Source organism: Synechococcus sp. MIT S9220 (assembly GCF_014304815.1).
Taxonomy (GTDB): domain Bacteria; phylum Cyanobacteriota; class Cyanobacteriia; order PCC-6307; family Cyanobiaceae; genus Synechococcus_C.
Genome location: NZ_CP047958.1, coordinates 1,639,545 through 1,694,127 on the forward strand (window position 1 = coordinate 1,639,545; position 54,583 = coordinate 1,694,127).

The 54,583-nt window shown below is 59.4% G+C and carries 61 protein-coding genes (2 of these 61 only partly in view); 23 read left to right on the plus strand and 38 right to left on the minus strand.

Annotated features, from left to right (window positions below):
* Positions 1-379 carry the 5' portion of an ATP phosphoribosyltransferase gene (gene hisG / locus SynMITS9220_RS09080; protein ID WP_115125162.1) on the minus strand. Its footprint begins 275 nt before the window's first position, so the window shows 379 of its 654 coding nt (coding positions 1-379); its start codon is at positions 377-379; the stop codon falls past the left edge of the window.
* Between the two features lie 29 nt (positions 380-408).
* On the opposite strand from hisG, the gene gloB reads away from it, so the two are divergent.
* Positions 409-1,173 (plus strand): hydroxyacylglutathione hydrolase, encoded by a 765-nt coding sequence (gene gloB, locus SynMITS9220_RS09085; protein WP_186988770.1) that lies wholly within the window; start codon positions 409-411, stop codon positions 1,171-1,173.
* Positions 1,174-1,180: 7 nt separating this feature from the next.
* Here gloB and SynMITS9220_RS09090 read toward each other — a convergent pair whose 3' ends face one another.
* Complete coding sequence (locus SynMITS9220_RS09090; RefSeq protein WP_186988773.1) at positions 1,181-2,260, minus strand: ABC transporter ATP-binding protein; 1,080 nt, start codon at positions 2,258-2,260, stop codon at positions 1,181-1,183.
* A 43-nt stretch (positions 2,261-2,303) separates the two neighbouring features.
* Here SynMITS9220_RS09090 and SynMITS9220_RS09095 point away from each other — a divergent pair, with 43 nt between their 5' ends.
* Together SynMITS9220_RS09095 and SynMITS9220_RS09100 are read left to right on the plus strand one after the other, a co-directional pair.
* Positions 2,304-2,702, plus strand: a complete 399-nt coding sequence (locus SynMITS9220_RS09095; protein ID WP_115125006.1) for a RidA family protein — start codon at positions 2,304-2,306, stop codon at positions 2,700-2,702.
* Positions 2,703-2,749: 47 nt separating this feature from the next.
* Positions 2,750-2,977 (plus strand): DUF3136 domain-containing protein, encoded by a 228-nt coding sequence (locus SynMITS9220_RS09100; RefSeq protein WP_067092943.1) that lies wholly within the window; start codon positions 2,750-2,752, stop codon positions 2,975-2,977.
* Positions 2,978-2,984: 7 nt separating this feature from the next.
* Here SynMITS9220_RS09100 and cbbX read toward each other — a convergent pair whose 3' ends face one another.
* The 13 genes from cbbX to SynMITS9220_RS09165 all read right to left on the minus strand — a co-directional run bounded on the left by cbbX (position 2,985) and on the right by SynMITS9220_RS09165 (position 16,419).
* Complete coding sequence (gene cbbX, locus SynMITS9220_RS09105) at positions 2,985-3,902, minus strand: CbbX protein (protein WP_186988775.1); 918 nt, start codon at positions 3,900-3,902, stop codon at positions 2,985-2,987.
* On the minus strand, positions 3,886-4,137 hold the full coding sequence (locus SynMITS9220_RS09110) for a 4a-hydroxytetrahydrobiopterin dehydratase (protein WP_186988777.1): 252 nt from the start codon (positions 4,135-4,137) through the stop codon (positions 3,886-3,888). The genes cbbX and SynMITS9220_RS09110 overlap by 17 nt, the downstream gene beginning before the upstream one ends.
* A 26-nt stretch (positions 4,138-4,163) precedes the next feature.
* A complete protein-coding gene (locus SynMITS9220_RS09115; protein ID WP_186988779.1) occupies positions 4,164-5,303 on the minus strand; it encodes a CO2 hydration protein in 1,140 nt (379 codons plus the stop codon).
* A complete protein-coding gene (locus SynMITS9220_RS09120; RefSeq protein ID WP_186992055.1) occupies positions 5,300-6,823 on the minus strand; it encodes an NADH-quinone oxidoreductase subunit M in 1,524 nt (507 codons plus the stop codon). Before SynMITS9220_RS09120 ends, SynMITS9220_RS09115 begins: the two co-directional genes overlap by 4 nt.
* Before the next feature lie 4 nt (positions 6,824-6,827).
* Complete coding sequence (locus SynMITS9220_RS09125) at positions 6,828-8,672, minus strand: NAD(P)H-quinone oxidoreductase subunit F (RefSeq protein WP_186988781.1); 1,845 nt, start codon at positions 8,670-8,672, stop codon at positions 6,828-6,830.
* An 81-nt stretch (positions 8,673-8,753) separates the two neighbouring features.
* Positions 8,754-9,398: a BMC domain-containing protein gene (locus SynMITS9220_RS13465; protein ID WP_186988784.1), complete on the minus strand. Its 645-nt coding sequence runs from the start codon at positions 9,396-9,398 to the stop codon at positions 8,754-8,756.
* A 46-nt stretch (positions 9,399-9,444) separates the two neighbouring features.
* Entirely contained in the window at positions 9,445-9,696 is a 252-nt protein-coding gene (locus tag SynMITS9220_RS09135) for a carboxysome peptide B (RefSeq protein WP_115125012.1), read from the minus strand.
* Positions 9,696-10,022 carry a carboxysome peptide A gene (locus tag SynMITS9220_RS09140; protein WP_186988786.1) on the minus strand — a complete coding sequence of 109 codons (327 nt, stop codon included), beginning with the start codon at positions 10,020-10,022 and terminating at the stop codon, positions 9,696-9,698. Before SynMITS9220_RS09140 ends, SynMITS9220_RS09135 begins: the two co-directional genes overlap by 1 nt.
* Positions 10,023-10,024: 2 nt before the next feature.
* The gene (locus SynMITS9220_RS09145) at positions 10,025-11,788 is read right to left on the minus strand and encodes a carboxysome shell carbonic anhydrase (RefSeq protein ID WP_186988788.1); all 1,764 of its coding nucleotides are present in this window, start codon (positions 11,786-11,788) and stop codon (positions 10,025-10,027) included.
* A gap of 7 nt (positions 11,789-11,795) precedes the next feature.
* Complete coding sequence (locus SynMITS9220_RS09150) at positions 11,796-14,117, minus strand: CsoS2 family carboxysome shell protein (protein ID WP_186988790.1); 2,322 nt, start codon at positions 14,115-14,117, stop codon at positions 11,796-11,798.
* A 101-nt stretch (positions 14,118-14,218) separates the two neighbouring features.
* Positions 14,219-14,560: a ribulose bisphosphate carboxylase small subunit gene (locus tag SynMITS9220_RS09155; protein WP_066905746.1), complete on the minus strand. Its 342-nt coding sequence runs from the start codon at positions 14,558-14,560 to the stop codon at positions 14,219-14,221.
* 59 nt (positions 14,561-14,619) lie between these two features.
* Positions 14,620-16,035: a form I ribulose bisphosphate carboxylase large subunit gene (locus SynMITS9220_RS09160; protein WP_067092932.1), complete on the minus strand. Its 1,416-nt coding sequence runs from the start codon at positions 16,033-16,035 to the stop codon at positions 14,620-14,622.
* A gap of 72 nt (positions 16,036-16,107) precedes the next feature.
* Positions 16,108-16,419, minus strand: coding sequence for a BMC domain-containing protein (locus SynMITS9220_RS09165; protein WP_006169870.1), 312 nt, complete (start codon positions 16,417-16,419; stop codon positions 16,108-16,110).
* A gap of 320 nt (positions 16,420-16,739) precedes the next feature.
* On the opposite strand from SynMITS9220_RS09165, the gene SynMITS9220_RS09170 reads away from it, so the two are divergent.
* Entirely contained in the window at positions 16,740-17,345 is a 606-nt protein-coding gene (locus SynMITS9220_RS09170; RefSeq protein WP_186988793.1) for a non-canonical purine NTP pyrophosphatase, read from the plus strand.
* 4 nt (positions 17,346-17,349) lie between these two features.
* On the opposite strand, the gene SynMITS9220_RS09175 is transcribed toward SynMITS9220_RS09170, so the two are convergent.
* Positions 17,350-18,135 carry a BMC domain-containing protein gene (locus tag SynMITS9220_RS09175; protein ID WP_115125017.1) on the minus strand — a complete coding sequence of 262 codons (786 nt, stop codon included), beginning with the start codon at positions 18,133-18,135 and terminating at the stop codon, positions 17,350-17,352.
* Between the two features lie 96 nt (positions 18,136-18,231).
* Between SynMITS9220_RS09175 and SynMITS9220_RS09180 the strand changes: the two genes are divergently transcribed.
* A complete protein-coding gene (locus SynMITS9220_RS09180; RefSeq protein ID WP_186988795.1) occupies positions 18,232-18,639 on the plus strand; it encodes a hypothetical protein in 408 nt (135 codons plus the stop codon).
* Between the two features lie 10 nt (positions 18,640-18,649).
* Here the strand turns inward: SynMITS9220_RS09180 and SynMITS9220_RS09185 are convergent, their stop codons facing one another.
* Positions 18,650-19,141 carry a hypothetical protein gene (locus SynMITS9220_RS09185; protein ID WP_186988797.1) on the minus strand — a complete coding sequence of 164 codons (492 nt, stop codon included), beginning with the start codon at positions 19,139-19,141 and terminating at the stop codon, positions 18,650-18,652.
* Positions 19,142-19,279: 138 nt separating this feature from the next.
* Here SynMITS9220_RS09185 and SynMITS9220_RS09190 point away from each other — a divergent pair, with 138 nt between their 5' ends.
* The 3 genes from SynMITS9220_RS09190 to bchL all read left to right on the plus strand — a co-directional run bounded on the left by SynMITS9220_RS09190 (position 19,280) and on the right by bchL (position 23,180).
* Positions 19,280-20,554, plus strand: coding sequence for a ferredoxin:protochlorophyllide reductase (ATP-dependent) subunit N (locus SynMITS9220_RS09190; RefSeq protein WP_186988799.1), 1,275 nt, complete (start codon positions 19,280-19,282; stop codon positions 20,552-20,554).
* A gap of 5 nt (positions 20,555-20,559) precedes the next feature.
* Positions 20,560-22,140 carry a ferredoxin:protochlorophyllide reductase (ATP-dependent) subunit B gene (locus SynMITS9220_RS09195; protein WP_186988801.1) on the plus strand — a complete coding sequence of 527 codons (1,581 nt, stop codon included), beginning with the start codon at positions 20,560-20,562 and terminating at the stop codon, positions 22,138-22,140.
* Positions 22,141-22,289: 149 nt separating this feature from the next.
* Entirely contained in the window at positions 22,290-23,180 is an 891-nt protein-coding gene (gene bchL / locus SynMITS9220_RS09200; protein ID WP_067092925.1) for a ferredoxin:protochlorophyllide reductase (ATP-dependent) iron-sulfur ATP-binding protein, read from the plus strand.
* A 3-nt stretch (positions 23,181-23,183) separates the two neighbouring features.
* Here the strand turns inward: bchL and SynMITS9220_RS09205 are convergent, their stop codons facing one another.
* From SynMITS9220_RS09205 to psaM, 3 genes are all read right to left on the minus strand, one after another.
* On the minus strand, positions 23,184-24,146 hold the full coding sequence (locus SynMITS9220_RS09205; protein ID WP_186988803.1) for a protochlorophyllide reductase: 963 nt from the start codon (positions 24,144-24,146) through the stop codon (positions 23,184-23,186).
* A 119-nt stretch (positions 24,147-24,265) separates the two neighbouring features.
* Positions 24,266-24,607, minus strand: a complete 342-nt coding sequence (locus SynMITS9220_RS09210; RefSeq protein WP_115125023.1) for a hypothetical protein — start codon at positions 24,605-24,607, stop codon at positions 24,266-24,268.
* Positions 24,608-24,656: 49 nt separating this feature from the next.
* Positions 24,657-24,761 carry a photosystem I reaction center subunit XII gene (gene psaM, locus SynMITS9220_RS09215; protein ID WP_067092922.1) on the minus strand — a complete coding sequence of 35 codons (105 nt, stop codon included), beginning with the start codon at positions 24,759-24,761 and terminating at the stop codon, positions 24,657-24,659.
* Between the two features lie 79 nt (positions 24,762-24,840).
* Between psaM and SynMITS9220_RS09220 the strand changes: the two genes are divergently transcribed.
* The 3 genes from SynMITS9220_RS09220 (at position 24,841) to SynMITS9220_RS09230 (ending at position 27,032) form a co-directional block, all read left to right on the plus strand.
* The gene (locus SynMITS9220_RS09220) at positions 24,841-25,341 is read left to right on the plus strand and encodes a CRR6 family NdhI maturation factor (protein WP_115017072.1); all 501 of its coding nucleotides are present in this window, start codon (positions 24,841-24,843) and stop codon (positions 25,339-25,341) included.
* A 215-nt stretch (positions 25,342-25,556) separates the two neighbouring features.
* Positions 25,557-25,937, plus strand: a complete 381-nt coding sequence (locus tag SynMITS9220_RS09225) for a hypothetical protein (protein ID WP_255483014.1) — start codon at positions 25,557-25,559, stop codon at positions 25,935-25,937.
* A 105-nt stretch (positions 25,938-26,042) separates the two neighbouring features.
* The gene (locus SynMITS9220_RS09230) at positions 26,043-27,032 is read left to right on the plus strand and encodes a hypothetical protein (protein ID WP_255483015.1); all 990 of its coding nucleotides are present in this window, start codon (positions 26,043-26,045) and stop codon (positions 27,030-27,032) included.
* 2 nt (positions 27,033-27,034) lie between these two features.
* Here the strand turns inward: SynMITS9220_RS09230 and SynMITS9220_RS09235 are convergent, their stop codons facing one another.
* A complete protein-coding gene (locus tag SynMITS9220_RS09235; RefSeq protein WP_186988807.1) occupies positions 27,035-27,814 on the minus strand; it encodes a sulfite exporter TauE/SafE family protein in 780 nt (259 codons plus the stop codon).
* On the opposite strand from SynMITS9220_RS09235, the gene SynMITS9220_RS09240 reads away from it, so the two are divergent.
* Positions 27,813-28,586: a lipoate--protein ligase family protein gene (locus SynMITS9220_RS09240; RefSeq protein WP_186988809.1), complete on the plus strand. Its 774-nt coding sequence runs from the start codon at positions 27,813-27,815 to the stop codon at positions 28,584-28,586. The two genes, SynMITS9220_RS09235 and SynMITS9220_RS09240, sit on opposite strands and share 2 nt — an antisense overlap.
* Here SynMITS9220_RS09240 and SynMITS9220_RS09245 read toward each other — a convergent pair.
* Complete coding sequence (locus SynMITS9220_RS09245; protein WP_186992059.1) at positions 28,559-29,827, minus strand: site-2 protease family protein; 1,269 nt, start codon at positions 29,825-29,827, stop codon at positions 28,559-28,561. The genes SynMITS9220_RS09240 and SynMITS9220_RS09245 overlap by 28 nt on opposite strands.
* 69 nt (positions 29,828-29,896) lie before the next feature.
* On the opposite strand from SynMITS9220_RS09245, the gene SynMITS9220_RS09250 reads away from it, so the two are divergent.
* Positions 29,897-30,580, plus strand: coding sequence for a phosphoribosylanthranilate isomerase (locus tag SynMITS9220_RS09250; RefSeq protein WP_186988811.1), 684 nt, complete (start codon positions 29,897-29,899; stop codon positions 30,578-30,580).
* 58 nt (positions 30,581-30,638) lie between these two features.
* Positions 30,639-31,097 (plus strand): hypothetical protein, encoded by a 459-nt coding sequence (locus SynMITS9220_RS09255; RefSeq protein ID WP_255483016.1) that lies wholly within the window; start codon positions 30,639-30,641, stop codon positions 31,095-31,097.
* Between the two features lie 58 nt (positions 31,098-31,155).
* Here the strand turns inward: SynMITS9220_RS09255 and folE are convergent, their stop codons facing one another.
* The 6 genes from folE to SynMITS9220_RS09285 all read right to left on the minus strand — a co-directional run bounded on the left by folE (position 31,156) and on the right by SynMITS9220_RS09285 (position 36,541).
* On the minus strand, positions 31,156-31,950 hold the full coding sequence (gene folE, locus SynMITS9220_RS09260; RefSeq protein ID WP_115125030.1) for a GTP cyclohydrolase I: 795 nt from the start codon (positions 31,948-31,950) through the stop codon (positions 31,156-31,158).
* 12 nt (positions 31,951-31,962) lie between these two features.
* A complete protein-coding gene (locus SynMITS9220_RS09265; protein WP_186988815.1) occupies positions 31,963-32,670 on the minus strand; it encodes an SDR family oxidoreductase in 708 nt (235 codons plus the stop codon).
* A gap of 24 nt (positions 32,671-32,694) precedes the next feature.
* The gene (locus SynMITS9220_RS09270; RefSeq protein WP_067092914.1) at positions 32,695-33,684 is read right to left on the minus strand and encodes an acetyl-CoA carboxylase carboxyltransferase subunit alpha; all 990 of its coding nucleotides are present in this window, start codon (positions 33,682-33,684) and stop codon (positions 32,695-32,697) included.
* A gap of 20 nt (positions 33,685-33,704) precedes the next feature.
* Positions 33,705-34,745, minus strand: coding sequence for a long-chain acyl-[acyl-carrier-protein] reductase (locus SynMITS9220_RS09275; protein WP_186988817.1), 1,041 nt, complete (start codon positions 34,743-34,745; stop codon positions 33,705-33,707).
* 163 nt (positions 34,746-34,908) lie between these two features.
* Entirely contained in the window at positions 34,909-35,634 is a 726-nt protein-coding gene (locus SynMITS9220_RS09280; RefSeq protein WP_067092912.1) for an aldehyde oxygenase (deformylating), read from the minus strand.
* Positions 35,635-35,707: 73 nt separating this feature from the next.
* Positions 35,708-36,541 (minus strand): creatininase family protein, encoded by an 834-nt coding sequence (locus tag SynMITS9220_RS09285; protein WP_186988819.1) that lies wholly within the window; start codon positions 36,539-36,541, stop codon positions 35,708-35,710.
* A 51-nt stretch (positions 36,542-36,592) separates the two neighbouring features.
* Here SynMITS9220_RS09285 and SynMITS9220_RS09290 point away from each other — a divergent pair, with 51 nt between their 5' ends.
* The 3 genes from SynMITS9220_RS09290 to pgeF are packed head-to-tail and all read left to right on the plus strand — an operon-like array spanning position 36,593 to position 39,629.
* Positions 36,593-37,888 carry a S1 RNA-binding domain-containing protein gene (locus tag SynMITS9220_RS09290; RefSeq protein ID WP_186992061.1) on the plus strand — a complete coding sequence of 432 codons (1,296 nt, stop codon included), beginning with the start codon at positions 36,593-36,595 and terminating at the stop codon, positions 37,886-37,888.
* Positions 37,885-38,799 carry a Tab2/Atab2 family RNA-binding protein gene (locus tag SynMITS9220_RS09295; protein ID WP_186988821.1) on the plus strand — a complete coding sequence of 305 codons (915 nt, stop codon included), beginning with the start codon at positions 37,885-37,887 and terminating at the stop codon, positions 38,797-38,799. Before SynMITS9220_RS09290 ends, SynMITS9220_RS09295 begins: the two co-directional genes overlap by 4 nt.
* On the plus strand, positions 38,796-39,629 hold the full coding sequence (gene pgeF / locus SynMITS9220_RS09300) for a peptidoglycan editing factor PgeF (protein WP_186988823.1): 834 nt from the start codon (positions 38,796-38,798) through the stop codon (positions 39,627-39,629). The genes SynMITS9220_RS09295 and pgeF overlap by 4 nt, the downstream gene beginning before the upstream one ends.
* A 12-nt stretch (positions 39,630-39,641) precedes the next feature.
* Here the strand turns inward: pgeF and SynMITS9220_RS09305 are convergent, their stop codons facing one another.
* From SynMITS9220_RS09305 to hemH, 5 genes are all read right to left on the minus strand, one after another.
* Positions 39,642-41,309: an NAD(P)/FAD-dependent oxidoreductase gene (locus tag SynMITS9220_RS09305; RefSeq protein WP_186988825.1), complete on the minus strand. Its 1,668-nt coding sequence runs from the start codon at positions 41,307-41,309 to the stop codon at positions 39,642-39,644.
* A 69-nt stretch (positions 41,310-41,378) separates the two neighbouring features.
* Entirely contained in the window at positions 41,379-41,603 is a 225-nt protein-coding gene (locus SynMITS9220_RS09310) for a GIVxVP protein (protein WP_186988828.1), read from the minus strand.
* Between the two features lies 1 nt (position 41,604).
* The gene (locus SynMITS9220_RS09315) at positions 41,605-41,925 is read right to left on the minus strand and encodes a nuclease (RefSeq protein ID WP_186988830.1); all 321 of its coding nucleotides are present in this window, start codon (positions 41,923-41,925) and stop codon (positions 41,605-41,607) included.
* A 35-nt stretch (positions 41,926-41,960) separates the two neighbouring features.
* Complete coding sequence (gene ilvB / locus SynMITS9220_RS09320; protein ID WP_186988832.1) at positions 41,961-43,772, minus strand: biosynthetic-type acetolactate synthase large subunit; 1,812 nt, start codon at positions 43,770-43,772, stop codon at positions 41,961-41,963.
* Positions 43,773-43,832: 60 nt separating this feature from the next.
* Entirely contained in the window at positions 43,833-45,008 is a 1,176-nt protein-coding gene (gene hemH / locus SynMITS9220_RS09325; RefSeq protein WP_067092906.1) for a ferrochelatase, read from the minus strand.
* Between the two features lie 71 nt (positions 45,009-45,079).
* Here hemH and SynMITS9220_RS09330 point away from each other — a divergent pair, with 71 nt between their 5' ends.
* The 3 genes from SynMITS9220_RS09330 (at position 45,080) to cobO (ending at position 47,753) form a co-directional block, all read left to right on the plus strand.
* A complete protein-coding gene (locus tag SynMITS9220_RS09330; protein WP_186988834.1) occupies positions 45,080-46,270 on the plus strand; it encodes a site-specific integrase in 1,191 nt (396 codons plus the stop codon).
* 170 nt (positions 46,271-46,440) lie between these two features.
* Positions 46,441-47,091 carry a class I SAM-dependent methyltransferase gene (locus SynMITS9220_RS09335; protein WP_186988836.1) on the plus strand — a complete coding sequence of 217 codons (651 nt, stop codon included), beginning with the start codon at positions 46,441-46,443 and terminating at the stop codon, positions 47,089-47,091.
* Positions 47,088-47,753 carry a cob(I)yrinic acid a,c-diamide adenosyltransferase gene (gene cobO, locus SynMITS9220_RS09340; protein ID WP_186988838.1) on the plus strand — a complete coding sequence of 222 codons (666 nt, stop codon included), beginning with the start codon at positions 47,088-47,090 and terminating at the stop codon, positions 47,751-47,753. The genes SynMITS9220_RS09335 and cobO overlap by 4 nt, the downstream gene beginning before the upstream one ends.
* A gap of 3 nt (positions 47,754-47,756) precedes the next feature.
* On the opposite strand, the gene SynMITS9220_RS09345 is transcribed toward cobO, so the two are convergent.
* On the minus strand, positions 47,757-47,942 hold the full coding sequence (locus SynMITS9220_RS09345) for a hypothetical protein (RefSeq protein ID WP_067092902.1): 186 nt from the start codon (positions 47,940-47,942) through the stop codon (positions 47,757-47,759).
* Between the two features lie 102 nt (positions 47,943-48,044).
* On the opposite strand from SynMITS9220_RS09345, the gene pyrH reads away from it, so the two are divergent.
* Genes pyrH through SynMITS9220_RS09360 form a run of 3 tightly spaced genes read left to right on the plus strand, consistent with a single transcriptional unit; the run spans position 48,045 to position 50,436 of the window.
* Entirely contained in the window at positions 48,045-48,752 is a 708-nt protein-coding gene (pyrH, locus tag SynMITS9220_RS09350) for a UMP kinase (protein WP_067092901.1), read from the plus strand.
* Between the two features lie 8 nt (positions 48,753-48,760).
* Positions 48,761-49,309, plus strand: a complete 549-nt coding sequence (gene frr / locus SynMITS9220_RS09355; RefSeq protein ID WP_186988840.1) for a ribosome recycling factor — start codon at positions 48,761-48,763, stop codon at positions 49,307-49,309.
* Positions 49,306-50,436: an NAD(P)/FAD-dependent oxidoreductase gene (locus SynMITS9220_RS09360; RefSeq protein WP_186988842.1), complete on the plus strand. Its 1,131-nt coding sequence runs from the start codon at positions 49,306-49,308 to the stop codon at positions 50,434-50,436. The genes frr and SynMITS9220_RS09360 overlap by 4 nt, the downstream gene beginning before the upstream one ends.
* Here SynMITS9220_RS09360 and SynMITS9220_RS09365 read toward each other — a convergent pair.
* The 4 genes from SynMITS9220_RS09365 to SynMITS9220_RS09380 form a co-directional block, all read right to left on the minus strand.
* Positions 50,433-51,932: an FAD-binding domain-containing protein gene (locus SynMITS9220_RS09365; RefSeq protein ID WP_186988845.1), complete on the minus strand. Its 1,500-nt coding sequence runs from the start codon at positions 51,930-51,932 to the stop codon at positions 50,433-50,435. The genes SynMITS9220_RS09360 and SynMITS9220_RS09365 overlap by 4 nt on opposite strands.
* Before the next feature lie 50 nt (positions 51,933-51,982).
* Positions 51,983-52,372: a Crp/Fnr family transcriptional regulator gene (locus SynMITS9220_RS09370; RefSeq protein ID WP_186988847.1), complete on the minus strand. Its 390-nt coding sequence runs from the start codon at positions 52,370-52,372 to the stop codon at positions 51,983-51,985.
* Positions 52,373-52,400: 28 nt separating this feature from the next.
* The gene (locus tag SynMITS9220_RS09375; protein WP_186992063.1) at positions 52,401-53,573 is read right to left on the minus strand and encodes a transaldolase; all 1,173 of its coding nucleotides are present in this window, start codon (positions 53,571-53,573) and stop codon (positions 52,401-52,403) included.
* A 90-nt stretch (positions 53,574-53,663) separates the two neighbouring features.
* Positions 53,664-54,583, minus strand: the 3' portion of a protein-coding gene (locus SynMITS9220_RS09380) for a penicillin-binding protein 2 (protein WP_115125048.1). 886 nt of this gene lie beyond the right edge of the window; the window shows 920 of its 1,806 coding nt (coding positions 887-1,806); the start codon falls outside the window, past its right edge — the gene reads right to left on this strand; the stop codon is at positions 53,664-53,666.

Genomic DNA, 54,583 nt, shown 5'->3' on the forward strand with positions numbered 1-54,583 from the left:
GCCTGGCACAACGGGTGAATTTGCTGGCCACACGGCAATGCGGCGGCAGGTCGGTGGGTCTCTGGTAACCACTGCTCGACTTGACGGCAACGGACATACGACAGCCGCCGAAGCCAAGATCGACGAGGTGCGCCACAGGCATCTGGTGCTCGCGCAGCACGTCGTAACCAACCACACCGAGCTGGGCTTGCCCATAAGCCACGTAAACCGGCACATCACCGTTCCGGACCAGCAGAGCTCTGGCCCGGCCACAGACCGAAGGCACCATCAGCTGGCGGTTGTCGGGATCCAAGACCGCCGAAAAATCAAGACCGGCAAGCTTGAAACGTTCCACGGACTCCCGCAGCAGCGCGCCCTTGGCCAGTGCAACGGTGATCATGGAAGCTTGCATCGCCCAAAACTTTAACGATGGGCCACCCCTGTCAGAGCGACGGAATCAAGCCACTGCCAGTCCTGCAGGACAACGTCGTCTGGATCTGGGCAAGGGGACGCGAGGCGGTCGTCGTCGATCCCGCTGTCGCCGAACCAGTGAGGCAATGGCTGGTGGATCGAAAGCTAGAGCTCGCCGCCGTCCTGCAGACCCATCACCATGCAGACCACATCGGCGGCACACCCGATCTGTTGCGGCAATGGCCTTCAGCTGCGGTGATCGCAGCAGCAGCCGATCAGGAGCGGATTCCTTTCCAGACGGTGTCGGTCGAGCCGGGCATGCAGCTCGAGCTGCTCGGACAGCCCATTTCAGTGATCGACGTGCGAGCCCATACCCGGGCGCATCTGGCTTATGTCCTACCCCAGGGGTGCTCACCGGAGCTTCCGACGCCAGTGCTGTTCTGTGGCGACACCCTGTTCGGGGCAGGCTGCGGACGCCTATTCGAAGGATCAGCCGAAGACATGCATCTGGCCCTCAAACGCCTGCAAGATCTCCCGGACGACACCATCGTTCATTGCGCTCACGAGTACACCGAAGGCAACCTGCGCTGGGCCCATGCCCTCAGACCAGATGATCAGGCCATCGCCGCACGCCTGAGCACAGTCCAAGACCTGCGCAGCCGTGGAAGTCTGTCCCTGCCCAGCACCATGGGTGAGGAGCGGCGCACCAACCTGTTTTTGCGAGCATGTTCAGTGCAAGAGCTGCGTGAACTCAGGCTTCACAAGGACAGCTGGAGCGGCTGAACAGAGATCAACTGGCTCGGGTCAGCAGGGCGCGTCGCTGAGGGTGCAGCAAAACCGATGAACCGGGCTGAAGACGCAGACGACAGGTCTGGCCGCGTACATAGTCCTCGGAAAGCGGTCTCAGCAGCCGCAGCTGCCGGTCACCGCTCTTCACCCTGTACATCCAGCTGTGGCCAAGGAACTCGCGCCCCACAACCTGATCCTCACCGTTGGCATCCTCCAGCAGCGCGATGGCTTCGGGAGCGACCAAAACAGTTGCCTCCTCTGGCAGGGCATCGGCCTGAAGGTCGCCAGGTCTCTCCAGATCACCCAGAGGGCAGCGCAGACAACCGCCGGCAGCATCGTTCCAAACCGGCAGAACATTGCGCTGAAGCACAAAGCTGCCGACGAAAGGAGTTGCCGGTGATTCCACCAGCTCCTTCGGGCTGGCGCACTGATGCAGCCGTCCGTCGCGCAGCACAGCCACCCGACTGCAAATGGCCAGGGCTTCCTCCGGGTCATGGGTGACCAACACACCGCTGGCGTTGCAGGCACTGAGAACAGATGGCAGTTCACTGCGCAGGCGCAGCCGAACCTCCACGTCCAGGTTGGAGAAGGGTTCATCAAGCAGCACCACCGATGGCGCCGGTGCCAGAGCTCTCGCTAACGCCAGGCGTTGACGCTGACCGCCGGAAAGCTCATGGGGATATCGCTCTTTCAACCGTTCCAGGCCCAGCAGCTCCAGCAGCCAGGTCGCCCGCCCTGTGTCCTGCCCGCCGCGAAGACCAAAACAGGTGTTGGCCCAGGCATTCAGGTGAGGGAACAGGGCATAGTCCTGAAACACCATGCCCACTCCACGGCGTTCGGCGGCCAGCGAGCGCTGAGGGCTGGCCACCTCGCGGCCATGAAGGCGAATGCTGCCGCGGATTGGTCTTTCAAAACCGGCGATCAATCTCAGAAGGGTGGTCTTGCCGCAGCCGGAGGGGCCCAGCAACCCCACGAGTTCACCGCCCTGCAGGCTGAGATTGATGTCCTGAAGAGTCCACTCCGCTCCAGAAGCGTCATAGCTGTGCCAGAGACCGTCGATCTCCACCGGAGGGGACTCCATCGACACGAAGCGCGAAAATGCAGCCCCATTGTGATCCCTCTTGATGTCAACCACCACCCATCAAGCCGTCACCACACCTGACGCACCTGCTCCGGTCGGGCCATACAACCAGGCCGTGCAGGCTGGCGGATGGCTCTATTGCTCTGGCCAGATCCCTCTTGACCCAGCCACCGGAGCAATGGTGGGTGGCGGCGATGTGGAAGCTGAAACAAGGCAAGTGCTGCGCAATCTGAAGGCCGTTCTGAGCGCTGCAGGAACTGAGGCCGCCAAGGTCGTGCGGACCACGGTGTATCTGGTCGATCTCGCCGATTTTCAGGCGGTTAATGCGATCTATGCCGAAATGTTCGGAAGCGGTGTGAGCCCTGCCAGGGCCTGCGTTCAGGTCGCAGCACTGCCCAAGGGCTCCAAGGTGGAGATCGACTGCATCGCCTGGCTTGGATGAAGCGATCCCGCGGTTTCATAAGTTAAGAGATGCACCGAGCGACCTTCATGGCCCAGGCCAAGCTGACCATCGGCGAACTGGAAGCGGGCTATCCCCTGTACTGCAAGGCGTTAAGACGGCTGCTCAAGGAAGGTCGAGAAGTCAAGGACATCGAAAAAACCGTGTGCTGGGGCCATCTGGAGACGCTGAACCGCTGCCTTCCAGGGCGTTACAAGGCACCCTCCTACCTGATGGCATTGATCAAGAGAGATCTTGAGCAGCCCACTCCGAGGTGAGCAGTGCTCAGACGGCTCCGTCGGTCAGTGGCTTGGAAGGATCGGCTCCCTCCACTTCCCCCTGGAACACACGACTGGCAAACACATCCTCAGCTTCGATCGTGATCAAGGCTTCACGACTGAGAGGTTGACCGCGGCGAGAGAACAAGCGGTTGGCATGCCGCAGTCGCAGACGATCGAGGGCATTGCGGATTGAACGTGCATTAGCGAAGAACGGCAATTGACGCCGCCTGCTGATGTAGCTCTCAAAAGCTTCAACGGCTGCTTCGCTGAATTGATACTGCTGTTGTTCCAGCAACAGTTGAGCAATCGCCATCAATTCACACTGGCTGTAATCAGGGAAGTCGATGTGGTGAGCAACCCTTGAGGAAAGTCCTGGATTGGATTGATAAAACGCTGTCATCCGATCTTTGTAACCGGCAAAGATCACCACAAGATCATTGCGCTGACTCTCCATCTCCTGCAGAAGAATCTCAATCGCTTCAGCTCCATAATCTCTCTCATTTCCCGGTTTGTAGAGGTAGTAAGCCTCGTCAATGAACAGGACGCCTCCCTGGGCGCGTTTGATCATCTCTTTGGTTTTCGGGGCCGTGTGCCCCACATATTGACCAACAAGGTCATCTCTGGTGACGGTGATCACATGGCCTTTGCGCAGGTAGCCGAGGCGATGAAGAATCTGCGACATCTTCTGCGCAACAGTTGTTTTTCCGGTTCCTGGTTGACCGGTGAACGACATGTGCAGGCTGGGCGCTTTGCTGAGCAGATCCAGGGACTGACGAGCCTGGTCCACCAACAGCAAAGCGGCGATCTCACGGATTCTGGTTTTGACCGGCAGCAGACCGATCAGCTCGGTGTCTAAGTGCTCGAGGACCTCTCCGACTCCCGAAGCAATAAAACTGGCCTCAAGATCAATCGATGAGTCCATCAATCGCCGCGGCGAAGGCGTGATCTGAATCGCTAAGGCTCGCATCCTCCGCGTCCTCATCAGGGCGCAAAGTGATGTTCACATAGGTTTTCCCAAAGCTGATGTCGGGATAACGCTTGCTCAGTTCACTGAATTCACCGAGCCGATCAAGAAAATCACGGGTTGAGCTATAGCTCTCGAACTCGAATCGCTTCTCCAGACAGACCGGTCGCTTGCGTTCGTTCCAAGCTGCCATCAACAACCTCGAGGCTTCTCCGAAACCTAAAGGAGAGCCACCCGCTGGCAGCCCATCAGGCGTTCTGACCAAGCAGACGCATAGGCATGGTTGGCTGCCTGCTGCTCCGGATCCTGGGTATCGAGAGGATTGGGCATCGTGCCGGCGATCGCTGCGTTGGTGACACAGAACATCGACTTCTGGAAGCTGATGCAGATCTGAACATGGGCATCCGCCTGGGCACGACCGTGATGGTCGTACCAGCGGCTGAGCTCCTCGGGAAGGTTCCGGTACATATCCGACATGCACAGGCTGGGAGGAATTCCAGCTCCCATACTCGGCAAAGGATCGGCGTAAAGAGCTCCGTATTTGAACAGGCTCTGGTCGGCCGCGATCTGGCGAGCCTGAGCGTTGTACGACACCGTTCCCAGAAATGGCATCCCTCGAAAGAACACCGCCTCCACATAGGGAACTGCAACATCCACTAGGAAGGTGAGACCAGCTTCTGGGGGGAGAATCCAGACGGACTCTCCGCCCACCATGACCTCGTAGGTGATGGGATTACCTGCGGCCGTCACCAGACCATCACGGATGTGGTGAACCACATCCAGCACACAGGCCACTTCCCCGATGCGATAGCGGCGTGCCAGATCGATGAAGATGTCACTCATCACCCGCCAGAACAGGCCGAGCGCATAGATCGTCGTCATTGACCGGATCGCCTCCGGCGCGAATCCCGGATAGAGGGTGTTCACCAAACGCAGAAGCGGATCCCGCTTGGAGCGCAGGGCAATCACGCGGCGGCATACATCCTGGAAGGGCTCTGAATCGAAATAGGCATCCATCCCACCGGTGCCATGCCAGAACATCGCCTTCTGGCAGTACTCGGCATATTCGAAATTGATGCGGTCGCCCATCAGGTGCTCCCAGAGGCGCTTGGCAGTCAACCCTTCGTGAAAGAAGCGGAACACCGGGAACGGGTTGAGAAGCTGGGTCTTACCCTGATGAACCAGGTTGCAGCTGTAGGCATCCAGCACGAGGCCATAGCTCTCCAGCACGTTGACCACCTGCAGCAGATGATCAGGGGTGTCAGCAAGAAGCGGTGTATCCGAGAGCAGGCGCCTGATCAGTTCCTCCTGATCGGGGAGCGTGGGTTCAGTGGCTTGAGGTCGGGCAGTGGTGGTCATGAGAGCCCTCCAGGCTGGACCAGTGTGGCGAGTTCACTGAGCTGGGCGGTGGCTGGCTGGCTCAGGCCCACGAGCAGATTGGGAACGACACCAAGCAGAAGGATCAGCAAAGACATCGAAAGAGCAGGAATCTGCTGAGCGAAAGGAACCTGATTGAGAATCTTTGGATTCTGATTGGCGCCGGGAGCCACCGCAAGACGACCGAAGAAGGCACGGTTCACCAGCAGCAAGAAGTACACAGCTGTGAGACCTGAACCGACCATGGACAGAAGGGTGGCCACAGGGAACATTTCGAAACTGCCCTTGAACACCAGGAACTCGGAAATGAAGCCGGCCATGCCGGGGATGCCTGCACTGGCCATGACACCGATGATCATCAGAGTGCCAGTGAGTGGCAGACCACGCTGAGGATTCAGCAGCCCCCTCAGCACATTCAGATCACGGGTGCCGGTGCGTTCATAAACGACACCCACCGCAAGGAAGAGAACCGCTGAGATCAAACCGTGACTGACCATCTGAAACAGAGCACCAATCAGCGCGAGGGGGGTGGCCGCAGCGGCGGCGAGCAACACATAGCCCATATGGCCCACGGAGCTGTAGGCCACCATCCGCTTCATATCGGTCTGGGCAATGGCTGCCAGCGATCCATACAGCACTGAAACGGCAGCCCAGCCAGCCAGCCATGGAGCGGCCACGGACCAGGCCTCCGGGAAAAGGCCGAGGCAGAAACGCAGAAGGCCATAGGTGCCCAGCTTGAGCAAGACCCCGGCCAGCAGTACTGAAACTGGCGTGGACGCCTCGGTGTGCGCATCTGGAAGCCAGGTGTGGAAAGGGAAAAGGGGAATCTTGATCCCGAAGCCGATCAGCAGACAGGTCATCAGGACCAGCTGGCTGGTCAATCCCATCTGAGTCGTGAGGATCGGGCGAATTCCGAAATCAACGCTTCCCGTGACTAAGGCGATCCCCAGGAAGGCCGCCAGAATCAGCACGCCGGACACGGCGGTGACAATCAAGAACTTGGTGGAGGCATAGGCCCTGTTGGCGCCACCCCAGATGGCGATGAGCAGCCAGAGAGGAATCAGTTCCAGTTCATAGAACAGGAAGAAGAGCAGAAGGTTCTGAGCAAGAAAGGCTCCATTCACAGCTCCACTGATCACCAGCAGAAGGGCGAAATACACGCGGGGGCGATTCTCAACTGAGCGCGAGGCAGCTGCTGCCACGAGGCAGAGCACCCCATTCATCAGCACCAGCGGGAGCGACAGACCATCAACTCCGAGGCTGAATTCCAGGCCCATCTGCGGAAGCCAGGGAAGAATCTCCATCAGCTGCTGGCCGGGCTCGACAGCCGAAAAGGGGATCAGCAGACCAAAACTGAGCAGGCACTGGACCGCGAGGGTGACCAGGGTGAAGGTCCGACTGCGACCGACACTCTCAGAATTATCGGAACTGTCTGCATCCGGCAGAACACAGATCAACAATGCGCCCAGGAAGGGGATCAGAAGAAGAATCGTCAGCATGATGACCTCACTGCAGAACCCAGCTCAGAGACATGAGCAGCAGCACGATGGCGCCGATCACGGTGAGCACATACGACTGGGTCTGACCACTGATGCTCAGCTTCAGGCCTTCGGCACTCGACAGGGAGAAGCGTGCCAAACCATGCAGCACGCCATCGACGACATTGCGGTCAAACCAGCCGGCGAGCTGCGAGAAGGTGGCCACCACATTGACAATGGTGACTCGGTAAAAACGCTCGGTGTAGAAGTCGTAGGCGAGCAGATCCTGAAACCAGCGAAGAATCGGATTGAGCGAGCGTGACCAGGCTTTGTTGAGCGGAACGAGAGCCCCGACAATCAACCCGGCAGCACCACTCGACACCACCAGAGCAGCCGCCCAGAAGGGGAAGGCCAGCAGACCATCGAGGGATTCCAGACGGATCAGCAGGAACGGCGTCAGCACAACGATCACGGTGAGAGCCACCATCGGCAGCGCCATCTGCCAGTTGATCTCAGCGGCTCGACGGGTCTTGGCAAGTGATGGACCAAGGAACACCAGGCGGAACACCCGGGTGAGGTTCAACGCTGTGAGGGCATTGGTGATCAGAAATACCGGCACGAACACCACAGCTCTGGCTCCGACCAACTCCACAGCTTGGGCAAGGCAGAGGAATCCACCGAGTGGAAGCAATCCAACGAGCCCAGCGCCACCAACCAGAAAGGCGCCTGTCGTGGCGGGCATACGACTGGCCAAACCGCCGAGCTCGGTGATGTCCTGACAATTGGTCGAGGCGATCACCCCACCGACACTCATCGACAGGAGAGCCTTCGACACGGCGTGGGCATAGAGCAGCAGCAATGCCAGCACGGGCACCTGCAGAGAAATGGCAATGAACACCAGACCGAGATAAGCCGTCGTGGAGTACGACAGCGTGCGCTTGATATCAACCTGGGCAATCGAAACAAGGGAACCGCCGACGGCGCTGATCGTGCCAATCACCTGAAGCACCACGAGAGTCACAGGCGCGTGCTGCAACAGGGGCATGACCTTGAGCAGCACGATCGCTCCACAGGTCACCACAACGGAATTGCGCAGAATCGAGGCAGGGTTCGGACCCTCCATGGCCTCATCAAGCCAGAGGTGCATGGGGAACTGGGCACACTTGCCGGTTGGTCCTGCCACCAGTCCAAGACCGAGCAGAGTTGCAGCCAATGGCGTCAGGGTGTCCTGGGCCGACCAGCTGTAGAGATCATCGAAGCTCGTAACGCCTGACCAGGCGGTGAGGGCCACCACACTCATCAACAACATCACGTCACCGACGCGTTTGGTTAGAAACGCGTCGCGGGCTGCAGTGACCACCAACGGCTGGGCATACCAGAAGCCCACCAGCAGATAGGTCGACAGGGTGAGCATCTCCAGAAGGAAATAGCTCTGAAATAACGAATCGCTCAGCACAACTCCCGACATCGCTCCCTCGAAGAAACCGAGCAGGGCAAAGAAGCGAGCTAGCGCCCATTCCTTGTCGAGGTACCCCAGCGAATAGATCTGGGAGAGAAGGCTCAGGCCAGTGATCAGCTCAAGAGCGGAAACATTGGTGAGCGAAAGGCTGAAACTGATCTCAAGATTGAGATCACCCACAGTCAGCCAGGGCATGCCGATCAAGGCAGGACCGTTGGCCATGACCTCCCTGAGCACAAGACTGCCGTGAACCACGGCCAGCAGGGTTAGCAGGATATTGAGATACGCCGGAGGTCGATGGGCATCTCGACGGAACCATCCGAAGGCCCAGGGAAGGGACACCAGCATCCCGGCGAATCCATAAAGAGGAATCAACCAGGCGGTCTGAAGAGGCAGCGAAAGAGCTGTAGTCAAAAGCAACGAGACCTGAAGGGCAGTTGTGGTTCGTGTTGGCCGGGGAATCTAGTCCGAAATGATGCAGAGAGACGTTATTGATCAACTACGCCTTCGCACATTGGTCGGCACAAGCGCAGGCTCCACTTCCTGATGGGGACGGGCAATGATGTGGGCCGCCACGAGGCCGTCGCCCACACGCTCACAAGCATCAGCACCTGCACGCACCGCGGCGTTCACGGCACCGGTCTCACCGCGCACCATCACCGTGACGTAGCCGCCACCGACATATTCACGGCTGATCAGCTGCACTTCGGCAGCCTTCGTCATGGCGTCGGCAGCCTCGATGGCTGGCACCATGCCGCGGGTTTCAATCATGCCGAGGGCCACCCCCTGCACAGACGGCTCAGGAGAGGCTGCGACGGACTTGGAGGCGCGACCAGAGCCTGATGAGCCTGAAGACGATGAAGCGCGACGGCTGCTGCTACTCCGTGCCGCCACAGCACGGCTGGAGCCAGACCTTGCAGTGGTGCTGCGACGGGTGGTTGTAGAGCGACTGCTCGCGACCGGAGTCACATCCACAGTGGCTTTAGAGGCTGCCGAATCAGCCGTCGAGGAAACCGCTTTGGATGCAGAACTGGTTGCGGCCCCAGCGGAGGCCTGACCTGAGGCCTTGGCCGTCGTTGAAGTGGTCGAAGCTGCAGCAGCGGCTGCGGAAGAGCGACGACGGGGAGCTGGGGATGCCATGGGGAAAAGTTCTGATGGATGAAATGGAGGGACGGGAAGCGATCAGTTACCCATCCGGCATCCAGTGGTCGATGATTCCACCGATCGTCAGATCCGTGAGCACGGAGCTGTTGGGACATGCAAAACGGGCTGCAGAACCACTGGCGGTGAAAACCCAGTTGCCCTCTCGCGCTCCGACAGGGTCAACAGCAACCAGCTGCTTGCCCTTGTTGTTCTGGAGAATGCGCAGGTGCATGTGATCCAACCCCCCCAGGCGGTAAGAGCAGACCAGTGTCCCCATCACCTGCATGATCTCCATCAGGTCTTCTCTCCTGGCTTGGTGGAGGGGGATGGCTTGGAGGCTGCAGGAGCTGAAGGGGATGCCGACGACGGTTTGGGTGGATCGGGCTCCCAGTGGTCAATGATGCCCACGATGGTGAGATCACTGGGGTAAGACTTGCTGCCTGCAGCTTCGCGGGCGGCGGAACTGCTGACGCAGATCACCCAGTCGCCGGGCTTGGCCCCGACTGCATCGACAGCCACTTTCTTGGTGCTGCCGTCCAGAACCACCTGGAGATGCTTGTGCTCGAAATCCGGAATCCGGTTGGTTGAAACGAGCGGCTTCAGGACCTTGACAATCAGCATGGTCAGTGAGCCTCCTGCTGGACGGGATCGAGTGTGGAACCTACCGCCACCGCCGGGAGAGGCTGGTCACGGTCGCGAATGGTGAGAAGCGTGTGGAGCAGACCTTCGCTGACGAGCGCTGAATAACGCTCATCGATGGCCTTCTGAATTCGATGGCAATCGGCAATGGCACGCTCCCGCGCACCGGGCACCTTGCCTGAATAATCGAAACGCACCACGACCGGAATTGGCAGATCACGGGCGACATTGAGTCCCTTGAAGATTTTCACTCCGACATCAAGATCAGGAGCGCCTTGTTCAACAGTGTCGAGGTGAGCGAAATAGGTGAGGTTGCGCAGATGCACCTCCTTAAAGCCGATGCCGACACCGATGAAGCGCTCTGCATGGCCGGCGTCGGGATAAGCGCCGTGATGAAGCGATCGAACGTAATCCTGCTGGGAGATGTTGCTGACAAGCAATCGTGTGATGAACCGCACCATGCCTTCATCGGGGGCGGATGACACATGGGTCTGAACAGCGGCCTGGACAGCATCCCTGGCCTGCTGCACCGTGAGCGGGGCAGTGCTTTCGTAAAGCGATCTGGCACAGAGCCACTGATCCAGTCGGATCTCTCCGTCCTGATCAGGCACATGAACACGAATGGCATCGGTGTCGGTGTCCAGACCGATCAGAAGCAAATCGACAGAAGCACCACAGCAGAAGCTGTTTTCAACAGCTTCACGGAAGTCATGCAGACGCTGAAGTCCTGAGGATGCGGCCAGAGCGTCGTCGCTGCCATGGGCTGCACAACCCTGATGCGTTGGATCAAGGGAACTGAAGTGATAAGCCACCACCTTCAGGTAACGGGTTGGCGCATGCGCCTCATTCGGAACCTGCTCACGAAAACGGCGATGTTCGGTCTTGATCCAGCGATTGACCGTGTTCTCAACATCGAACATGGCTCCGGCATGGGAGCGCCGGCGCACAGCACTGAAAGGGATCCTCAGCGCATAGGCAATTGTGTGAGCCAGGCGACCATCGGCGCAGGGTGTGACGTCCAGCAGATGAAAACCGCAGTCGAGGAGGAACGCATTGAATTCCTCCGAAGCCCGGCTGCCTGACGCGGCTTCCAGGGGGTCGTCCTGGAAAAAACGTTCACTGAACAGCTGGTGGGACTGGAAGACGCACCATGCAAACAATGCGCGCATGTCGAGAGGTCTCACCCACGACTTCTCAAGGATGTGATCCGGAAGATCGAAACCCAATTCGGCGCGGGCCAGCCGCTGAGCCTGGGCCAGGAAGTCTTGTTCGTGCTGCAGAGCAGAGACCTGCTTCAACAGAGGCACAATCCGATCGAAACGGCCCTTCACCTCCAGCTCGTAAGCCTTGAGGCGTTCATTGGCCGACTGGTCGGTCAGCGGATGGGACTCCACCGACCAGGGAAGGGATGTTCTGCTGAGATTGACGGCAACTGACGTTCGAAGTTCTCCACGCTTCACCCAGCCGGGCTGCTGGGGAGTGGGACGACGACGGTCAGCCTGGGAACGGATGCGTCCGCCTGAGACGGAACCGCCCTTCGGCAAAGCAGCCTTGCCAGATTTCGTCAGGGCCTGGCGGCGCAGAAGAGCCGACTGTCGTGCTGTGCTGCCGGAGGGCGAGCTGACCTCCCCTGATGAGAAGGTTTCAGCATTGGCAGTGTCTTGAGCCAGTGAGGCCTGGAGCTGGCGCCGGGTGGGAGCAGTGGGCGCAAGAGGTCGCCCGCCACGGGAAGGCATGGAGCGAACCATTTGCGAATCAGCCCCTTGCGCCGCCAGAGACGGTGATCAGAGAGCCTTTGTCGGTGTTGCCATGGGATCCGGTCACACGGCAGACAGGCCACTCGGCTTGCTCATTTCGCTTGCGTTCGAAGGGAGCCATCGCACCCATGGGACCAGGACGGCTGGGGTTGCGCCGGCGGGCTGAAGCACCTTCGGTACCGGTGACATGCTCGCCACGGTCCCAGTCATCTCCAGTGACCTTGGTGGAGGAGCCCTCACCCGTCACCCGGGAGGTTGGCTCATCAGCAGGTTCACTGACAACGGCCACAGTGGGCTGGAAGTGCCGGCGCTGAAAATCGCGGTTGTCGAAGCGGAACTGCTCGGTGCCGGTGACCTTGCCGCCGGCCATGTCAAAAGGGCCGGTGATTCGATTGCCTTGTTCATAGGACGTTCCAGTGACGGAACCCTGAGCATCACGCTGCTGTTGAGCAGCGCGAGCTGGTGACGTGACGCTGAAACGGGTCCAGGCAGCACCTTCAGGCGATTGACCATGGGTGTCTGTGCCGGCCGGAGCCTCTGCACCACAGGCTGCAGCCAATTGGTCAGCACCCACGTAGGGAGTGCCGGTCACCGCTTCACAGGCACCACGCTGATCGCCGGTCATCACTCCGCCGACTCCGGGCTGAATGCCGGTCATGGCGGCTGAAGGTGTTCCAGGACGGACAGGTGTGCGTTCTCTGATCGCCTGAACTGCGGGAGTTCCGCAATGCTGGCCTGCTTGCTCAAGCCCGGCGTAGGGCGTTCCGGTCACGGCTTGACAGCTGCCAGGCTCATCACCGGTGACACGCTCGGAACGGCCCGTGCGGGTCCCGCTCACAACCTGATTGCGGTTGGTGATGCTGAAACCGACCTTGGCGGCCTCGGGGTCAGGTTTTGCTCCGCAGAAAGAATTGACCTGCTCAGAGCTGATGTACTGATCACCGGTCACGCGGTGGCAGGATCCGAACTCATCTCCAGTCACCTGGGAGGAACGGCCAACCAAGGTGCCTGTCACTCCCGTTCCTGAAAGAGTGGCGGACAGACCGACCTTTGCGGCTGGGCGACCATCGGGGAGGGGATCTGAACCGAGGTACTGATCTCCGGTGAGGCTGCGGTTCGCTCCGGCTTCATCGCCGGTGACGCTGGCGGAACGTCCAACCATCACACCACTCACAGGGCGGCCCTCCAAGGTGAGACTGTGTCCGACCTTGCGAGGGGATGGGTTGGACCCACCGCAGTAGGCAGCGGACTGATTGGCGGAAATGTATTCCGTGCCTGTCACGCTTTTGCAAGTGCCCGGCTCATCGCCAGTGACCTTGCCCGATCGACCGACCTCATTACCGGTCACACGATTGCCATGACTGGTGGCAGTCACTCTCACCTTGGCAGGTGTTGTGGGCTCGGGGGCTTGCTGACAGAAGGTCTGGAAGACCTCAGCGCCCAAGTACTCAGTGCCTGTGATGGAGCGACAGGTGCTGGCCTCATTACCGGTGGTCTTCACCGAGCGGTTGGCCTGGGTCCCGGTCACGGTCTGTCCGGATGGCGTCGTGCTTTCTCCCACTTTCCAGTGAGCATCAGCGGCGGCAGCCTGCTTGGCACCGTGGCGGTTGGGTCCGGTGGGACGGGTAACGCCAGCGTTCTGCTTGCGGATTGCACCGGCTTTGGCCCGCAGCTCGCGCACCTGCTGAGCGATCTCCCGGCTGGAGAGATCAGGATTGGCCTGACGGGCCACAGCGGCTGCGCTGGTGGGCTGCTTACCAGCGGTTTTGCCATGTTTTGACATGGCATCACGACGCGCCAGCACCAGGGCACGGCTGGGATTTTCGATGGAACGCCTCTTTGGGGTGACTGAGCGGCGCTCAAGACCGGCACGGCGATCACCGGAGCGCGATGTCAGCTCAACGGTGACGGCTGGACGATCAACTTTTTCAGCAGCAACAACCGGTGCAGGGGCCGGAGCTTCACGGGCCACATCTGCACGGTTGCGGTCGCGGCTGGATGCTGCGGTCTTGCCGCGGCGAGACAGGGCTTCACGACGGGACAGAACCAGATCGCGACTGGGGTTGCGCAGCGCCTTCGCGTTTGAGGAGTGGGAGCGTGCGGGCGTCCGAGTGAGTGAGGCCGCACGTTCGGGAGCTGCCGCTACAGGAGCAGTCACCGCTGGTTCGTTCACTGCCGTGACTTCCGTACGGGTGGGACGAGCATCGGTCGCAGTGCGCACGCGGTTGTTACCACCGGCGGCGGCAGACGCCTTCTTACCGGAGGTCGTCAGCGCTTTGCGGCGCTCAAGTGCGAGTTCTCGACTGGAAAGTCTTGCCATGTCCGCCCGGTGAAGTCGTCGAAGAGCTGGGAGCTGATGCTCCCGAAAAAAATCTGGAGCCCTGAACTCAGATCAGGGCTCGGAACCAAAGGTTCGAAGGATCAGCGTCCTTCGAAAACCACGAAGCAAGCACCCTGGCTCTGGGTGTAAGCGTCGTAACCGACGATGCGCACGTGGTGGTCGGGGTAGGCGCGATGGCAAGCCTCGAGCTCACTCACAACAACATTGAGGTCCTTCTCACCAAAGAAGGGCAGCTTCCAATAAGACCAATAGGTGGCCATGGAGTTGCTGGGATGGACGTGCTCGATGAGCGGGCTCCAACCCTGGGCAATGATGTAGGCGATCTGGTCGTAGATCTCGTCCTGGGTCATCGGCGGAAGAAAGCCGAAGGTCTCCAGGGTGGCGACTGTTTTGTAGTCACCCACGGTGCTCTGGAAAGGCATGGGGATCCTGGGTGTAAGTAAAAAAGGTGGCCGGTTCAATCAACCGGCCGTGGTTGCGATCAGTTCTGAACGTCGAGCTTGTCGACGGTGTCGAACTCGAACTTGATCTCCTTCCAGGTCTCGAGGGCGATCGCCAGCTCAGGGCTGTGCTTGCCGGCTTCCATAAGGATGTCGCGGCTTTCTTTCTCGATCTCGCGACCGGCATTGCGTGCCTTGACGCAGGCCTCGAGGGCCACACGGTTGGCAGCAGCACCTGCAGCGGAGCCCCAGGGGTGACCGTGGGTACCACCACCGAACTGCAGAACGGAGTCGTCACCGAAGATCGCCACCAGTGCAGGCATGTGCCACACGTGGATACCACCGGAAGCAACTGCAAACACGCCAGGCATGGAACCCCAGTCCTGATCGAAGAAGTTGCCGCGGCTGCGGTCTTCAGGCACGAATGATTCGCGCAGCTGGTCGATGTAGCCGAGGGTGGTCTGACGATCACCTTCGAGCTTGCCGACCACGGTGCCGGTGTGAAGCTGGTCACCACCAGACAGACGCAGACACTTGGCGAGAACGCGGAAGTGGATGCCGTGCTTGGGATGACGGTCGATCACCGCGTGCATTGCACGGTGAATGTGCAGCAACATGCCGTTTTTGCGGCACCACTTCGACAGACCGGTGTTGGCAGTAAAGCCACCGGTGATGAAGTCATGCATCACGATCGGCATACCGAGTTCCTTGGCGAACTCAGCGCGTTCGTACATCTCCTCGGGAGTGTTGGCGGTCACGTTGAGGTAGTGACCCTTGCGCTCGCCGGTCTCCTGCTCAGACAGCTTGATGGCTTCGGCAACGAACTCGAAACGGTTCTGCCAACGCTGGAAAGGCTGGGAGTTGATGTTCTCGTCGTCTTTGGTGAAGTCCAGACCACCACGCAGGCACTCATAGACCACACGGCCGTAGTTCTTACCGCTCAGGCCGAGCTTCGGCTTGATGGTGCAACCCAGCAGAGGACGGCCGTACTTGTTCATCCGGTCGCGCTCGACACAGATACCGTTCGGGGGGCCGTAGCAGCTCTTGATGAAAGCGATCGGGAAGCGAATGTCCTCGAGACGCAGGTGACGCAGAGCCTTGAAGCCGAAGACGTTACCGACCAATGAGGTCAGAACGTTGGTGATGGAACCCTCTTCGAACAGATCGAGGGGGTAGGCGATGAAGGCATAGAAGGATTCCTTGTCTCCAGGGACATCCTCAATGCGGTAGCAGCGGCCCTTGTAGAAATCGAGATCGGTAAGGAGCTCGGACCACACGGTGGACCATGTACCCGTGGACGATTCAGCAGCCACAGCAGCGGCAACCTCTTCCTTGGGCACACCTTCCTGGCCGGTGCACTTAAAGCAGGCCAGCAGGTCAGTGTCTAGGGGAACGTAATCAGGAGTCCAGTAAGTGTCCCTGTACTCCTTTACCCCGGCGTCGTACTTCTTGCTCATGAGAAAACTCCGTTAAGTCGTTGAAGGCGGGTGAGTCGTTGAAACCTCAAAATTTCAGAGGTTCAGACGAACTCAGTCCTTCTGACCAAGGAAGTTGCCGTTGCCCAGTGCAGGCTCCACTTCGCGGTGGGGGCGGGCAATGATGTGAGCAGCAACGAGGCCGTCGCCAACGCGCTCGCAAGCATCGGCGCCAGCACGCACAGCAGCGTTCACAGCACCGGTTTCGCCGCGCACCAGAACGGTGACATAACCGCCACCGACGAACTCACGACCGATCAGGCGCACTTCGGCTGCCTTGGTCATGGCGTCAGCCGCTTCAATCGCAGGAACGAGGCCGCGTGTCTCGATCATGCCGAGAGCGATGCCCATGGTTTCGTTTGCCATTACCTACCGGGAATAGGGGGGGGATGTTCGCCGGTGAGATTGCTCTGCCAATGGGCGCCCCGTCAAGAGCTAATGCGCTTTCTCGGGATCACTGTCCGTAGTGAACCTGATAAGCCCTGCTGATCACCCTGTCAGGGACTGATCTAAAGAACTGTGCGCTCCGAAGTCAGCACGCCAACACATGCAGTGGCAAGACCGAAAAAGGTCCATAGCGTTAACAACGGGAATTTGAAAATCCGGTTTTTCCGGGTGGGATGTTCAACCTCTTCAGGTTTCCAGTGACGACTGAGGCTCAAAAGACTTACACCTGATCACACACAATGGTGCTCCAATCCAGGAGCAGCGCTTTGCGCACGCTGATCATCGCCAGCGGAAATCCACAGAAGGTTGCTGAGATCGAAACGATGCTTGGCCCAATCAACGTGTCGGTGCAGCGCCAACCATCCGATCTGGATGTTGAGGAGACCGGCAGTACGTATCTGGAGAATGCACGGCTCAAGGCCATTGCCGCGGCTGCAAGAACAGGTTGCTGGGCTCTGGCGGATGATTCCGGACTTGAAGTGGATGCCCTCGATGGAGCTCCAGGGCTCTACACCGCACGGCTTGCCTCCAGTAATGAGGAAAAACTCTCCAAGCTCATGCAGGCGATGGCGGACGTGCCTTATCGCAGTGCCCGCTTCAGAAGCGCCATGGTGCTCTGCTCACCCGATGGAGTCTGCGATGAGCAGGCGGAAGGGATCTGCTGGGGTGAGCTTCTGTCTGCACCGGCCTATCCAGGAGGCGGGATTGAATCGTTGTTCTGGGTGCGCGAGGCCGGCTGCAGTTATGGAGAACTGAACACCTCCCAGCTGTCCAAACTTGGGAGTCGAGGCAAGGCCGCGCGCGCTCTGGCACCAGGTCTGCGCAGAAGACTGGACCTGGACTGAACGCTCAGCTCCGCGCGGCGCGTCGATTCACCAAATCAATCGCACGCATGGCTGCAGCCGCGGCCTCCTCCACATCACCCTCCCGTCCAGCGAGCGTGAGACGTCCGAAAGCTCCCACGGCCTTCACATCGACAAGCGTGATATTGGATGCCTTCTCCGCTTCATTCGCGGCAATCAAGACGTAACCAGCAGGCTCGGTCTCCAGGATGAACATGCTCATTCCTGCCTCGATCATCGAACCACGCCGGTTCTGACGGTTGATCAAGACAGCATGATCTGGAGTGATCGCACGAATCACTTCAGTCCAACTCACCTCAGCGGGTGTTCGCTGGTCAACCGAGCTGCCAATGGCCTCCAGCACAACATCACCGGAATGGAGCACTGTGCTCTGGTCTCGGTGATACAGGGCCATCGAACCGAAGGCTCTTTCCACCACCATCTGTCCGAGGCGAACATTGCTGGCCTTCAAAGCAATGTCGGTCACCCGATGAACAGCCATACCAGGCGAAACCTCCATCCATAGGCAGGCATCCCCTGGAATCGGCAAAAAACCCTGACTCACCGTTCCCATGTAGGCGGCCAACTGTGGCTGCAGTGAATCGATAAACACATGGGTGCGCAGCTCGATTGACTGCACAAGACTGTTTTTCCGACTGAGCCGAGACGACTCCGAGTCAGTCGTAACAACGCAGCTCGCTCCGCTGACAGAGGGATTAACCTCCGTACCAGTGACGAGAGCGCTTCCGCCAACCCGCCGCTCTCTGGCGTCGAAGCCGGCGAGACGATTCATGGCGCGGATCTTACCGGATGCCGATCGGCAAACAGCGTGCAGGTGCTTGCACTGCCCCACACAGCCGATAACTTCGGGCCAATCGTCCTGTGAGCCATGGCTTCCGCCCGTCGAAAATCAGAGGAACCTGGCCAGCTTTCCACTGAACTCAACGCCGAACAGGCCCTGGGTCTGGTCAGCTACAGCCTGATGCAGCGTCTTGCCGGCGAAGGCCAGGCCGAGATGCCCTGGCTGGAGACTGATGACAGCAGCCATGCCGGCATGGTGCGCAAGCTTCGCCAGAGACTGGAACTCACCGCCCTGGCCGTGGATAGCGGAGCTCCCTTAACGACGACTGAAGTCACCTATTTACTCGGGGCTCGACCAGGCACGGAATCTGTCGAAAGGGGAGGCCTGACAGCGCGGCGCGTCAGTCGCAATGTCTGGCGCCTGAGCCGGATGGACAACTCGGATGGGCGTGGCAGCGGCAGCTTCGCTGATGATCGCTTCCGCCGCCGACTCTGAATCCCACTGATCAGGACTTCGGCTTCTCATCCGCCTTGGCATCGGCGCTGTCATCGGCAACATCGATGCAGACCGTTGTAGATGCCAGCTGTTCACGCGCCGCGAGCAGCGGAGCAGCCTTGCCCTTCAGTTGCTCAGCCGCTTCTGCCAGGGTCAGGTCCTTGTTCTTGCTGACTTCAGCAACGGCTTTGCGGAAGAGATCCACCTGATCTCGATACTCCTTCACTTCGGCCTTTTCAAGCTGACCCTCAGCTTTGTTGAGAGCAGAGAGAGCGCCTTTGAGCTTGTCTCCCGCCTGTTGAGCATCCGCCACGGTGGAATCAGGAGTGAGACCGTTGACCTGCTCCACGGCAGCGTCAACGTCGGCCTGAGCGGCACAGACGGCTTCAACACCATGAACGACCTTCACCTCATCGTTCTCCGCCTTCTTCTCAGCCGACTGACAGGCCACAAGTGCCAGGCCCAGCGCAAGAGCGGCAGGGAAAACACGCAGAGAAGACATCAGTAGATCTGAGGCGGTCGTCGAAATGTACCCAGATCCACCATTTCCGACCGCAAACGATCCCAAAGAGTTTCAGACACTTGCACCGTTGAGCCGATCCGGAGTCATGGTGAAGGGAAGGACAGCTCTGGAATCCCGATGGGCGCCAATCTGCGTAAGGAATCTGGACCCCGGGAGGTGTTCTGTGGGCTGACATCGATCGTCTGGCTGCATCGACGCATGCCCGATGCCTTTTTTCTGGTGGTGGGGTCGCGCACCTGCGCCCATCTCATCCAGAGCGCAGCGGGCGTGATGATCTTTGCTGAGCCCAGATTCGGCACAGCCATCCTCAATGAACGAGACCTGGCAGGCCTGGCTGATGCCCACGACGAACTGGACCGTGTGGCTCGTGAGTTGCTGGCACGACGCCCCGAGATCCGCACTCTCTTCCTCGTGGGTTCCTGCCCAAGCGAGGTGATCAAGCTCGATCTTGCCCGCGCCTCCGAACGCCTCAACGAGGAATTACAAGGCAGGGTTCGTGTGGTGAACTACTCCGGAAGCGGAATCGAAACCACATTCACAGAGGGAGAGGACGGCGCCCTGTCAGCCCTGGTGCCCTTTCTGCCGAGCACCGACAAGCGCCAGCTTCTGCTTGCGGGAACCCTGGCTGATGCGGTGGAGGACCGCTTGGTTCACCTGTTCGCCCGTCTCGGAATTGAGACTGTGTGCAGTCTTCCACCAAGACAGTCCACGGAATTGCCAGGTGTGGGTCCAGGAACCACCGTGCTGCTCACCCAGCCCTTTCTGAGCAACACCGCACGCTTGCTGAAGGAACGGGGCGCCAAGGTGCTGAGTTCACCGTTTCCGCTCGGGGCGGAGGGCAGCCGCCGATGGATGGAGACAGCCTGCAGGGATTTCAACCTGCCTGGAGATCGGGTTGCTGCAGTGCTGGATCCTCTGGAAGAGAGAGCGCGCATGGCGCTTGCACCCCACAGGGCGGAACTCACTGGGAAACGCATCGTGCTGCTGCCGGAATCGCAGCTTGAAATCCCCCTTGCACGCTTTCTGCAGCGCGAGTGCGGCATGGAATTGGTGGAGGTCGGCACGCCTTATCTCAACCGCGAACAGATGGCGCCGGAACTGGAACTGCTGCCGGAGGGCACCGACGTGACGGAGGGTCAGCACGTGGAGCAGCAGCTCGACCGTGTTCGCGATCAGCACCCGGATCTTGTGGTGTGCGGGATGGGACTGGCCAACCCCTTGGAAGCGGAAGGCATCACCACCAAATGGTCGATCGAACTCGTGTTCAGCCCGATCCACGGCATCGATCAAGCCGGAGATCTGGCCGAATTGTTCTCACGCCCGTTACGCAGGAGGCAACTCATCCATCCAGCACTGCATCCACAGACCTCGAATCCTTCCATCCACGCCTGATTCCCATGCAACTGACGCTCTGGACGTACGAAGGACCACCGCATGTGGGGGCCATGCGCATCGCCGCCTCGATGCGCGGCGTGCACTACGTGCTGCATGCGCCTCAAGGTGACACCTATGCCGACCTTCTGTTCACGATGATCGAACGGCGCGGGCAGCGCCCACCGGTGACTTACACCACCTTTCAGGCACGCGACCTGGGAGGCGACACAGCCGAACTGGTGAAGCGCACAGTGCGTGAAGCGGCAGAACGTTTCCGTCCGGATGCACTGCTGGTGGGTGAAAGCTGCACCGCTGAACTGATTCAGGATCAACCGGGCGCCCTGGCTCAGGGCATGGGACTGAGCATGCCCGTTGTAACCCTGGAACTACCCGCGTACAGCAAAAAGGAGAACTGGGGAGCGGCAGAAACGCTTTACCAGCTTGTGCGCAATCTGCTGAAGCCCCAGGTACCTGATCAGCCGCAGCATGATCCCAAGGCCTGGATGGCCGTCGGCCGGCGACCTCGGGTCAATCTGATCGGTCCGTCCCTGCTGGGATTTCGATGCCGTGATGACGTGCTCGAAATCCAGAGACTGCTCACCGTGCATGGCATCGATGTCGGAGTGGTCGCACCGCTGGGAGCGGAGGTCAGCGATATCCAGCGAATCCCCCAGGCAGATCTGAATGTGTGCCTCTATCCGGAGATCGCCGAATCGAGCTGCAGCTGGCTTGAACGCAGCTTCGGAATGCCCTTCACACGCACGGTGCCAATCGGCGTCGGTGCCACCCACGACTTCCTGGTGGAGTTGCACACGCTGCTGGGGATGGATCCACCCACAGGAGAGGAAGGTTATCGCTGTTCAAGGCTTCCCTGGTATTCGGAATCCGTTGATTCCACCTACCTCACAGGTAAGCGGGTGTTCATTTTTGGCGACGGCTGTCACGCCCTTGCGGCAGCTCGCATCTGCAGTGAGGAGCTTGGATTCAAAGTGGTTGGCCTTGGCACCTACAGCCGCGAGATGGCGCGGTCGGTCCGAGCGGCTGCCAAGGAGCTTGGCCTTGAAGCCCTGATCAGCGATGACTATCTGGAGGTCGAGGCGGCCATGGCCGACGCCGCTCCCGAGCTGGTGCTTGGAACCCAGATGGAACGACACAGCGCCAAGCGATTGGGAATCCCTTGCGCCGTGATCAGCACGCCGATGCATGTGCAGGACGTTCCTGCTCGCAACAGCCCTCAGATGGGATGGGAAGGCGCCAACGTGATTTTCGACGCCTGGGTGCATCCGCTGATGATGGGCCTTGAGGAACATCTGATCGGCATGTTCCGCCATGACTTTGAGTTTGTGGACGGACATCAGAGCCACCTGGGTCATCGCGGCGGGACAGATCAAGCCGCCGAAGAGCACAGCCCATCCCCCGTGGTCATGAGCCATGAAGAGCAAGGCCCGGTGTGGACTGCCGACGGCGAGGCGGAACTGAAAAAAATTCCCTTCTTTGTGCGTGGCAAGGTGCGCCGAAACACCGAAACCTATGCACGCCAGGAGGGGCGCCTGGAGATCAGCAGCGAAACGCTCTATGACGCAAAAGCCCACTACAAGGCATGAGCAAATTCACTCATTTCTTTTAATCAATCCAAAGAAAATACGAGGGTCAAGCATTTCTGAAATGAAGGATCTTTTATTTCTTGGTGAATATCAGCCGGGATGCATGTGTTGCTGTTGAATGAGATTGATCCCTTTTGCAAAGGTCCTGCATGACCACGACCCTGACGCGGCCAGCTGACGGAGAAGGCAGTGTGCAGGTCCTTCAGGACCCGTCGCTGAACATCCAGGAGGAGACCCTGGTGATTGCCGTTTACGGCAAGGGCGGGATCGGCAAATCCACCACCTCCTCCAATCTTTCAGCCGCCTTCTCAAAACTGGGCAAACGGGTGCTGCAGATCGGCTGCGACCCGAAACATGACAGCACCTTCACGCTCACGCACAAGATGGTGCCAACGGTGATTGACATCCTTGAGGAGGTGGACTTCCACAGCGAAGAGCTACGGCCCGAGGATTTCGTGTTCACCGGATTCAACGGCGTGCAGTGCGTTGAGAGTGGCGGCCCACCGGCAGGCACGGGCTGCGGTGGCTATGTCACGGGGCAAACCGTGAAACTCCTTAAGGAGCACCATCTGCTGGAAGACACCGATGTGGTGATTTTCGATGTGCTCGGGGATGTGGTTTGCGGGGGATTTGCTGCACCGCTGCAGCATGCGAACTACTGCCTAATCGTGACCGCCAATGATTTCGATTCGATCTTTGCGATGAATCGGATCGTCCAGGCGATCCAGGCCAAAGCCAAGAACTACAAAGTGCGGCTGGGAGGTGTTGTCGCCAACCGATCGGCAGACACCGATCAGATCGATAAGTTCAATGAGCGCACTGGTCTGCGAACCATGGCTCACTTCAAGGATGTGGATGCCATTCGCCGCTCCCGCCTGAAGAAGTGCACCATCTTTGAGATGGACGACGACGACGAGGCAGTGCAAGCCTGTCGACAGGAATATCTCAACCTTGCACAGAACATGCTCGACAAGGTCGAACCCCTCGAAGCCGTCTCATTGAAGGATCGCGAAATCTTCGACCTGCTTGGATTTGACTGAGCTTTAGGTTCTGGCGCCCAGCCCGACCAACCCCATCGACAGCTCCCAGACCCTGCTGGCGGTCTGGGAGTCGGTGACCTTGTCGGACAAGTCCTGACTGAACTGCTGTCCGTTTTTCTTCTGACGGTTGCCCCAGCTCCAATGCACCCCAGATTCTGCAAAATCTGGATCAGCAACCACCTGGGCAACACGATCACCCGCCAGCGGCTGGGAGACATAGCCACCGGTGATGTTCTTCTGAAACCAAGGAAAGATTTTTCTGAACAGCCTTGGGGCGTTGCGGAAGAGCGGAGTGTCGGCAACACACCCTGGGTAGAGCGAGGTGAAACTGATGCCGGTTTCGGCGTGAAAGCGCCGGTGCAGTTCCTGCGTGGTAATCATGTTGCAGAGCTTGCTGTCCTTGTAAGCCTTCCCGGGCTTGAAGGACTTGCCGCTGGCCATCGAAACAGGATCTTTGAAACCGGCCTCAAAGCCGGAGAGATCACCGAGATCGGCAGGAGCAGGAATCGGAATTTTGCCTCCAAGCTCCTTAGAATTCGCAGTGACCGTGCCAAGAATCACCACACGGCGAGAGGGGTGTGTCGAGGCCCTGAGACGCTGCATCAGCAACTGAATCAGCAAGAAATGGCCGAAGTGATTGGTGGCCATCGAGATCTCATAACCCTGGGGTGAGCGTTCTGGCTGTTTCAGCTTCGGCTTGTAGACGGCAGCGTTGCAGACCAAGGCATCGATCTGGTCGGGCAGTCCCTCCACCGCCTGGCGGACACTCGCCAGATCACCAAGATCCATCAGCACGTGCTTCAACCGCTCAGTGGGCAGGTCGAGCTCATCGGCAGCGGCGGCGGCACGCTGAGGAGAACGGTTGGCCGTGATCACAGTCCAGCCCTGTTGCACAAGAGCACATGTGGCATTCAGACCGACCCCGGATGTGGTTCCGGTGATCAGAACAGTGCCTGGAACGGGCATCGCGGGGGATCTGTGCAGATCGCTCAGTCTGCCGCTCAGACCATGCGTACAACCGCCACCGGTCACGAATCTCTGCGGGCAGCTGTCAGCCCAGAGAAAAGACCGTCAGCGCAAGACCGTTAGCGCCAAATCACCCGTAAGCGATTGGGAGCAATCCATTGCTCCTGCTCATCCATCAAACGTTCGTCGCCACCGAGGGTGAACAGGGTGTCAAAGCGATGTTGCAGCCCTTGCAGCTTGGTGGCTTCCACATCCACCACAGCCGCAAGCTCTCCATGGCGGTCGAGCCGCTCTTGATATGCCATCGACAACCGCACAACACTCACCACGCCGAGGAAGATCAGACCACCCTTTACGGCAAGCGCCAGGGCACTGCACAGCAGTTCCCTTCGATCATTCTGCTGCTGAAGCAAGGCCGCCAGAGAGGCGGCATCAGGAGCTGACGAAACGGCTTTCTGCATGTCCGCTTGTAACGCGGCGTACCGTTCGTGCCAAGAGGCCCCTTAAAGCTCAGGCGCGATAGAGGCTCACGCAAAGGCGGATCGCGAGGATACCGGCGTGAGCAGCCACCACGAGAGCGATGAAGATTTCGGCCTGGGTAAGGGTGCTGACCATGACGGAAGCTTGAAACCTTTGCATTCTTTCCTGCGCAGACCTCGGGGCGCCATCATTCGCAAAGGCCTGTCACACCCGCATGGAAGCCTTGAGTCCTGATTCCCTGGTGACGATTGACGCAAAAGCGATCAGGACACTGAACCTGCAGGCGCTTTCAGCCTGGATGGAACGCCCTCTTCAGGAGCTGCTCGATGCCGGAGCTGTCTTGGAATTGCGTTACGACTGGCCCCGTGAGGTCAATGACCCAAGAGAGCTGAGCGAATGTCCTGAACCTCGGCTGTGGGCTCTGCGTGCAGACGCGCACTACCCCTGGCTGCCTTTGTTGCTGGATCGGACCGGCGGAAGCCTGGCTCAACATGTGGCGATGTTGGTTCCCCACGATTTCAGCCCCAGCGAAGGCATCCGTTTCGACCCCCAGGCCCTTGAGATCTGGATCACTCACCGGCTGATGCTTCTAGATCAGCATGGGGCAGATGCGGGGATTCCTGGACATCAACGCGGCAATCTTTCCTTGATGGCGGCAAGCCTTGGCTTCGAGTTGGATGGGGGGTTCTGGGAGCTGCTGGACCAGGCGCGATGACCCCGAGGAGAGCCGGATTTCAATGGTGCTGCCTAATGCTGGCGGGGGTTCTTCTCCAGGGCTGCTTGAGGAGATCTCCAGCAGAGCAAGCCCTCACAGCACAAGCCTCCATCCCTGCCGCGATTTCAGAATCACAGCCACAGGAACCTCCACCACCAGGGCAGCTCGGCCCAACCCCAGAGCTCATTGCCAATCTGAGCCAAGCGCCTCTCTCTTTGTCGGCTCGACGCACTGAAGACGAACGTCACGATGGAGAACGCCTCTGGAAACTTGAGCTTCATCAAGACGATCGACGTCTGGCCAGCTGGGAGGCCGTGAGCGGGTTTGCTTCGAGCCAATCACTCGATCGCCGCTGGTCTCCCGGCAATGGAGCCCCCCTGCCTTCGGGCAACTACTCCTTGGGTCTGCCTGAAGCCTTGGGAGACGACATCTGGCTCACCCTGACGCCACGCTTCGAAACGACCCGCTCCGGCTTGGGCATCCATGGTTGCAACCCCGGCAGTGGCTGCGTCTGTCTTCCAGATCGCACCTCACTGGAGGCACTCGCAAGTTGGGTACAAACATTCCAGATCCAGTCACTGACCGTGGTGAACTAAGCCTTCAAAGAAGACAGCACGCAGGATGCGCACAATCCACGTGTGGTTCACACAACTCCAGCACCGCGAGACGCTTCCTAAAACCAGATGGAATTCATTGGATCGATGGACGCCAACATCTGGATGGTTATTGGCTTTTTGTTAGCTGCCTACTCAGTGGTGGCGAACGATTCGCTCCAGACACTCGGCACTTACATCTCATCCAACAAAAAACGCACTCCCAAGGTGGTGCAGATGATTTTCATCTGCACCGTCACGATCTTCGTGCTGATGCTCGGCTGGTCCATCAACGGCGGCGACCCTGCTTGGGGACGGCTGGCAAACTTCCCGACTCCTGAAACTTTCACCTGGGCCTACATCATTCCTCCGATTGCGGTGCTGGGGCTGACCGCCTGGGGCGCACCCGTCAGCACATCCTTCCTGGTGCTTTCCGCATTTGTTCCCAAGAACATCCCAAAACTTCTCGAAAGTTCTCTGGCTGGTTATGTCCTGGCGTTCTGTCTCGGACTGGCGGCCTGGGGTCTTGGAATGTGGCTACTGGAGCGTTGGGTGTTCCGGCGGACCCAGGAAGGCAAGGATTTCAACAAGGTTTGGTATGGCCTTCAGTGGTCCTCCACCGGCTTCCTCTGGAGCATGTGGATGGTGCAGGATCTCGCCAACATTTTCGTCTTCCTTCCCCGCGAGCTTGGATTATTTCCGATGCTGGTCTGCACCGCCATCCTCTGCATCGGACTGTGTGTGCTCGTCGCCATCGGCGGTGGTCCGATTCAGGGTGTGCTTCGCAGCAAAACCAACACCACTGATCTGCGGTCGGCCACGGTGATCGACTTCATGTTCGGACTTTGCCTGCTGTACAAGGCATTTCTCAGCAGCTTCCCGTTAAGCACAACGTGGGTGTTCCTGGGTTTGCTGGGTGGTCGTGAAATCGCCCTTCGCATCAAAGAACAGGAATTTGAATCCGCCTTCACCAACCGATCCGGAGGCAGTCTCGGCAAGATCGTCGGCAGCGATCTCTGGAAAGCGTCCATCGGCGTGATTGTCAGCCTGGTGATCGCTCTTGGCCTTCAGCCTCTGATCGTCTGGACTGGGGGCTGAGTTCAGTTCAGGGAGAGCGCGAGGGCGATGGCCCTGCGACCGCTGTCGATGGCTAGCACCAATGCCAGAAGCCGTAAGAGCCAGGCCAGCATTCCCGGCCTGACCCGATCCAGGCGGGATGCGGTCCACTGGGCCGAAACAGCAGCAACGCCTCCGAGCAGCAACCCCATCGAAGCCAGTCCCCGGCCCTCCTGCAGAAACTGGAGCGAGGCTGCACTGGCCGAACAGGCCACGGCCAACGTACTCAGTCGAATCGCCTGACGGATGGGCATCGACAGTCCACTCACCATCAGGGGCACCATCAACAGCCCTCCGCCCAGTCCAAGCAGTCCTCCGGACAGACCCGCCACAGCACCGACCGCAGACAACCCCCAGGGAGATGGACCCTGCCCATCACTCGGCTGAGATGCTTCACGATCGGCTCGGATTGAGCCGGCCAACACCAGATACAGCAAGGCCTGCAGAGCCAAGAGGTGCCAGCCGGCAACCAGACCACCCAGACGACTGAAGATCATTGCAGTCGCAAAAGCCGTCAGGCCAATCACCATGGCAGGTTTCAGCGGCAAGGAACGGCTCCGCCAATGGGTGTAACTGCCGCCGATCGCCGTCGGCACGATGGCAAACGTGCTCGTTGCCAGCGCTTGGTGGGGGCTGAGCCCCATCCAGAGCAGAAGAGGCGCGAAGATCAGACCACCACCGATTCCCAGCAGACCGGCCAGAGCTCCTGCCAGGAGTCCCAATGGCACGGCCAACAGCACATCCGCCAATGTCATCGCCGCCATGACGCTGCCAGCATCCTGCCGGTCCGAGCACTCACGCCACAGTCGCCTGCTGCCCAATCTCACGCTCAACGGCGCCGAACATATGGCCTTGGATGCCCTGCTGCTTGAGCAGTGCTGGACAAGGGGGCAGAAGCAACCGGTGCTGCGCTTCTACGGTTGGAGCCGGCCATCCCTCTCCCTGGGCAGGCATCAACGGGACATTCCAGAGCCTTGGCGAAACCTTGCCAGGACAGGTGAGCTGGATCTGCTACGCCGCCCTAGTGGTGGCGGTGCCGTGCTCCATGCCGGTGGTCTGACCTACGCACTGGTGTGGCCTGAAGCACCGCGACAGAAGCGGGAGGCTTATCTGCAGGTGAACCACTGGCTCACCGCAGGCTTCGCAAAACTGGGCGTCAGTCTCAATCCAGGCGTCGCCCCTGCAGAGGCCGGCGCCGTGAACTGCTTCGCCCGTTCCACAGCGGCCGACCTTGTCGACAGTCAGGGAACCAAACGCATTGGCAGTGCCCAGTTCTGGCAGCACGGCCATCTTCTGCAGCACGGTGAAATCCCTCTCAACTCACCGGCGGATCTCTGGCGAACCGTGTTCGGAACCGACCCTCCGCAATGGAGGCCAGCCGCGCCCGATGCCTCGGCAGTCGAAACGGCGCTGATCTCCAGTTTCAGCGAGGGGCTGTCAAATTACGACTGGACTGATCAGCCCCTGAGCAGCGAAGAATGCACCTTGATGCAGCAAGGTGCTGAGCGTTATCGACTGGATGCTTCAGCACTTTGATCATCAAGAAGCCCTGAGGCACGCATACTCTTCACCACCTGGGCCAGGGGCATTCCGAACGGATAAGTGTTGGAGCGGCGTGCCGCCGTGAGCATGGCCTCCGGCAGTTTCACGGATAAACCCTTAAGAACGGCTTCGCCCAGATCACTGCGATCAAGCGTTCCGTCGGGCAAACCGGCAGGGCCGAGCACCAGCAGACGCCCCTGCTCCGTCTCTTCCAGAGCAAGGACCGCCTCCCAGAGTGGTGCTGCCTGCTTGATCGAGGGCAAACGCTCAAGGGGCTGAAGATGATCAGCGATGGTCTGGCGATCCCATTGCTGAACAGGTAGGTCCTTAAGTGGCTGATCCGTGATGAAGCCAATCCATCGACCGCCGCGACAGACAAGCACCCAGTCCGGGATGCAGGGATCGTCGCTGTCCACCGCTCCCAGACGCAACTTGCTGAGACTGCGCAGACTCTGATCCGCCTCCACCACGCGGAAGCGACGGGAGGTCGCCGGTCCAACGGTTTCCCGCTTGAGCACCTGTTGCAGGGCCAGGGTCTGGGTCTGACTTCGGGACGCGCTCATTCCGAACCAGCCGAGAAGCACGAGCCACAGTCCAGCGAATCCACCTCCCCTAAGCACAATCCAGAACCCGATCACCAAGGCGAGGAGAGATAGGAAACGACCACTGGCGGTCGCCACCTGGATGCCTCGACGTTGACTGCCGGTCCACTGCCAGACAAGGGATTTGAGAATCAAGCCGCCATCCAGCGGCAACCCCGGCAGCAGGTTGAACAGCGCCAGCACCAGATTGAGCCCCCCGAGCTGAGCCACAAGATTTCCCAGTAGGGGGCTGACATGTTCAGCGGAGTGGACACTGAACAGCAACACAGCTCCAAGGATCAGACTCACCGCCGGACCGGCGGCAGCCACCCTGAGCGAGCCCATCGCCGTGGAGCATTCCCGTTCCACCCGAGCGACTCCACCCATCAAAAACAGGGTGATGCTGCTCACCTTCACTCCCTCGCGCAGGGCCACAAGGGAATGGCCAAGCTCATGCAACAGCACGGACACAAACAACAGCAGCGCAGTGAGAAGCCCCATGGACCAGCTGATCCAATCAGCACCGGCTGCGGCAGGCAGTTTGGCGACCTGCTGCTGAAAGGCCATGGTGAACAACACCAGAACAATGAACCAACTGGGATGGACCCTCAGAGGGATCCCACCGATTCGCATCAGTTGCCAGCCATCACCCAAATGATTTTCCGGCGGGCTGGCCGGCAGTGTTAGCTCAATCCTAGAAAGGAGATCCAATGCTGCTCCCTCATGGTCGATCAGGGCCTGTCTCTCAAGATCTGCGGCCTGACCGACTGCGATCAGGCCTGTGAGATCGCCGCCATGGGAGTGGATGCGATCGGCGTGATCGGAGTGACGGACACGCCGCGTTTCGTAGAGCCGAATCAACGTAGGGCCATCTTTCAGAGACTGACCCAGGAACATCCCTTACTGAAGCGGGTCTGGGTCGTGGCAGACCCCAGCAATGAACTCCTGGCATCGGCACTGTCGGGGGAAGGACAGCCCTCGGTGGTGCAGCTGCACGGGGAGGAATCGCCACAACGATGCGCAGAGCTGCGTTGGCTGTATCCCGCCATCAAGTGGTGGAAAGCCCTACGCCTGCGTGGGGAGGAGGATCTCAACGGCATCGACGCCTATGCCGCCAGCGTGGATGCCCTGCTTCTGGATGCCTGGAGCCCGAAGCAGTTGGGAGGGACGGGGCATCGCCTCGATCCTGCCTGGCTTGAGCGGCTGGAGATGCGGATCTGCCGCGACCTTCCCTGGTGGCTGGCTGGAGGGATCAGCGCTGAGTGGGTCCCAACACTGGTGCATCAAGTGAGCCCCTTTGGTCTGGACGCGTCCAGCCGCCTGGAGCACAGTCCGGGGGTGAAGGATCTCCGTCGTGTCGAAGCACTCGTTCAGGCCGTCAGGGTCAATTCGGGCAACCGGGGATAGGTTGAATCTCCCTTCAACAGCACCCATGTTCCGGGCTACGTCACTTTGCCTCACCCTGATGGCGGCAGTCCCATTCGGGGCTTCAGCCCAGGGCATGCTGCCGGGATGCCGACTGGAGAACGGCAGTCTTCAATGTGTGCCAGGCCTGACGGCAAGCCCTGAAAAGCAGATTCAGGTGCTCGATGGAGAGATCGACCAGGGGCTTCAGCAGGAGGGACATCTGCAGCAGGCGATCCAAGGACTGCAACGCTTTGTGCTGGTAGGAGAGGCCAGGGAAGGTGCGCTGCTGAAAGCGGAACTGCAACTTCAGGGAGCTGACGTGGATGAACTTGATGTCCACTGGTACCGACGCAGTGGCCAGGGGAACTGGACGCTGGTGGAATCGGGCTCAGGCCACAGCTATCAAGTCGGCCCGCAGGACCGAAACGAAAGGCTGATGGCTGTGCTGGTGGTGCGCGGCCGTGACGGCAACGTTCAACGAATCAGCAGCAACGTGATCGGTCCGATCAGCAATTGAACGATTGGGGTGCTGCTTCAGGCACCCCACGACCTACGCAGCAAGCGAGCGGATCAGATCAGTTACTTAGCAGAGCTTCCTGCTGGCGCACAAGCTCAAAGAATTCCTGCTTGAGGCTGGGATCATGACGGAAGTCACCCCGGACCACGGAGTTGACCATGCTGGTCTGAGGCTCCTTCACACCACGCCATTTCATGCAGTAGTGCTGAGCCTTGATGATGATCCCGAGGCCCTTGGGCTCGCAGAGTTTCTCGATTTCGTCTGCAAGGATCATCACTGCCTCCTCCTGGATGTGAGGCCTTGAGAACACCCAGTCCGCGACGCGGGTGAATTTGGAGAGACCGATCACTCGGGCACCTGGCTTAATGCCGACCCAGCAGTTGCCCATGATTGGCACAAAGTGGTGAGAGCAAGCGGAACGGACGGTGAGAGGTCCAACGGTATAGATCTCATCGAGCTGCTTCACGTTCGGGAAGCTGGCCACCTTGGGTTGTTGGTGATAGCGCCCCTTGAAGACCTCTTGGATATACATCTTGGCGACCCGTTCGGCCGTCTCTTCGGTGTTGTGGTCGTTCTCGATATCAATCACGAGGCTGTGCAGAAGATCACGGAAGCGATCTGCCACTTCCATCTGAAGCTCCTCTAATTCTCCAGGGAGAATGTGATCGGCGATGTTGTCATTGGCGAGGAATGAAGCCCCACGCTCACGCAGACGCTCACGAATCACCTCGGAGATCTTGGCGTCAGTAAGAGCGAACTGACCACGGCCCTTACTCAGTGACGCATGCGAACTCAGTTGACTGAGCGCTGCGGCAGTAGTTCCGTTAGTGGAAGTAGGAAGTGTAGAAGTCATCTCTTTCAGAAGTCAGAAAGCGCCTGTAGCTGGCATGAGGGTTAAATCCTCAACAACCTGAGTGGCAGGTTGCTGGGCCAAGTGAAGAAGAGCGGCAGCGGCCTGATTGACGGGCAGCATGGCACGTCGGTCGAAGTCACTGTCCACGGTCGGGGAGTCCCAGAGGGAGGTATCGACCGCACCAAGCGTGAGAGTGCAGGCACGAATGCCATGAGCACGTTCTTCCTCACCCAGGCAGCGAGTGAAACTCGCCAGAGCAGCTTTGACGGTGCAGTACGCCCCCCAACCGGGAAAAGCATTTCTGGACGCATGGCTACTCACGTTGATCACCAATCCACCCGCAGGCCTCATGGCAGGAACAACAGCGGAACAAACCTGGAAAACACTGGTGAGATTGAGTTGAATCAACCAGTCCCAGCGGTCTAGAGGCATCTCCAGCAATTCTCCGGTCCAGGCAGCACCGGCATTGTTGATGAGCACTGAAGGGCGAAGACCCTGATTCAGCAATTCACCAATGCCGGGAGCGATGGCGGATGAGTCGGTGAGATCGATCGCCTTGTAGGCGACACGAACACCACCAGCACTCAGTTCCGACTCGAGAGACTGCAACGCAGCCTCACTGCGGGACACAAGAAGCAAATCCCACCCCGCCTCAGCAAAAGCCTTGGCAGCGGCATGACCGATTCCACGTGATGCGCCGGTGATCAGAACGGAAGGCAAGAAATCCGTGCAATCCGGAGCACCCTAGGCAGCGAAACCTCCTTCCGGCGAGGTGGCGTCGAGGAAACGCCCCATGGCCCTGAATTTCATGTAGCGCTGATCCCTCAGATCATCGACGGACAAAGCCAGCAGATCGTCGAGATGGCGATTCAGTGCTGCCCTCAGCGTCTCACCTGCTTCAAGGGGAGCCCAATTGTTACCACCAGCTGGCTCAGGCAAAACTTCGTCGACCACACCAAGGCTGAGCAGATCCTTGCCGGTGATCCGCAACGCAGCCGCAGCCTCGGAAGCCTTCGCCGCATCACGCCAAAGAATCGAGGCGCAGGCCTCAGGGCTGGCCACGGTATAAACGCTGTGCTCAAACATGATCAGCCGGTCGGCGACTCCGATTCCGAGTGCACCGCCGGAGCCCCCCTCACCGATCACCGTGGCGACGATGGGAACCCGCAGGCTGAACATCTCGCGCAGATTCACGGCAATGGCCTCACCCTGCCCCTGCTCCTCCGCCAACAGACCGGCATAAGCCCCGGGCGTATCGATGAAGGCCAAAATCGGCAGACCAAAGCGGTTGGCATGCTCCATCAGGCGCAGAGCTTTTCGATAGCCACCCGGAGTGGCCATACCGAAATTCCGCGCCACGTTCTCCTTGGTGTCACGCCCCTTCTGATGGCCGATCAGAAGAACCGATCGTTCCCCTAGCCGTCCGATCCCACCAATCAGTGCCTGGTCATCACTGCCACGGCGATCACCATGCAATTCAACCCAGTCATCACAGAACATCTGGATGAAATCGAGTGTGCTTGGCCGATGAGGATGCCGGGCAACCTGAATTTTCTGAGCCGGGCTCAGGGAACGAAAAATCTCATCACGACGGCGTGCTGCAAGCGTTTCCAACTGCAGCAGTTGCTGGCTGACGTCGACCTCTGAATCTCTTGCCAGCTGACGGATCTGCTCGATCTGCTGTTCGAGCTCCACCAGCGGTTTCTCGAAATCAAGCAGGGGGCGACGTGCCATTGAGGAAGGGGAAAACGACTTCAGACAACAACAGCCTGAGGCTGTCCTTGGAGATTGAGGGTGGAGAAACCGTGACGGACCGATGCAGCGCCGATGAAATCCATCTTCTCCAGCGTGATGTTGTTACGCCCCCAGCTGAAATTGGTGTGACACTCCTCGAATTCAAGCAGCATCGCCTCCGCGAAGCAGGCGAACATCTGGCGCTGAGGTTTGTCCATCTCAGCGATTTCCATCATGGTCCAGCCGATGTCGCTGCCGAATTCAACAATGCCTCCCTTCAGCACATGTACGCCTTCACAGGCGACCTTGGCATCGAGATTCTTCGGATAGCCCCCATCGATCATCAGACAGGGTTTGCGCAGCGTGGCTGAATCAATTTCAAGCGTGCGCGGCATACTCGCGACCCAGACCACGACATCAGCCTCAGGGAGTGCCTCTTCAAGGGTGAGGATCCTTCCACCACCAAGTTCCGACTGGAGATCCTTGAGGGGCTGCTGCTGACGTGCGACCAGCAGCAGCTCAGCAACACCCGTGCGGTGGGACAGCCAACGGCAGACAGCACTACCAATATCTCCGGTGGCACCGACCACGGCAACCTTGGCTTTGGAGAGATCGATGCCCAGAAGAGGAGCGTTGTTCTCAACCTGGCGACTGATCACCCAGGCTGTGTGGGTGTTGCCCGTGGTGAAACGCTCCCACTCCAGGGTTGTGCTGCGCACATGCTGATGCTGGAGAAGGTTGAAGTTCTCAAAAATGATCGACGTAAAGCCGCCGAGAGCTGTGATGTTGATGCCCTTTTTCTGAGCAAGCTCCATGGCGTTGAGCACTTTGCGCCTAGCCGTTTTGAAGCGACTCAGCATCTCAGGCACAAAGCAGGAATCGATGTAGGCACCGGAGATGGTCTTGCCAGTGGCACTTGTGACCTCAACGTTTTCCACGAGCTGGGGAGGCGCACTGCACCAGACGTCGAGATCGCCTCCGGCGATGTGATCGAATCCGAGATCTGAGGCCTTGCGCCTCGCCGCCTCAAAGCTGGTGGAGTGCCCGATCAGACCAAACATTTACTGCCGACGGTCGTACGTGTACGCATTGAACTCAATCTCACCCTGATTAGGGCTGTTCACTCATGTTCCCATGAAGGCAGTCTTGAAGGAAAACGTGCCTGTGCTTGAACCGGACTTCAACCTTCCAAACGGGGCTTAGAAGGCTCATGTCCGTCAGGGGTCAGAGAGCGGCGGCTGCCATACGAGCAATTTCACGCATGTTGAAGCCAATCTCGCTGAGAGCTTCCTGATAACCGATCAGAAAATCTTCGATCAGATCTTCCTTCTCCATATGGAGAGTGGCGGCATCAGAAGCAACCTGGTCGAGCATGGAGCGGATCAGTGGAAGATTCTCCTTGTTGGCAGCAAAGAGCTCTTCCTTACTTGCCTCAAAATTGTTCTTCAACCACAGTTCCCCGTAGTTGAGATGGAGATATTCATCCTTGACGACACCCTCAGTAATCTTGCGAGCGAAGGGGTCAGCAACTGGGATGTAGATATGATACGCGGAGATAGCGAAAGCTTCAATCAGAAGTGCCTGAATCAATAAACAGGTCACGACTTTGTCTTCTTTCAGAGCTTTCTGAAAATTCTGATGAAGAGGCCCAAAGAACTCTTTGGCAAAAGGCATGTCTGCGGTCACACCAAGGTTCCGACCGCATGACGTGAAGCCCTTCATGTGCTTCATTTCCATCTTCGCCAGTTTGGCGAGTTCGTCTTTGTTTTCTGGGATCAACGTTCCCAGGGCCATGTAGTTGTCGTAGGCCTCCTGCTCACCTTCAATCACGATCGCATTGATGCGGCTGTAGGCGTCCTTGTAGGCCTCAGTGGTGAAGTCAGGCAATTGCTCTGCCGATGCATCCCGCTCGTCAAGGACGGCGACCTCGGGGCTGACGGGAGTCGGCATAAATCTTTCCGTAACGTTCAACGCGGTTGAGTGTAACCAGTGTTGCCGAAATTGGATGTTCGATTGATGGAGTTCAGATACGTCGCTGATCTCCACAAGGTGGCCAACTGGAGGCCATCAGGCTTGTGAAGAGTCGATGCCAATGAGCCACAAGCGCAGTCTCCAACTGACTTCCAAGCCTCGTGTCCGCGCCTCGACTATCCCCGACAACACCGGAGCGGCTGAGGTCGGCGGTGAACCAGGCGAGGGGGGCGGGACCTTCAAGGCTCCAGCCTTCAGGAGGAGTGGCTGCCGCCTTCTCGCTGGCATGGTCACCATCGAGCGGCCTCTGTTCGCCGACCAGAGAGGGCTCAAGCGCCAGCATCAGACTGGTCTCAGCCAGCCCCGCATGCAATCCATTCGCCAGCTCATCAGCAGGCACGAGGGACTTGAGTTCTGAAACTCCACTCCAGAGAAAACAGGGAAGAACGGCCATTGAGGGAGTTTCAGCTGCCAGTTCTCGGGCGGCGGTTTGCAATAGACCGATCTGACCGCCATGGGCGTTGAACAACACCAAGCGCTTCACACCCTGGTCCGCGAGCTGTTGACCAACTTCCTTGACAAGCCGAATCAGCAGTTCAGCACTGAGGCTGAGTGTTCCTGGAAAGCCGCGATGTTCAGGTGAAAGACCGATCGCCTGAGTTGGCAGAGCCCAGATCGGCATCTCTTCGGGAAGCCCTTCCAGCACGCGATCCAGAATGCGTTGCGCGAACAGCGCATCCGTGAGCAGGGGGAGCTGAGGACCATGCTGCTCGAAAGCGCCGAATGGCCAGACAAGGGTTGAACCGCTCCGCTGCAGTGACAGAGAAGCCTCCGGCCAAGGCATGCAGCCCAGCCGGCTGGAGTTTTGTCCACCATCGACGCTCATCCTGAATCAACCTCCTGCTGTCAGACTGACCTGCCAAGGACTATGGGTTCCATGGCAGGAACAGAACGTCAGAATTCCCGACTGGATGGTGGCAAAGCTGCTGCGGCTTCGGCGCAGCCGCCACGAAAACCGCTTCAGGTGATGCATATCAGCAAGCGGGAAGAGCAGGAACGCCTGCGCAAAGAAGCGGACGAGGCCCGTGCCGCCGCAGATGCGGCAGCGATGCGTGCCGCACAGCTCGAGCAGGTTGCACTTGCAGCAGAAGGTGGCCAGTCGGTTGCTCCCAGCCCCCCTGCGCCTCCCAGAGGGCCACAAACATCTGCCGCTCCATCGCGCGATGCCGACGACGATGATCTGGCTGGAATGACCATGGCCGATCTCCTTGGCCCTGCTGATGCAGGACGCAAACTGAGCAATGCGCCCACTGAATCATCCACTGCAGCAAGCCGCAGCGTTGACGATTTTGATTTCGATGAAGATGCCTTCCTCGCAGCGCTCGATGCCAATGAGCCAGTAGGCACAACCGGTGAGGTGGTCACTGGCACCGTGATTGCAATGGAAAGTGATGGTGTCTATGTCGATATCGGCGGCAAGGCTCCCGGCTTCATGCCCAAAAGCGAATGTGGGCTTGGGGTCATCACCAATCTGAAGGAACGCTTTCCCAAGGGGCTCGAGATTGAGGTACTGGTCACCCGTGAACAGAACGCCGATGGCATGGTCACCATCAGCTGCCGTGCCTTAGCTCTGCGCAAAAGCTGGGACAAGGTCAAGCAGCTCGCCAAGGACGGCAAGGTGGCTCAGGTCAAAATCACCGGTTTCAATCGAGGGGGTGTTACTTGCGACCTCGAAGGATTAAGGGGCTTCATTCCCAGATCACAGCTTCAAGAGGGTGAAAACCACGAAGCACTGGTTGGCAAGACTCTTGGCGTCGCTTTCCTGGAGGTCAACTCCGAGACCCGCAAACTGGTCCTGTCCGAGAAGCGCGCTGCAACGGCCGCCCGTTTTTCAGAGCTTGAGGTGGGGCAGCTGGTGGAAGGTCAGGTGGCCTCGATCAAGCCCTATGGACTGTTCATCGATCTGGGAGGCGTCAGTGGACTGCTGCATCAGTCCGTGATCACCGGAGGCAGTCTGCGCTCACTGCGCGAGGTCTTCGGTCAGGGCGACACCGTGAAGGCTCTGATCACCGAGCTTGATCCCGGTCGAGGCCGGATCGCACTCAACACTGCCCTACTGGAAGGCCAACCAGGGGAACTTCTCGTCGACAAGGACACCGTCATGGCCGAGGCTGCCGATCGAGCCAACAGAGCCCGTAACGTCCTCAGGCAGCAGGAACAGTCAGCTGGATGATCACAGCTTCCATGTCTGCCGGTGACGCCGGCCCCCAGTCCCGGACCGATCGTCAGGCCGACTGGGAGCTGGACTTTTATTCAAGGCCCATCCTCGAAAAGGATGGGAAGAAGCGCTGGGAGCTGCTGATCATCAGCACCCCGGAGATCAACAGCAACGAATGCTTCCGCTTCGAGAAGCTCTGTCCGGCAAGCGAGGTGAATTCCACCTGGTTGGCCGCTGCCCTGCGCGAAGCCTTGGCCGAGGCTGAAGAGCAGGGTTGGAAGCCACCGCAGAGACTGCGCGCCTGGCGCAGTGCCATGAGAACGATGGTGCAGCGTGCGGCGGCTGAACTGCTGCTGGAAGTGGTATCGAGCAGGCGCACCTATGCCCTACTCGACTGGCTGGATGAACGAGAGCGGACGCTGTACCCACAGGAAGAGGGCTTCATGGCAGGCCCCCTTGCTCTGCCGCCGTCCCCTGTTGAAACCCCACCTTTGCCCTTGCCCGAAGCCGTGCGGGGCGACGCCTGGACCTGGGCTGGGCTGCCCGTCGGCAGCTTGAAGGATGCGAATGATTGGCCTCTTGGCTTTAACGGTCTGCTGCCGGTCCCCCCCTCTCTCGAGGCAAATCTTGAAGTTCCCGGGCTGCGTCTGTTCAGTCGCACCAGAGCCCTTGCCCTCGCAGGTTGGCTCGGAGGGCTGGAACCCGTGCGGTTGCGTGTGAGCTCCCGCCAGCTGATCCTTGACGCTGGTCAAGACGACTCCTGGCTGGTCAGTGATCTGAGCCAACAGGAAGCCGAGCAGATCGCCGCAGCGCTCGAAGCGTCGTGCCTCAACCTGCATGGCCTTCAATTCATCGCTGTGCAGAGTGCTCCTGAGAGTGAACGGTTCGAAGGCTTCTGGATGCTGAGGGATCAGCCGCAACCATGAGCTCCGCTCAGGGAGCAAATCCTGGCGCTGAGAGAGAGGATCCTCTCGCTCAGCCCGACAGCCGCTTCAACACCCTGCCGGGCTGGACATGGGTGGGCTGTTATGGCGGTTACTACCTCACAGCAGATCAACTGGATAACGCTGGCTTTGAGCATGGGTTCTTCACCCGCCGCTGGCAGGGTCGTGGTCCCGACGAGCTAGCGACCTACCTGTCCTGCGGTGTCTCCGTTCATCGCCCCCAGCAAGTCCATGGGAACGTCGTGCTTGAGGCCTCCGCTGCGGCAGCAGCACCATGGCCCGATGCCGACGGCCTAGTGAGCGATCGCGGAGGGCAGAGCCTCTGGGTCTGTGGAGCCGACTGCACTCCGGTTCTGCTCGCTGATCCCAAAAGCGGGCACGTTGCCGCATGCCATGCCGGCTGGCGAGGCGTGGCCAGCCGTATCCTTCCCGAGGCCATCGCCAGGCTTGAGCAACGAGGCGCCTGCAGAGAGCAGCTGATCGTCGCCCTCGGACCAGCGGTCAGTGGTGAGCGCTATCAAGTGGAGCAGTCAGTGGCCCTTCAGGTGGGTGAGGCATTGGCAGCCGAACCCAGATCACTAGAGGAGCTACAGAGGCAAGCCGTGATTGATCCCGATCCCGAGCAAGGTCACTGCCGATTGGACATCCGACAAGCGGCCCTGCAGCAACTGAAAGCCGAAGGGATTAACCACACCAGGATCAGCACATGTCCGCTCTGCACAGTCGCTGAGCCCAGCCTGTTTCACTCCTGGCGGCGTGATCAGGTGAAGGCGGTTCAGTGGAGTGGAATCGTTGGACAAGCTGCGATCTGAATTCCGCCGGCATCAGTTCGATATCGGCGCCAGCAGACGCAATGCAACCGCTTCAGCAGCACGGATGCCATCGATCGCTGCTGAAAGGATCCCGCCCGCGTAACCGGCACCCTCACCGGCAGGCGTGAGACCGAGCACATTGAGCGACTCCAGCCGATCATCCCGAGGGATGCGCAACGGCGAAGAGGTACGGGTCTCGACCCCCGTCAGAACGGCATCGGGGTGGTCGTAACCGGAGATTTTCTGACTGAAAGCCGGCAGAGCTTCCCTCAGGGCCACCACCATCGGTTGCGGCAGAAGCTCGGCAAGGTCTGAGGGTTGGACCCCAGGTTGATAAGAGGGGCGAATCGATCCGAGAGACGTGGATGGCCTTCCTGCCACAAAGTCCTCCTGTCGCTGCACCGGGGCGCTGTAGTCCTCACCGCCGAGCTGGAAAGCGAGAGATTCAAGTTCACGCTGAAACACCAGGCCCGCAAGTGGATCCCCTGGCCAGCGCTCATGGGCCTCCAGGTCTGCATCCGACACAGGGATCACCAGCCCGCTGTTGGCGTTGCGTTCGTTGCGGGAATGCTGGCTCATGCCATTGGTCACAACACGACCTGGTTCGGAGGTCGCACCCACCACAAACCCACCGGGGCACATACAGAAGCTGTAGACGCAGCGGCCATTGGTTGCGTGATGCACCAGCTTGTATTCAGCGGCTCCAAGCAAGGGATGGCCAGCGGCATCTCCCCAGCGGGCGTTGTCGATCAGCGACTGCGGATGCTCGATCCGAAGACCAATCGCGAAGGGCTTCCGCTCCATGGCAACACCGATCCGATCCAACATCGCGAAGGTGTCCCTCGCCGAATGTCCAGGAGCTAGAACCACCTGACTGCAGTCAAGACGGCTGCCATCGGCGAGTTGCAGACCAGTGATCCGCATCGACTTGCCGTCGCTGGCGTGGGTCGGTTCCAGCAAAAGTTGTTCCACGCGGGAACCGAAGCGGACCTCACCGCCAAGAGCCTCAATCTGAGCGCGCAACCCCCTCACCACTGTCGCCAGCTTGAAGGTGCCGATATGGGGTCGGTGACGGGTCAGGATGTCGCGATTGGCGCCACAGTTCACCAGTTCCTCCAGCACTTTGCGGCCGTAATGGACGGGATCGCTCACCTGGCTGTAAAGCTTGCCATCGGAAAAGGTTCCAGCCCCCCCTTCGCCGAACTGCACATTGGATTCGGGCTTGAACGTCGATTGACGACGCCAGAATCCGAACGTGTCCCGGCTTCTCTGCTTCACCGCCTGTCCGCGCTCCAGCAACAGTGGGCAAAATCCCATCTGCGCGAGCAGCAGTGCTGCGAAATAACCACAGGGTCCTGCCCCAATCACCACAGGCCGCGCCCCTGACGCATCAACCGCACTGGAAGGAGCACGGGCAACAAATCGGTAGGACTCATCAGGACTGCGACGAATGCGCCGGTCAGCCGAACGACGACGCAGCAATGCTTTCTCGCCCCGTACCTGAACATCCACGCTGTAGATGATCCGGATTCGATCCCGACGACGGGCATCAATGCTCTGCTTCACCAACTGATGGGAGATCAGTTGCTCGCGAGGCACTCGCAGGCAACGCAGAACAGCCTGCTCAAGATCATCCTCCGTATGGTCCAGCTCCAGTCGAAGCTCGCTCAGGCGCAGCACGAGCTCTCTCCTTTCGCGACCCCTGATACAAACACTACCGAGCGGAGATCAGAACGATTGTTCGCCCCCCTAAGGGGACTGCTCTGTTGGGTCGTCCTTGGTCTCAGCTTCGGGGCTGCCACCCTGAATCGCCAGCGAAAGCAGCCCGGCAAACAGCAGCAGACTGCCGATGCCGATCGCGAGAGAACGGTTGCCAGACGCCGCGTCACCCCAAATGGCCGTGCTCAAAAAAGCTGCGCCCAGAAGCACACAGGGCACCATGACAATTCCTGAGGCAATGCGGTTGCGTGCCATCTCAGGCTCCGGGACAAGTGACCTGGGCCAGACCTTCACTCACCAGCGCCGATCCCAGATCAAGGTCATCTCCGATCGGAGTGACCCTGGCCAGCAGGACACCATCTGCACTGCCCTCCGGCCGCAGATTCACCCTTCGGCGACGGGGAAGCGCACGACGCATCCAATCCTGCGCTTGCTGCTCATCCTCGGGGTCCACCTGAACACAAGCCAGTTGCACGCTGTAATTACGATTGCGGTCACCAATCTGAAGCAGCGTTGCCGAGCGCACCTGCAGAACCTCGGCGGCAAAAGCCTGGGTAGGCAGCACGAGCAACAGCATCAGGCTGAAGACAGCTGCAATGAGAATGCCGACTCTCACTGGCCTCCTGGATTAGAGGCAGAACGACCTGAGTCCTGGAACGCCAACTCAGGATGGGCCGGCAGACCCACCATCTGGGCATTGCTGCAACCGGGTGGAACCATCGGGTAGCAATTCTCACCCCGACGAACATGCACATCCACCAGGGTTGGATGCGGTGAGGCGAACGCTTCCGCGAGTCGGGTGTGGAGATCATTGCGCTCAACGATCTTCATCCCCTCCACGCCAAATGCCTTAGCCAGAGCTTCGAAGTCGGGCATGCCACCCAGCATGTCCGAGGCGGAATAACGCTCTTCGTAGAAACTCTCCTGCCACTGACGAACCATCCCCTGCCAGTGATTGTTCACGATCACCACCTTCACCGGAAGCCTGTATTGAGCGAGAGTGCCCAGCTCCTGGATGTTCATCAGCACACTGGCATCTCCAGCTATGCAGACCACCTGTCGATCAGGACACGCGACCTGGGCACCAAGAGCTGCAGGCATCCCGTACCCCATCGTCCCCAGTCCGGCGCTACTGATCCAGCCACGTGGACCATTGCGCAGGTACTGAGCAGCCCACATCTGATGCTGTCCCACATCCGTCGTGACGATGGCGCCGGGGGCCAGATCACGGACAGCCATCAGCACTTCCTGGGGGTAGATGGGCCCTTCCTGAGGAGGAATCGAGAGGGGGTAACGCTGTTTCCACTCGCGGATCCTCTCCAACCAGATGCTGGTCTGAGGTTCGGAGGAACGGCGCAGACTCAGATCCACCAGCGCGGCAAGGCTGGTGCCGACATCACCGAGAACGGCGACATCAGGGCGCCTGTTCTTGCCGATCTCAGCCGGATCGATCTCGAAATGAATCACCCGGGCATGCGGGGCGAAGGTATCGAGCTTGCCGGTCACCCGGTCATCAAAGCGAGCACCGACAGCAATCAGCAAATCGCAATCGGTTACAGCAAAATTGGCGTAGGCCGTGCCGTGCATGCCCAGCATGCCCAGCGCCAGCGGGTGGTTCTCGTCAAAGGCGCCCTTACCCATCAACGTCGTGGTGACGGGAATCTGGTAGCGCTCTGCGAGCACGGCGATGCTGTCGTGAGCGGATGAGGCAATTGCACCGCCCCCCACGTAGAGGAGAGGGCGCTGGGCTTCGGCGATCAGGTCAAGTGCTGCCTCGATCGACTGGCAATCAGGCGCTGGAGTGGAGCCGAACCCAGCAGGAACGACGGATCCTGGCTGAACCGGGATGTAATCAAACTCCTCCTGGCCAACATCCTTAGGGATATCAATCAGAACGGGACCGGGTCGACCCGAGGCGGCAATGTGAAAGGCCTGGGCAACCACCGAACCGAGATCTGCGGGGTTTCGCACAACCCATGAATGTTTCACGATCGGCAAGGTGATGCCGAAGATGTCGGTTTCCTGGAAGGCATCGGTTCCAATCGCCGTCCTCGGAACCTGACCGGTGATCACCACCATCGGCACAGAATCCATCTGGGCGGTGGCAATGCCCGTGACCAGGTTGGTCGCCCCAGGACCGGACGTTCCGAAGCACACACCGACTCTGCCGGTCGCACGCGCATAGGCATCAGCCGCATGGGTTCCGCCTTGTTCATGACGCACGAGGAAGTGACGCAACCAACCCTCGCTCTCTGCCACATGCAGGGCGTCGTAGATCGGAAGAATGGCGCCACCTGGGTAGCCGAAAATCGTATCCACACCGTGCAGGCGCAGAGCATCCATCAAGGCCTGGGCTCCGCTCATCCGGCGACTTCCATCACTGTTGGACGCTGTGTCGGCCGTGGGAGCGGAGATCAGCGTCACTGTGTCGTCACGGGGAACTGACCCTCAAGATTAAGGGCCGGCCTGTCGGTTTGCCGGCGTTTAAAGCAGTCCGAGCGCATGCAGCGGACCCTGGCCACTGATGATCTCGAGCAGAAACGCGGAGAAGCCCAGCATGGCCAGTCGCCCGTTCCAGACTTCGGAACTGTTGTTCCAGCCCCACTCCCATTTCTCCTGGGGATACAGCTTCACCTTGGTGGGCAGTTCAGCTGCCGCATCAAGGCTGACTTCAGGGCCTTCAAGGCTGGTGACCACAAGATCAGCCAATCCCTCGATGAAGCGGGGATAGGTGTCGAGAGCACGAACGCGACGGAAATTCACCACACCGGACTCGGTGGCGAGTTCGCGGTACTCGATGTCAATTTCCTCCAGCGTTTCGATGTGCTCGCTGACAAAGCTGATCGGAACCACGACAAGGTCGTTGATTTTGGCTTTGCCGAGCTCTTCGAGGGCTTCTTCGGTGTAAGGCTTCAGCCACTCGACCGGACCCACACGGCTTTGATAAGCGAGGGTGTGAGGGTTGTCGTGACCCAGAAGCTCCTCGAGCCTCTTCATGATCAGAGCCGTGCAGGCCTCGATTTCCTGTTGATAAGGATCACCGGCTTCTTCGACATAACTCTTCGGTACGCCATGGGCACTGAAGAAGACATGAGCCTTGTGGGGGTCATCGCTATTGCGCACTTCCTCAGCGATCAACTCAGCCATCGCGGTGACGTAGCCAGGGTGGTCAAACCAGCTGCGGATGCAGCGGATTGGCAGCTTCTCGAAGACACCATCCCCCTGACGCAGGCGCTGGAGCTCCCGGAAACTTGAACCACTGGTGCTGATGGAGAAGTGTGGGTAAAGCGGCAGCACAACCACCTGATCCATTCCGTCGGCCTTGATATCCGCAACGGCAGACTCTGTGAAGGGGTGCCAGTAGCGCATGGCCACGTAGCTGGTGGCCTCGATACCCCTTTGCCGCAGCAGGCTCTGCAACTCTCGAGCCTGCTGCTCGGTGATCCGACGCAGTGGAGAACCGCCACCGATGGAGCGGTAGGCGCTCTGTGACTTGCCGCTGCGAAGGGTGCTGATCAACCAAGCGAGAGGTTTCTGCAGAGCTGGAATCGGCAGCCGGATGATCTCCGGATCCGCAAAGAGATTGAAAAGAAAGGGACCTACGTCCTGAATCCGCTCAGGGCCACCCAGATTGAGCAGTACGACACCGACCCGAGCCATGTCTGGAAACGATTGCAGGGGTTGAGAGTAACCCGCGTTAACGGCATCTTGACGATGTCCTGAAGGAAAGGATGACTCCCAGCGAGCCTCTTGAAGAGATCAGGCGAAATTCGAATGCAGCGCTGGCCTCGATCGGCATCGGCTTACGTATCGAATGTCGCGGTCGCCGGTTAAACCTGCGTGGCTTGTTACCTGGGCGTGAAAAACCCGGCCAGCGATCGGTGCAACGTCTCAGCCTCGGCCTTGAGAACGACAGGGATGGATTGCGCGAAGCCGAGCAGATCGCTCGGGTGATCGATGCCCAGCTCAAGCGCAACCAGTTTCGATGGGAGCAGTGGATCAAGGCGCCTGTGCAAACGGCGACCACATCCGGCGCTGCAGCTGGAACGAGCCATCTGCTGGATCAGCAACTCCAGACCTTCGAGCAAGCCTTTTTTGCTGATCCACGACGGCGACGCTCACCTGCTGGCAGTCGAACCACATGGACAGGTGCCTACAACCCCTACCTGCGACGACTGCGCACTCTGGCCGGCAAGGACATGGGCCGAATCGGCGCCAAGCTGCTGCTTCAGACCCTGCACAGCTACCCCGATGGAAGCCGCAGTCGCCAGCAATGCAGCACAGCCCTGGGCAGCCTGGCCAGGCACCTGGAACTGGAACTGCCCGAGAACTGGCGAGCAGAGGCGGCCGGCTATGGCCTGCATCGAGCCCGCTTCCGCCAGCTCCCCAGCGACCAGCAAATTCTCGAGAGCATCCTGCGGATTCCCAATCCACGCTGGCGACTGGCCTATGGCCTGATGGCCACCTATGGCCTTCGCAACCATGAAGTGTTCTTCAGCGACCTCTCCGCACTGAGCGACGGGGGAGATCGCGTGATCCGGGTCTTGCCCACCACCAAAACGGGTGAGCATCAGGTTTGGCCTTTCAACCCGGAGTGGGTCGAGCGGTTCGACCTTCTGAAACTTGGACGTGAGCCGCAGGCGCTGCCGGTGATCAGCACTGATCTGAGGACAACGACCCTGCAGCAGGTGGGACGCCGGGTCACCGAGCAATTTCGGCGCTACGACCTTCCCCTCACCCCTTATGACCTGCGCCATGCCTGGGCAGTGAGAACCATCCACATCGGTTTACCTGACACGGTTTCCGCGAGAATGATGGGCCACTCCGTGGCCATTCACACCCGCACCTATCACCACTGGATCACCCGGCGCGATCAGCAGCAGGCTGTGGACGCGGCCCTGGCACGACAACAGGCGTCATGAGGGATCATTAACCCAGGCTGGCCATGCAATTGCTGACAACACCTTGGTTTGGATTGCGCGAACGCATCCAGATGTCAACGCACTATCGGCTTTCGCTGCCGCAGAACGCCTCACTTCAACGTCAGGATGAACGCTCTGGATGACGCCCCTCTCATCCATTCCTGATCCTGATGACCTCGTTTCTGCGGCCCCTGGCCTATCGCTACCGCTGGATCTACGACACGGTCACGGCGATCTCATCACTGAGTGTGGGTGGAGTCGAGCAACTCCGCAGCCTGGGGCTGGAGGCACTGCAGTCGAGGCTTGAGAGCGGTGCGCCTGTGCTGGATCTCTGCTGCGGCAGCGGTGAGGCCGCAGCACCCTGGTTGGCGGCCGGCTTCAGTGTCACAGGGCTTGATCTCTCTCCGCTCGCCCTGACTCTCGCCGCCCGACGCCACCCAGGCCTGAAGCGAGTGGAGGGATTGGCCGAGGAACCACCGTTCCAAGATGAAAGCTTTCATGCCATTCAGCTGAGCGTTGCGCTGCATGAATTTCCGCGCCGAGAACGCGAGCTGGTGCTGCGCCAGAGCTTGCGCCTGTTGAAACCAGGTGGCTGGCTGGTGATTGTGGATCTGCACCCCGCAGGACCATGGCTGCGACTGCCGCAACAACTGTTCTGCGCCTTGTTTGAAACCGATACGGCCACGTCCATGCTGGAGGACGACCTGCCGTCTCAGCTGCAGAAGCTCGGTTTCACTGCGGTGAAGCAGGAGTTACTGGCAGGGCAGGCCCTGCAGCGGCTCACCGCGGCACGACCAAGCATTGACGCACCTTCTCCATGAGCAACAGCAATCTCGACCAGACGGCAGCGGAACTGGGCATGGGAGGAAAGCTTGCACCAGAGCAGGACGATGCCGGCTACCGAAAGCGCATGGAACGACGCCAACAGGTGCAACGCCAGCGCGTCGAGGAGCGCAACAAGGAGAAGGGACTGATCCTGGTGTTCACCGGCCACGGCAAGGGCAAAACAACGGCAGGCCTGGGGCTTGTGCTTCGCACCCTCGGCCACGGCGAACGGGTGGCGGTTGTGCAATTCATCAAGGGTGGTTGGGAGCCAGGCGAAGCCAGGGCGCTACAAGCGTTCGGCGACCAGATCAGCTGGCATGCACTGGGGGAGGGATTTACCTGGGAAACCCAAGACCGCCAGCGTGATCAGCAACTGGTCACAGAGGCCTGGCAAACCGCCCTGGACCACCTACGTGACGAGCGCATCAAGCTGGTTCTGCTGGATGAACTCAATGTGGCCATCAAGCTGGGCTACATCGAACCAGACACCGTGATCGCTGGCCTGAGGGAGCGACCTGAGCTGTGCCATGTGGCCGTCACTGGACGCGGAGCACCGGCATCACTGATCGATGCAGCCGACCTCGTGACGGAAATGACCTTGAGCAAACACCCATTCAGAGAGCAGGGTGTGAAAGCTCAGGCTGGCATCGAGTACTGAAGCTCAGCCCTGATCCAGATCGCGTCTGATCAAACCCGACGCAGCAGTCAGCACCGACAGACCACTCACCAGAAGAGCACGATGAACAATGGGATCACGCCAGCAGGACGGATCCTGACTAGCGCGATCCAAAGCGGAGAGGGTAAGGCGTGCCATCACCGAACTGCGTCCACCGTTCTCGTCAGACATGGGGGCTTTGACGTTTCCCTATCCAAGCGGCTCCGCTGCGTACGCGCCAGTGGCGGGACCGTCCGATCCTGGTTGCTACTGTCAGCTGGATCAGGTGGATGAATGGCCTACGCGCGTGCACTCCTGAAACTCAGCGGAGAGGCGCTGATGGGAGACCAGGGCTACGGAATCGATCCCGCCATCGTGCAGTCCATCGCTGAAGACGTTGCCAAGGTGATCGCTGGCGGCACCCAGCTGGCGATTGTGGTGGGCGGAGGAAACATCTTCCGAGGCCTGAAAGGGTCGGCCGCCGGAATGGATCGAGCCACAGCGGATTACGTGGGCATGCTGGCCACCGTGATGAATGCGATCACGCTCCAGGACGGACTGGAGCGCGCAGGTGTACCAACCCGAGTGCAGACCGCCATTGGCATGCAGGAAGTCGCCGAGCCTTACATCCGCCGTAAAGCCATCCGCCATCTCGAGAAAGGACGTGTGGTGGTCTTCGGCGCTGGTTGCGGTAATCCCTTCTTCACCACCGACACCACGGCAGCTCTGCGGGCAGCCGAGATCAATGCGGATGTGGTGTTCAAGGCCACCAAGGTGGATGGTGTCTATGACAAGGATCCCGCCATCCATGCCGATGCCGTGAAACAGGAGCACCTCACCTACCAGCAGGTTCTGAGCGGTGAACTCGCCGTGATGGACAGCACGGCCATCGCTCTTTGCAAAGACAACAACATCCCGATTGTTGTTTTCAATCTGTTTGAACCTGGCAACATCGGCAAAGCCGTGGCTGGAGAGCCGATCGGTTCCCGGATCAACAACTGACAAGCGTTATGTCGAAGCAAGACCTCGAAGCGAGCATGCAGAAGTCGGTGGAATCCACCCAACGCATGTTCAACACCATCCGAACAGGACGGGCCAACTCGTCTCTGCTCGATCGCATCTCGGTGGAGTACTACGGCGCCGACACGCCACTGAAATCGTTAGCCACGCTGACCACACCGGACTCACAGACCATCCAGATCCAGCCCTTCGACATCAGCTCGCTGGCGGGAATTGAGAAGGCGATCGCCATGAGCGAACTGGGCTTCACCCCCAACAACGACGGCAAAATCATCCGCATTAACGTGCCACCACTCACCGAGGAGCGGCGCAAGGAGTTCTGCAAGCTCGCCTCCAAATATGCCGAGGAAGGAAAGGTTGCCCTGCGCAACATCCGCCGCGACGCCATCGACAAAATCAAGAAGCAGGAAAAAGAGGGTGAGTTTTCCGAGGATCAAAGCCGTGACGAACAGGAAACCATCCAGAAAACTCTCGAGAAGTTCATCGCACAGCTGGAGAAGCACTTGGCCGATAAGGAGGCCGACATCCTCAAGGTGTGATTACAACTGACGTTGCCGTGATTGGTGCCGGAGCTGCCGGCACTTCAGCTGCTTTTCACCTTGCTCACGCAGGGCATTCCGTCACCATTCTCGAAGCGGAGACCCGGGCCCAGATCAAGCCCTGCGGTGGAGGTATGGCCTCCTCTGTGCAGAACTGGTTCCCTTTCGACCTCAGCCCTGCGGTTGATGATGTCATCCGTCAGGTCGACTTCAGCTGGTGTCTGGAGGATCCGGTTGTCGCCGAACTTCCCGGTGAGGCACCGTTCTGGATTGTGAGGCGTGAGCATCTGGATTCCTTGTTGCTTGAGCAGGCCGTGAGCGCTGGTGCCACCGTTCAGCGACCATGTCATGTGACGGCGCTCGATCGCACCGGCGAGTGCTGGACGCTCACAGCGGAACAGGGGACAACTGTGAAGGCCCGAGCCGTGGTGATCGCTGATGGCTCAGGGTCTCCCTGGCCGCAACAAGTCGGCGTCGGCCCGAGCTCGCTGCACATGGCAAGCACACTCTCGGTTCGTCTGGAAGGGCTGGGAACGCTCGCTCCTGGAACGGCACGTTTCGAATTCGGTCTTGTGCACCACGGGTTTGCCTGGGCTTTTCCGCTGGCAGATGGGATCAATGTGGGAGTGGGCACCTTCATCGGTCGTGATGTCACCGATTCGGAGGCGATCCTGAATGCACTGCTCCCTGACCTTGGCTTTGCAGCCGACGCAGGTCTTAGGCAGCAGGCCAATCTGAGGGTCTGGAACGGTCACAGCCCGCTCCATGCCGACGGGGTGGTGGCGGTTGGCGATGCCGCATCTCTCTGCGACCCCTTCCTTGCAGAGGGGTTGCGACCAGCTCTAATGAGCGGCTGCGAAGCCGCAAAGCACCTGGACCACTGGCTGAAGGGCGACGAACAATCGTTAAAGGGCTACTCCAAGGCGATGCGACAGCGCTGGGGCGACTCCATGGCATGGGGTCGTCGAATTGCCCAGGTGTTTTACCGCTTCCCCGGTGTGGGCTATCAGCTAGGGGTCAAACGGCCGACAGCTCCCAGACGGATCGCCCAGATCCTCTCCGGAGAGATGGGCTATGGCGATATCGCTCAGCGGGTCATTCGCCGGCTGCTGCTGCAGCGCAGCTAGAGATCGAAGGCCAGCTGCTGCACCGATGGATCACTATCGAAGGCCAGCTGCTGCACCGATGGATCACTAACGCGGCGACGTGATCGTCGTCGGGATGGTGCCGGCAAACCAGCCCGCCTGGAGCCATGCCGCCGCTGAATCGCATCGGCATGGCGGTCAAAGCCAGCTGAATGCCTGATCGCGAAGATCCGCTCCTTGGCCTGTCTTGCTGAATCGGCACAATCCACAATCGGCATAACGCCGTTGAGCGCCCAGGGTTCATGAAGATGCACCGTGGGAATGTCCGCCAGTTCAGGGCACCAGCGGCGGATGAACACGCCGTCCTGATCGTGATCACGACCCTGCTTGATCGGGTTGTAGATCCGGATCGTGTTGATGGAGGTGCTGCCCGACTGCATCTGGCATTGACTCCAGTGAATCCCCGGTTCGTAATCCACAAACTGACGGGCGAGGTGCAGGCCGCTGTCCCTCCAGGGCAACCAGAGGTTGTAGCTCGCAAACGACATCAACATTGCCCGCATCCGGAAGTTGATCCAGCCATTGGCCCTCAGAGCCCGCATGCAGGCATCCACAAAAGGCACTCCGGTTCGGCCTTCCGCCCAGGCCGATAGACGCTCGGCATCAGGATCTCGGAGATCACGCATGAAAGGGTGAAAGTCCTGCCACTCGATTGAGGGTTGATCCTCAAGCTTCTGGATGAAATGACAGTGCCAGTGAAGCCTCGACCCAAAACTGCGCGCCCCACGTCCCCGGCTTGCACGACTGCGCTGAAGAACCTCACGCATGGACAGGCAACCCCAGGTGAGATAAGTCGAGAGCCTGGAACATCCTGTGAAGGCCCTGTTCGGACTGGAGATGGATTGGCAGTACTGCCCCACCCGTTGGTCCAGGAAATGCTCGAGTTCGTTCAGACCGGCATGACGGCCACCATGCTGGCGATGAGGGCATGGATCAGGCTCGAGTCCCAGGTCAGCAGCCGAAGGCACTTCACCGGTTGAGACCCCCTGCAGTGGCTCGAGACGGGTGGGAGCAGGCGTGATCGGTTCCGCCATGCGCTCTTCCCAGCGCCGGGCCCATCCACCACGTGTCCGCAACGGGCGGATCACACCGAACTGCGGAATCTCTCGCCAGGGAATGCTGCGCTCCCTGGCCCACGCCGCGACCCGCCTGTCTCTGGCGTAGGTCCAGTCATTACCAGTCTCTTCATGACTCCAGAGGCCCGACACTCCGAGCTGACGCCTGGCACGCTCAAGCACTGTCACTGCATCCCCGCAGCGAATGACCAGCGGCTGGCCAAGAGCAGCCATGGCCTGCTGAAGGTCGAGCAGAGCTTCCCTGCAGAACTCCCACTGACGACCTGAGACATCCTGCTGGCGCCAAAGATCAGGCTCAACGATGTAAAGAGGCAGCACGTCTCCAAGAGCCAGTGCCTGGATCAGTGGCCTGTGATCCTCGAGCCGCAAGTCACGCTTGAACCAAACCAGCTGCAACGCCATCGATTGCGGAACAGCTCCAAAACACTCTCAAGAAACTAGTCAGATTGAGATCAGGCTTGGGGTGCAATCTTCAGATCACGCAGACGGGCGTCGACTGAGGCCAGAAGCTCGACGGCAAACATGGGCGACTCCTGAACGGCAAACAGAAATTTCTCGCGGTTCATCTCGATCAGGCGGCAATCGGTTTCAGCCTTTGCCGTGCCCAGTCGACGATGGCCTTCCATCACCAACGCACCGGCACCAAACACATTGCCAGCTTCGATCAGTTCATATCCCTGCTGGCCGTTTTCATTGGTCCAGCTCAGTCGGAGTCTGCCCTCAAGCACACCGAACATCGACGCACCAGGCTCGTCAGCCTTGAAGATCACGTCGCCAGTATGAGCGCCATGCACCTCACTCTTCTGAGCAAGGGCACGCATGGTGTCGAGGAGAGCATTCACGGAGAAACAGTCAGAGACGACAGGACGATCAGGCTCTGGTCAGTGACAGGGCAGATCCGAAGCCGCACCGCACCTCTTCCTGAGTAAGTCGGCCGTCATGATCTGCATCCAGAGCATCAAACACAGCATCACTGCCCAGCCATTCATCACGCGTGATGCAGCCGTCACCGTTCATGTCATTCAGCATGAAGATCTCCTGCACGGCATGACCGAAAGCCTGACCACCCTCAAGTTCCGCGAGTCGATGGGCCAGCATGCTTTCAAGCGTTTCAATCGCTTTGCTGAAGCCCTTGATGCCTTCACCAAGTTTGTCTGTGGCCATCCGATCAGAGGCCATCAGGCTGTCGAACTGCTCCTTGTCGACGTGGATCTGAGGCTCACTGTTTGAGGGGTTTGTCGCATCGAGTTTGCGATTGAGAATGGCCTCACTGGAACGCAGCTGATCCAGCAACTTGGGTGAAATGGTGAGCAGATCGCAACCGGCAAGCTCGGTGATTTCATCAAGGTTGCGAAAACTAGCCCCCATCACCTCAGTCTTGTAGCCGTAGGCCTTGAAGTAGTTGAAGATTCTGGTGACAGACAAGACACCGGGGTCCTCCGGACCGGGATAAGAATCCCTTCCTGTCTCGGCTTTGTACCAGTCGAGGATGCGGCCAACGAACGGCGAAACGAGAGTCACGCCTGCTTCAGCGCAGGCCGCCGCCTGAGCAAAGCCAAACAGGAGCGTGAGATTGCAGTGAATGCCTTCCCTCTCAAGCACTTCAGCAGCTTTGATACCCTCCCAGGTGGAGGCGATCTTGATCAACACGCGATCATTACTGATGCCGGCGTCGTTGTAAAGGCGAACCAGCTTGCGACCCTTTTCAATCGTGGCGGCAGTGTCGTAACTGAGCCGAGCATCAACCTCGGTGGACACACGGCGGGGCACGATCTTGAGGATTTCCTTGCCGAAAATCACGCTGATCTCATCGAGCGCCTCGCGCACCACCGTCTCAACGGGTGCACTATCGCCGATCAGATGACGGGAGGATCGCAGGGCCTCATCGATCAGACTTTGATAAGCAGGGATCTGAGCAGCAGCAAGAATCAGGGATGGATTCGTGGTGGCATCCCGTGGTGTGAATTTGCGAATTGCTTCAAGATCACCCGTATCCGCCACCACAACGGTCATCGCAGAGAGCTGCTCAAGAAGAGTTGCCATGTCTCTAAAGGCTTGTTGCTTGTAACGTAGCGGCGTTTTCAGAGCTGGCATCCCACCGAAAGCTCAACGGGACGAGGCACTTCCACCACTTCAACCTGGTTGCGCCGAAGCTGGAGTACGCGCCGTGCTGGGCGGAATCTTTTCAATCACCAACAGACCATCAATGATTGATTTCGCAACCGGAAGAGCCACCGTGGATCCATAGGCGTTGTCTCCCTGGGGCTCATCCACGACCACCAACACGACGTAGCGCGGATCATCAACGGGGAGAGTCGCCACAAAACTGCAGATCAGAGCGCCGGGAACATAAACGCCGTTCAAAGCCTTCTGAGCGGTGCCCGTCTTGCCACCGATGCGGTATCCCGGTGTTCTGACGCCCTTGCCGCTTCCTTTCTCCACCACTGATTCCATCCAAGCCATCACAGTTCGCGTGACCTCAGGTTTCAGCAGTGGCTTGCCTTGTCGTGATCCAGGTGGAGCCAACGCATCGCCGGCTCTCAGCCCTCGGGTGATATGGGGGCTCACCAGACGGCCGCCGTTGGCGAGCAAGGCATGCAGCTGCACCAACTTCAACGGTGTCAGTGAGAATCCCTGCCCAAACGACGCCGTTGCCGGCTCGATCGGCTGGGTGGTGAACTGCTCCTTGGTCTTGAGCTGACCGGCAACGGCACCGGGGAGGTCGGTGTCGGGCCGTGCATCCAGGCCAAGTCGACTCAACCAGTCCCAGTACGTCGAGGAGGGCAGCTTGCGCATGGCCTGGACCATGCCGACGTTGCTGGACACTTGCAGCACCGTGGCAAAGTCGATCAAACCGTTGGCTCGACGGTCGTGATTGTTAATCGGCCACCCGCCGATCGTGACAGAACCGCTGTCCTGAACACGTCCTGTGGTCTGAATCGCATTTTCCTGAAGAGCCAGCGCCAGGTTGATGGGCTTGAAGGTGGATCCGGGTTCATAGAGATCCTGTACGGACCATTCCCGGAAACGACCTGCCGGAAAACTCCAGTAGC

Bases quoted from the DNA above. Each gene is read 5' to 3' on its own strand.
- SynMITS9220_RS09190 (WP_186988799.1), top strand. From the start codon at position 19,280: ATGGGCGCCAATCTGCGTAAGGAATCTGGACCCCGGGAGGTGTTCTGT.
- SynMITS9220_RS09280 (WP_067092912.1), bottom strand. From the start codon at position 35,634: ATGCCGACTCCCGTCAGCCCCGAGGTCGCCGTCCTTGACGAGCGGGAT.
- hemH (WP_067092906.1), bottom strand. From the start codon at position 45,008: ATGGCTCGGGTCGGTGTCGTACTGCTCAATCTGGGTGGCCCTGAGCGG.
- SynMITS9220_RS09160 (WP_067092932.1), bottom strand. From the start codon at position 16,035: ATGAGCAAGAAGTACGACGCCGGGGTAAAGGAGTACAGGGACACTTAC.
- SynMITS9220_RS09205 (WP_186988803.1), bottom strand. From the start codon at position 24,146: ATGCCCGTTCCAGGCACTGTTCTGATCACCGGAACCACATCCGGGGTC.
- SynMITS9220_RS09285 (WP_186988819.1), bottom strand. From the start codon at position 36,541: ATGAGCGTCGATGGTGGACAAAACTCCAGCCGGCTGGGCTGCATGCCT.
- SynMITS9220_RS09155 (WP_066905746.1), bottom strand. From the start codon at position 14,560: ATGCCTTTCCAGAGCACCGTGGGTGACTACAAAACAGTCGCCACCCTG.
- SynMITS9220_RS09140 (WP_186988786.1), bottom strand. From the start codon at position 10,022: ATGCTGATTGTCAAGGTCCTGAAGCCGCTCGTTTCAACCAACCGGATT.
- SynMITS9220_RS09235 (WP_186988807.1), bottom strand. From the start codon at position 27,814: ATGGCGGCGATGACATTGGCGGATGTGCTGTTGGCCGTGCCATTGGGA.
- SynMITS9220_RS09170 (WP_186988793.1), top strand. From the start codon at position 16,740: ATGGTGCTCCAATCCAGGAGCAGCGCTTTGCGCACGCTGATCATCGCC.
- SynMITS9220_RS09100 (WP_067092943.1), top strand. From the start codon at position 2,750: ATGGCCCAGGCCAAGCTGACCATCGGCGAACTGGAAGCGGGCTATCCC.
- SynMITS9220_RS09310 (WP_186988828.1), bottom strand. From the start codon at position 41,603: ATGGCACGCAACCGCATTGCCTCAGGAATTGTCATGGTGCCCTGTGTG.
- bchL (WP_067092925.1), top strand. From the start codon at position 22,290: ATGACCACGACCCTGACGCGGCCAGCTGACGGAGAAGGCAGTGTGCAG.
- SynMITS9220_RS09210 (WP_115125023.1), bottom strand. From the start codon at position 24,607: ATGCAGAAAGCCGTTTCGTCAGCTCCTGATGCCGCCTCTCTGGCGGCC.
- SynMITS9220_RS13465 (WP_186988784.1), bottom strand. From the start codon at position 9,398: ATGGCATCCCCAGCTCCCCGTCGTCGCTCTTCCGCAGCCGCTGCTGCA.
- SynMITS9220_RS09230 (WP_255483015.1), top strand. From the start codon at position 26,043: ATGGACGCCAACATCTGGATGGTTATTGGCTTTTTGTTAGCTGCCTAC.
- SynMITS9220_RS09270 (WP_067092914.1), bottom strand. From the start codon at position 33,684: ATGGCACGTCGCCCCCTGCTTGATTTCGAGAAACCGCTGGTGGAGCTC.
- SynMITS9220_RS09115 (WP_186988779.1), bottom strand. From the start codon at position 5,303: ATGACCACCACTGCCCGACCTCAAGCCACTGAACCCACGCTCCCCGAT.
- SynMITS9220_RS09335 (WP_186988836.1), top strand. From the start codon at position 46,441: ATGACCTCGTTTCTGCGGCCCCTGGCCTATCGCTACCGCTGGATCTAC.
- SynMITS9220_RS09135 (WP_115125012.1), bottom strand. From the start codon at position 9,696: ATGGAGATCATGCAGGTGATGGGGACACTGGTCTGCTCTTACCGCCTG.
- SynMITS9220_RS09165 (WP_006169870.1), bottom strand. From the start codon at position 16,419: ATGGCAAACGAAACCATGGGCATCGCTCTCGGCATGATCGAGACACGC.
- SynMITS9220_RS09175 (WP_115125017.1), bottom strand. From the start codon at position 18,135: ATGAATCGTCTCGCCGGCTTCGACGCCAGAGAGCGGCGGGTTGGCGGA.
- SynMITS9220_RS09145 (WP_186988788.1), bottom strand. From the start codon at position 11,788: ATGGTTCGCTCCATGCCTTCCCGTGGCGGGCGACCTCTTGCGCCCACT.
- SynMITS9220_RS09240 (WP_186988809.1), top strand. From the start codon at position 27,813: ATGACGCTGCCAGCATCCTGCCGGTCCGAGCACTCACGCCACAGTCGC.
- SynMITS9220_RS09220 (WP_115017072.1), top strand. From the start codon at position 24,841: ATGGAAGCCTTGAGTCCTGATTCCCTGGTGACGATTGACGCAAAAGCG.
- folE (WP_115125030.1), bottom strand. From the start codon at position 31,950: ATGACTTCTACACTTCCTACTTCCACTAACGGAACTACTGCCGCAGCG.
- SynMITS9220_RS09195 (WP_186988801.1), top strand. From the start codon at position 20,560: ATGCAACTGACGCTCTGGACGTACGAAGGACCACCGCATGTGGGGGCC.
- SynMITS9220_RS09250 (WP_186988811.1), top strand. From the start codon at position 29,897: ATGGTCGATCAGGGCCTGTCTCTCAAGATCTGCGGCCTGACCGACTGC.
- SynMITS9220_RS09375 (WP_186992063.1), bottom strand. From the start codon at position 53,573: ATGGCAACTCTTCTTGAGCAGCTCTCTGCGATGACCGTTGTGGTGGCG.
- SynMITS9220_RS09110 (WP_186988777.1), bottom strand. From the start codon at position 4,137: ATGGCAGCTTGGAACGAACGCAAGCGACCGGTCTGTCTGGAGAAGCGA.
- SynMITS9220_RS09150 (WP_186988790.1), bottom strand. From the start codon at position 14,117: ATGGCAAGACTTTCCAGTCGAGAACTCGCACTTGAGCGCCGCAAAGCG.
- cbbX (WP_186988775.1), bottom strand. From the start codon at position 3,902: ATGGACTCATCGATTGATCTTGAGGCCAGTTTTATTGCTTCGGGAGTC.
- SynMITS9220_RS09275 (WP_186988817.1), bottom strand. From the start codon at position 34,745: ATGTTTGGTCTGATCGGGCACTCCACCAGCTTTGAGGCGGCGAGGCGC.
- SynMITS9220_RS09185 (WP_186988797.1), bottom strand. From the start codon at position 19,141: ATGTCTTCTCTGCGTGTTTTCCCTGCCGCTCTTGCGCTGGGCCTGGCA.
- gloB (WP_186988770.1), top strand. From the start codon at position 409: ATGGGCCACCCCTGTCAGAGCGACGGAATCAAGCCACTGCCAGTCCTG.
- SynMITS9220_RS09315 (WP_186988830.1), bottom strand. From the start codon at position 41,925: ATGCTGTTGCTCGTGCTGCCTACCCAGGCTTTTGCCGCCGAGGTTCTG.
- SynMITS9220_RS09330 (WP_186988834.1), top strand. From the start codon at position 45,080: ATGACTCCCAGCGAGCCTCTTGAAGAGATCAGGCGAAATTCGAATGCA.
- SynMITS9220_RS09095 (WP_115125006.1), top strand. From the start codon at position 2,304: ATGTCAACCACCACCCATCAAGCCGTCACCACACCTGACGCACCTGCT.
- SynMITS9220_RS09180 (WP_186988795.1), top strand. From the start codon at position 18,232: ATGGCTTCCGCCCGTCGAAAATCAGAGGAACCTGGCCAGCTTTCCACT.
- SynMITS9220_RS09290 (WP_186992061.1), top strand. From the start codon at position 36,593: ATGGCAGGAACAGAACGTCAGAATTCCCGACTGGATGGTGGCAAAGCT.
- SynMITS9220_RS09345 (WP_067092902.1), bottom strand. From the start codon at position 47,942: ATGTCTGACGAGAACGGTGGACGCAGTTCGGTGATGGCACGCCTTACC.
- SynMITS9220_RS09365 (WP_186988845.1), bottom strand. From the start codon at position 51,932: ATGGCGTTGCAGCTGGTTTGGTTCAAGCGTGACTTGCGGCTCGAGGAT.
- cobO (WP_186988838.1), top strand. From the start codon at position 47,088: ATGAGCAACAGCAATCTCGACCAGACGGCAGCGGAACTGGGCATGGGA.
- psaM (WP_067092922.1), bottom strand. From the start codon at position 24,761: ATGGTCAGCACCCTTACCCAGGCCGAAATCTTCATCGCTCTCGTGGTG.
- SynMITS9220_RS09090 (WP_186988773.1), bottom strand. From the start codon at position 2,260: ATGGAGTCCCCTCCGGTGGAGATCGACGGTCTCTGGCACAGCTATGAC.
- pgeF (WP_186988823.1), top strand. From the start codon at position 38,796: ATGAGCTCCGCTCAGGGAGCAAATCCTGGCGCTGAGAGAGAGGATCCT.
- frr (WP_186988840.1), top strand. From the start codon at position 48,761: ATGTCGAAGCAAGACCTCGAAGCGAGCATGCAGAAGTCGGTGGAATCC.
- SynMITS9220_RS09295 (WP_186988821.1), top strand. From the start codon at position 37,885: ATGATCACAGCTTCCATGTCTGCCGGTGACGCCGGCCCCCAGTCCCGG.
- SynMITS9220_RS09255 (WP_255483016.1), top strand. From the start codon at position 30,639: ATGGCGGCAGTCCCATTCGGGGCTTCAGCCCAGGGCATGCTGCCGGGA.
- pyrH (WP_067092901.1), top strand. From the start codon at position 48,045: ATGGCCTACGCGCGTGCACTCCTGAAACTCAGCGGAGAGGCGCTGATG.